Origin of the sequence: Megasphaera sp. MJR8396C (genome assembly GCF_001546855.1) — a bacterium.
Classification (GTDB): Bacteria; Bacillota; Negativicutes; order Veillonellales; family Megasphaeraceae; genus Megasphaera.
The window spans coordinates 1-56,683 of record NZ_KQ958202.1 but is presented as its reverse complement, the minus strand read 5'-3'; the positions used below and the strand labels follow the sequence as shown (position 1 = coordinate 56,683).

General features: G+C 55.4%; 57 protein-coding genes and 1 tRNA gene (1 of these 58 cut by a window edge). 5 read left to right on the top strand and 53 right to left on the bottom strand.

The window, feature by feature from the left end:
- The 8 genes from HMPREF3201_RS08375 to hslO form a co-directional block, all read right to left on the bottom strand.
- On the bottom strand, positions 1-533 hold the 5' portion of the coding sequence (locus tag HMPREF3201_RS08375) for a glycosyltransferase family 2 protein (RefSeq protein ID WP_227163191.1). The gene continues 484 nt to the left of window position 1, outside the view; the window shows 533 of its 1,017 coding nt (coding positions 1-533); the start codon lies at positions 531-533; its stop codon lies off the left edge, out of view.
- Positions 534-648: 115 nt separating this feature from the next.
- Positions 649-1,749 (bottom strand): UDP-galactopyranose mutase, encoded by a 1,101-nt coding sequence (gene glf, locus HMPREF3201_RS08370; protein ID WP_062412620.1) that lies wholly within the window; start codon positions 1,747-1,749, stop codon positions 649-651.
- Positions 1,750-2,015: 266 nt separating this feature from the next.
- Entirely contained in the window at positions 2,016-2,261 is a 246-nt protein-coding gene (locus tag HMPREF3201_RS08365) for a hypothetical protein (RefSeq protein ID WP_062412619.1), read from the bottom strand.
- Positions 2,262-2,383: 122 nt separating this feature from the next.
- Positions 2,384-3,664, bottom strand: a complete 1,281-nt coding sequence (locus tag HMPREF3201_RS08360) for an amidohydrolase (protein ID WP_062412618.1) — start codon at positions 3,662-3,664, stop codon at positions 2,384-2,386.
- A 16-nt stretch (positions 3,665-3,680) separates the two neighbouring features.
- Positions 3,681-4,922 carry an adenosylhomocysteinase gene (locus HMPREF3201_RS08355; RefSeq protein WP_062412617.1) on the bottom strand — a complete coding sequence of 414 codons (1,242 nt, stop codon included), beginning with the start codon at positions 4,920-4,922 and terminating at the stop codon, positions 3,681-3,683.
- Between the two features lie 20 nt (positions 4,923-4,942).
- Positions 4,943-5,998: an S-methyl-5-thioribose-1-phosphate isomerase gene (gene mtnA / locus HMPREF3201_RS08350; RefSeq protein ID WP_062412616.1), complete on the bottom strand. Its 1,056-nt coding sequence runs from the start codon at positions 5,996-5,998 to the stop codon at positions 4,943-4,945.
- Entirely contained in the window at positions 5,998-6,795 is a 798-nt protein-coding gene (gene mtnP / locus HMPREF3201_RS08345; protein WP_062412615.1) for an S-methyl-5'-thioadenosine phosphorylase, read from the bottom strand. The genes mtnA and mtnP overlap by 1 nt, the downstream gene beginning before the upstream one ends.
- Before the next feature lie 29 nt (positions 6,796-6,824).
- Entirely contained in the window at positions 6,825-7,715 is an 891-nt protein-coding gene (gene hslO / locus HMPREF3201_RS08340; RefSeq protein ID WP_062412614.1) for an Hsp33 family molecular chaperone HslO, read from the bottom strand.
- 223 nt (positions 7,716-7,938) lie between these two features.
- On the opposite strand from hslO, the gene HMPREF3201_RS08335 reads away from it, so the two are divergent.
- On the top strand, positions 7,939-8,385 hold the full coding sequence (locus tag HMPREF3201_RS08335; RefSeq protein ID WP_062412613.1) for a DUF6173 family protein: 447 nt from the start codon (positions 7,939-7,941) through the stop codon (positions 8,383-8,385).
- Between the two features lie 27 nt (positions 8,386-8,412).
- Complete coding sequence (locus tag HMPREF3201_RS08330; RefSeq protein ID WP_062412612.1) at positions 8,413-9,018, top strand: hypothetical protein; 606 nt, start codon at positions 8,413-8,415, stop codon at positions 9,016-9,018.
- 63 nt (positions 9,019-9,081) lie between these two features.
- On the opposite strand, the gene HMPREF3201_RS08325 is transcribed toward HMPREF3201_RS08330, so the two are convergent.
- The 19 genes from HMPREF3201_RS08325 to HMPREF3201_RS08235 all read right to left on the bottom strand — a co-directional run bounded on the left by HMPREF3201_RS08325 (position 9,082) and on the right by HMPREF3201_RS08235 (position 31,759).
- The gene (locus HMPREF3201_RS08325; RefSeq protein WP_062412611.1) at positions 9,082-9,816 is read right to left on the bottom strand and encodes a flavodoxin; all 735 of its coding nucleotides are present in this window, start codon (positions 9,814-9,816) and stop codon (positions 9,082-9,084) included.
- Positions 9,817-9,961: 145 nt separating this feature from the next.
- Positions 9,962-13,003 (bottom strand): efflux RND transporter permease subunit, encoded by a 3,042-nt coding sequence (locus tag HMPREF3201_RS08320; protein ID WP_062412610.1) that lies wholly within the window; start codon positions 13,001-13,003, stop codon positions 9,962-9,964.
- Entirely contained in the window at positions 13,000-14,091 is a 1,092-nt protein-coding gene (locus HMPREF3201_RS08315; RefSeq protein WP_062412609.1) for an efflux RND transporter periplasmic adaptor subunit, read from the bottom strand. The genes HMPREF3201_RS08320 and HMPREF3201_RS08315 overlap by 4 nt, the downstream gene beginning before the upstream one ends.
- Positions 14,088-14,549 carry a MarR family winged helix-turn-helix transcriptional regulator gene (locus HMPREF3201_RS08310; protein ID WP_072272069.1) on the bottom strand — a complete coding sequence of 154 codons (462 nt, stop codon included), beginning with the start codon at positions 14,547-14,549 and terminating at the stop codon, positions 14,088-14,090. The genes HMPREF3201_RS08315 and HMPREF3201_RS08310 overlap by 4 nt, the downstream gene beginning before the upstream one ends.
- Positions 14,550-14,668: 119 nt before the next feature.
- Positions 14,669-16,222, bottom strand: coding sequence for a putative polysaccharide biosynthesis protein (locus HMPREF3201_RS08305; protein ID WP_062412636.1), 1,554 nt, complete (start codon positions 16,220-16,222; stop codon positions 14,669-14,671).
- Positions 16,223-16,238: 16 nt separating this feature from the next.
- Positions 16,239-19,523 (bottom strand): transcription-repair coupling factor, encoded by a 3,285-nt coding sequence (gene mfd / locus HMPREF3201_RS08300; protein ID WP_062412608.1) that lies wholly within the window; start codon positions 19,521-19,523, stop codon positions 16,239-16,241.
- 112 nt (positions 19,524-19,635) lie between these two features.
- Positions 19,636-20,607: a peptidoglycan recognition protein family protein gene (locus HMPREF3201_RS08295; RefSeq protein ID WP_062412607.1), complete on the bottom strand. Its 972-nt coding sequence runs from the start codon at positions 20,605-20,607 to the stop codon at positions 19,636-19,638.
- 2 nt (positions 20,608-20,609) lie between these two features.
- Complete coding sequence (locus HMPREF3201_RS08290) at positions 20,610-21,515, bottom strand: PHP domain-containing protein (protein ID WP_062412606.1); 906 nt, start codon at positions 21,513-21,515, stop codon at positions 20,610-20,612.
- A gap of 95 nt (positions 21,516-21,610) precedes the next feature.
- Positions 21,611-22,237: a precorrin-8X methylmutase gene (locus HMPREF3201_RS08285; protein WP_062412605.1), complete on the bottom strand. Its 627-nt coding sequence runs from the start codon at positions 22,235-22,237 to the stop codon at positions 21,611-21,613.
- Between the two features lie 4 nt (positions 22,238-22,241).
- The gene (locus tag HMPREF3201_RS08280; RefSeq protein WP_072272067.1) at positions 22,242-23,660 is read right to left on the bottom strand and encodes a cobyrinate a,c-diamide synthase; all 1,419 of its coding nucleotides are present in this window, start codon (positions 23,658-23,660) and stop codon (positions 22,242-22,244) included.
- Positions 23,661-23,682: 22 nt separating this feature from the next.
- Positions 23,683-24,900 carry a bifunctional cobalt-precorrin-7 (C(5))-methyltransferase/cobalt-precorrin-6B (C(15))-methyltransferase gene (locus HMPREF3201_RS08275; RefSeq protein WP_062412604.1) on the bottom strand — a complete coding sequence of 406 codons (1,218 nt, stop codon included), beginning with the start codon at positions 24,898-24,900 and terminating at the stop codon, positions 23,683-23,685.
- A gap of 37 nt (positions 24,901-24,937) precedes the next feature.
- Positions 24,938-25,639, bottom strand: a complete 702-nt coding sequence (gene cobK, locus HMPREF3201_RS08270; RefSeq protein ID WP_062412603.1) for a precorrin-6A reductase — start codon at positions 25,637-25,639, stop codon at positions 24,938-24,940.
- On the bottom strand, positions 25,636-26,367 hold the full coding sequence (gene cobJ, locus HMPREF3201_RS08265) for a precorrin-3B C(17)-methyltransferase (protein ID WP_062412602.1): 732 nt from the start codon (positions 26,365-26,367) through the stop codon (positions 25,636-25,638). Before cobJ ends, cobK begins: the two co-directional genes overlap by 4 nt.
- Positions 26,368-26,381: 14 nt before the next feature.
- The gene (locus tag HMPREF3201_RS08260) at positions 26,382-27,425 is read right to left on the bottom strand and encodes a cobalt-precorrin 5A hydrolase (protein WP_062412601.1); all 1,044 of its coding nucleotides are present in this window, start codon (positions 27,423-27,425) and stop codon (positions 26,382-26,384) included.
- Positions 27,426-27,639: 214 nt separating this feature from the next.
- Complete coding sequence (locus HMPREF3201_RS08255; protein WP_072272066.1) at positions 27,640-28,236, bottom strand: flavodoxin; 597 nt, start codon at positions 28,234-28,236, stop codon at positions 27,640-27,642.
- 28 nt (positions 28,237-28,264) lie between these two features.
- Positions 28,265-28,456 (bottom strand): hypothetical protein, encoded by a 192-nt coding sequence (locus HMPREF3201_RS11935; protein ID WP_197408279.1) that lies wholly within the window; start codon positions 28,454-28,456, stop codon positions 28,265-28,267.
- Positions 28,457-28,609: 153 nt separating this feature from the next.
- The gene (locus HMPREF3201_RS08245) at positions 28,610-29,608 is read right to left on the bottom strand and encodes an aldo/keto reductase (protein WP_062412598.1); all 999 of its coding nucleotides are present in this window, start codon (positions 29,606-29,608) and stop codon (positions 28,610-28,612) included.
- A 40-nt stretch (positions 29,609-29,648) separates the two neighbouring features.
- On the bottom strand, positions 29,649-30,569 hold the full coding sequence (locus tag HMPREF3201_RS08240) for an AEC family transporter (protein WP_062412597.1): 921 nt from the start codon (positions 30,567-30,569) through the stop codon (positions 29,649-29,651).
- Positions 30,570-30,583: 14 nt separating this feature from the next.
- Positions 30,584-31,759: an iron-containing alcohol dehydrogenase gene (locus tag HMPREF3201_RS08235; protein WP_062412596.1), complete on the bottom strand. Its 1,176-nt coding sequence runs from the start codon at positions 31,757-31,759 to the stop codon at positions 30,584-30,586.
- Positions 31,760-32,160: 401 nt separating this feature from the next.
- On the opposite strand from HMPREF3201_RS08235, the gene HMPREF3201_RS08230 reads away from it, so the two are divergent.
- Positions 32,161-32,598: a hypothetical protein gene (locus tag HMPREF3201_RS08230; protein ID WP_062412595.1), complete on the top strand. Its 438-nt coding sequence runs from the start codon at positions 32,161-32,163 to the stop codon at positions 32,596-32,598.
- Positions 32,599-32,828: 230 nt separating this feature from the next.
- On the opposite strand, the gene HMPREF3201_RS08225 is transcribed toward HMPREF3201_RS08230, so the two are convergent.
- The 5 genes from HMPREF3201_RS08225 to HMPREF3201_RS08205 are packed head-to-tail and all read right to left on the bottom strand — an operon-like array spanning position 32,829 to position 35,458.
- Positions 32,829-33,305 (bottom strand): hypothetical protein, encoded by a 477-nt coding sequence (locus HMPREF3201_RS08225; protein WP_154254397.1) that lies wholly within the window; start codon positions 33,303-33,305, stop codon positions 32,829-32,831.
- Positions 33,283-33,786 carry a hypothetical protein gene (locus HMPREF3201_RS08220; RefSeq protein WP_154265235.1) on the bottom strand — a complete coding sequence of 168 codons (504 nt, stop codon included), beginning with the start codon at positions 33,784-33,786 and terminating at the stop codon, positions 33,283-33,285. The genes HMPREF3201_RS08225 and HMPREF3201_RS08220 overlap by 23 nt, the downstream gene beginning before the upstream one ends.
- Before the next feature lie 27 nt (positions 33,787-33,813).
- Complete coding sequence (locus tag HMPREF3201_RS08215) at positions 33,814-34,560, bottom strand: hypothetical protein (RefSeq protein WP_062412592.1); 747 nt, start codon at positions 34,558-34,560, stop codon at positions 33,814-33,816.
- 11 nt (positions 34,561-34,571) lie between these two features.
- Entirely contained in the window at positions 34,572-34,988 is a 417-nt protein-coding gene (locus HMPREF3201_RS08210; RefSeq protein ID WP_062412591.1) for a hypothetical protein, read from the bottom strand.
- On the bottom strand, positions 34,988-35,458 hold the full coding sequence (locus tag HMPREF3201_RS08205; RefSeq protein WP_227163190.1) for a hypothetical protein: 471 nt from the start codon (positions 35,456-35,458) through the stop codon (positions 34,988-34,990). The genes HMPREF3201_RS08210 and HMPREF3201_RS08205 overlap by 1 nt, the downstream gene beginning before the upstream one ends.
- On the opposite strand from HMPREF3201_RS08205, the gene HMPREF3201_RS11930 reads away from it, so the two are divergent.
- Positions 35,433-35,762 (top strand): hypothetical protein, encoded by a 330-nt coding sequence (locus tag HMPREF3201_RS11930; protein ID WP_195190564.1) that lies wholly within the window; start codon positions 35,433-35,435, stop codon positions 35,760-35,762. The genes HMPREF3201_RS08205 and HMPREF3201_RS11930 overlap by 26 nt on opposite strands.
- A 40-nt stretch (positions 35,763-35,802) precedes the next feature.
- Here the strand turns inward: HMPREF3201_RS11930 and HMPREF3201_RS08200 are convergent, their stop codons facing one another.
- The 21 genes from HMPREF3201_RS08200 to HMPREF3201_RS08100 all read right to left on the bottom strand — a co-directional run bounded on the left by HMPREF3201_RS08200 (position 35,803) and on the right by HMPREF3201_RS08100 (position 56,277).
- Positions 35,803-36,228 (bottom strand): hypothetical protein, encoded by a 426-nt coding sequence (locus tag HMPREF3201_RS08200; protein WP_062412590.1) that lies wholly within the window; start codon positions 36,226-36,228, stop codon positions 35,803-35,805.
- Positions 36,225-36,680: a prepilin peptidase gene (locus tag HMPREF3201_RS08195; protein WP_227163188.1), complete on the bottom strand. Its 456-nt coding sequence runs from the start codon at positions 36,678-36,680 to the stop codon at positions 36,225-36,227. The genes HMPREF3201_RS08200 and HMPREF3201_RS08195 overlap by 4 nt, the downstream gene beginning before the upstream one ends.
- Positions 36,681-37,046, bottom strand: a complete 366-nt coding sequence (locus tag HMPREF3201_RS08190; RefSeq protein WP_062412589.1) for a competence type IV pilus major pilin ComGC — start codon at positions 37,044-37,046, stop codon at positions 36,681-36,683. It abuts the gene before it with no gap.
- A 16-nt stretch (positions 37,047-37,062) separates the two neighbouring features.
- Entirely contained in the window at positions 37,063-38,136 is a 1,074-nt protein-coding gene (locus HMPREF3201_RS08185) for a type II secretion system F family protein (RefSeq protein WP_227163187.1), read from the bottom strand.
- On the bottom strand, positions 38,120-39,076 hold the full coding sequence (locus HMPREF3201_RS08180) for a type IV pilus twitching motility protein PilT (protein WP_062412588.1): 957 nt from the start codon (positions 39,074-39,076) through the stop codon (positions 38,120-38,122). Before HMPREF3201_RS08180 ends, HMPREF3201_RS08185 begins: the two co-directional genes overlap by 17 nt.
- Positions 39,067-40,116, bottom strand: coding sequence for a GspE/PulE family protein (locus tag HMPREF3201_RS08175; protein ID WP_062412587.1), 1,050 nt, complete (start codon positions 40,114-40,116; stop codon positions 39,067-39,069). Before HMPREF3201_RS08175 ends, HMPREF3201_RS08180 begins: the two co-directional genes overlap by 10 nt.
- Positions 40,117-40,215: 99 nt before the next feature.
- Positions 40,216-41,670 (bottom strand): TrkH family potassium uptake protein, encoded by a 1,455-nt coding sequence (locus HMPREF3201_RS08170; protein WP_062412586.1) that lies wholly within the window; start codon positions 41,668-41,670, stop codon positions 40,216-40,218.
- Position 41,671: 1 nt separating this feature from the next.
- Positions 41,672-43,015: a Trk system potassium transporter TrkA gene (gene trkA, locus HMPREF3201_RS08165; RefSeq protein WP_062412585.1), complete on the bottom strand. Its 1,344-nt coding sequence runs from the start codon at positions 43,013-43,015 to the stop codon at positions 41,672-41,674.
- Positions 43,016-43,100: 85 nt separating this feature from the next.
- Positions 43,101-43,328 (bottom strand): hypothetical protein, encoded by a 228-nt coding sequence (locus HMPREF3201_RS08160; RefSeq protein ID WP_231726836.1) that lies wholly within the window; start codon positions 43,326-43,328, stop codon positions 43,101-43,103.
- Between the two features lie 45 nt (positions 43,329-43,373).
- On the bottom strand, positions 43,374-44,321 hold the full coding sequence (locus HMPREF3201_RS08155) for a lipase family protein (RefSeq protein ID WP_062412583.1): 948 nt from the start codon (positions 44,319-44,321) through the stop codon (positions 43,374-43,376).
- A gap of 38 nt (positions 44,322-44,359) precedes the next feature.
- On the bottom strand, positions 44,360-45,799 hold the full coding sequence (locus HMPREF3201_RS08150) for an Rne/Rng family ribonuclease (protein ID WP_062412582.1): 1,440 nt from the start codon (positions 45,797-45,799) through the stop codon (positions 44,360-44,362).
- Between the two features lie 50 nt (positions 45,800-45,849).
- Positions 45,850-46,548 carry a precorrin-2 C(20)-methyltransferase gene (cobI, locus tag HMPREF3201_RS08145; protein ID WP_062412581.1) on the bottom strand — a complete coding sequence of 233 codons (699 nt, stop codon included), beginning with the start codon at positions 46,546-46,548 and terminating at the stop codon, positions 45,850-45,852.
- Complete coding sequence (locus HMPREF3201_RS08140; RefSeq protein ID WP_062412580.1) at positions 46,535-47,257, bottom strand: TIGR03936 family radical SAM-associated protein; 723 nt, start codon at positions 47,255-47,257, stop codon at positions 46,535-46,537. Before HMPREF3201_RS08140 ends, cobI begins: the two co-directional genes overlap by 14 nt.
- Positions 47,232-49,121 carry a TIGR03960 family B12-binding radical SAM protein gene (locus HMPREF3201_RS08135; protein WP_154254389.1) on the bottom strand — a complete coding sequence of 630 codons (1,890 nt, stop codon included), beginning with the start codon at positions 49,119-49,121 and terminating at the stop codon, positions 47,232-47,234. Before HMPREF3201_RS08135 ends, HMPREF3201_RS08140 begins: the two co-directional genes overlap by 26 nt.
- Before the next feature lie 23 nt (positions 49,122-49,144).
- Positions 49,145-50,248 (bottom strand): rod shape-determining protein RodA, encoded by a 1,104-nt coding sequence (gene rodA / locus HMPREF3201_RS08130; protein WP_062412578.1) that lies wholly within the window; start codon positions 50,246-50,248, stop codon positions 49,145-49,147.
- A 9-nt stretch (positions 50,249-50,257) separates the two neighbouring features.
- A complete protein-coding gene (locus HMPREF3201_RS08125) occupies positions 50,258-51,088 on the bottom strand; it encodes an AAA family ATPase (protein WP_062412577.1) in 831 nt (276 codons plus the stop codon).
- Between the two features lie 27 nt (positions 51,089-51,115).
- A complete protein-coding gene (gene mrdA, locus HMPREF3201_RS08120; RefSeq protein ID WP_082709421.1) occupies positions 51,116-52,996 on the bottom strand; it encodes a penicillin-binding protein 2 in 1,881 nt (626 codons plus the stop codon).
- Between the two features lie 19 nt (positions 52,997-53,015).
- Entirely contained in the window at positions 53,016-53,525 is a 510-nt protein-coding gene (gene mreD / locus HMPREF3201_RS08115; RefSeq protein WP_062412576.1) for a rod shape-determining protein MreD, read from the bottom strand.
- A complete protein-coding gene (gene mreC / locus HMPREF3201_RS08110; RefSeq protein ID WP_062412575.1) occupies positions 53,522-54,442 on the bottom strand; it encodes a rod shape-determining protein MreC in 921 nt (306 codons plus the stop codon). The genes mreD and mreC overlap by 4 nt, the downstream gene beginning before the upstream one ends.
- A gap of 2 nt (positions 54,443-54,444) precedes the next feature.
- Positions 54,445-55,485 (bottom strand): rod shape-determining protein, encoded by a 1,041-nt coding sequence (locus HMPREF3201_RS08105; protein WP_062412574.1) that lies wholly within the window; start codon positions 55,483-55,485, stop codon positions 54,445-54,447.
- A gap of 174 nt (positions 55,486-55,659) precedes the next feature.
- A complete protein-coding gene (locus HMPREF3201_RS08100; RefSeq protein ID WP_062412573.1) occupies positions 55,660-56,277 on the bottom strand; it encodes an ECF transporter S component in 618 nt (205 codons plus the stop codon).
- A 261-nt stretch (positions 56,278-56,538) separates the two neighbouring features.
- Between HMPREF3201_RS08100 and HMPREF3201_RS08095 the strand changes: the two genes are divergently transcribed.
- A tRNA-Leu gene (locus HMPREF3201_RS08095) sits at positions 56,539-56,622 on the top strand.
- Positions 56,623-56,683: the final 61 nt, after the last annotated feature.

The window sequence follows — 56,683 nt, the reverse complement described above, 5'->3', positions numbered from 1 at the left end:
CACTGGCGGTCGAGGAGGCGAAAATCACCGACGTCGCGCTGCATGGGCGCGTTAGACAGCTTCTGCAAGATGGTATAAAAGGCATGGGACGACCACTTCTTGAAAAAAGTTTCCCCGGCCCGGCTGCGCCGTTTGGCACTGACGTCCTGATAGCCCTGTTCCCACCAGCTTATCATCTCGGGAATGAGTTCCGGCGGATCCTGCAAATCGGCATCCATGATGATGGCCGCATCACCAGTCAAATAATCGATGCCGGCTGTCATGGCGATTTCCTTGCCAAAATTACGGGACAAATTGACGTAGGACACGCGACGATCTTTCTCCCGCAACTCGTGCATAATCGAAAGAGTCCCATCTCGGCTTCCGTCATTGACAAACATAAACTGAAAATCATAGGATGGAATCCCATCGATGACAGCACTCGTGCGACGGTAAAACTCGCGCAGCACGGCTTCTTCATTGTAACAAGGTACTAAGATCGAAATCAGTTGCTTTCCCTGTCGTCTCTCGACGTTCGCTATTTCCTCAGCCACGTATATAGCGTCCTTTCCTGAACGAAACCTTCGCTTCGCCAACATTCCGGTAAAAAACGAGTCCTATCGATTGCATAGAACTCGCTTTTCCCTTAATAAAAATCTATAACACGAATCAGCGTCCCAAGACCTTATCGGCCATCTTCAAGGCACTTTCGACGGTGTCATCCATATCGTAATACTTGTACTCTGCCAGACGGCCGCCAAAGATGACGTGCTGTTCTTTTTCGGCAAGAGCGGCATACTTTGCATAGAGGGCCTGATTGGGTGCATCATTGATGGGATAGTAGGCTTCCTGGCCGGGTTCCCAGTCAGCCGGATATTCTTTAGTCACATAGGTTACGGGCTGAGTCCCGAATTCAAAGTGCTTGTGTTCCAGAATGCGCGTATACGGCGTTTCGGCATCGGTATAATTCATGACGGCCACGCCTTGGTGATTTTCTTCTTCCAGGCGCTCTGTTTCAAAGCGAAGGCCGCGGTATTCCAACCGGCCGAGCTGATAGCCGAAGTATTCGTCGATCGGTCCCGTATAGACGATGTTTTTAGCAAGGCCTTCATAGTCGCTGCGAGAGGCATTATAATCGACGCCGGTACGAACTTCGATGCCTTCCAATAAACCCTTGATGAGGACATTATAGCCGCCGATGGGAATCCCCTGATAGCGGTCATTAAAATAGTTGTTGTCAAAGGTATAGCGCACGGGCAATCGTTTGATGATAAAGGACGGAATTTCCGTGCAGGGCCGGCCCCACTGCTTTTCTGTGTAGCCTTTGATCAATTTCGTATAAATGTCCGTCCCGATGAGGGAAATAGCCTGTTCTTCGAGATTCTTAGGATCCGTAATCCCCGCTTCTTCCCGCTGTTGGGCAATCTTGGCCGCCGCTTCTTTCGGCGTCGTAACGCCCCACATCTTGGTGAAGGTATTCATGTTAAACGGAAGGTTATACAATTCACCCTTATAATTGGCAATCGGCGAATTGACATAGTGATTGAACTCGGCAAACTGATTGACATAGTCCCACACGACCTTGTTCGACGTATGGAAGATGTGAGCGCCGTACTTGTGGATGTGAATCCCGTCTTTCTCCTCACAGTACACATTACCGCCGACACAGTCGCGCCGTTCTAAAACGAGGCAGGACTTCCCGGCATTCGTCATCTCCCGGGCAAAGACCGCTCCAAACAAACCGCTGCCAACAATCAGATAATCATACATAAGGCAAACCTCCTGTAACATACCGTATAATAATTTCATTTTATTATACCATATGGCCCCTTATCGAACCAGTCACCCTCTAGGGCAGCGCTTTTTCTTATGCGCAAAACCCTTCCCTATCGTCAAAGTTCAATGTTGACATCCAGACACACACATGAAAAGTACTCCCCTTCAAGCAGTCTGAGATTTTAGTGTTTCTCAATCTGCTTAAAGAGGAGTACCTCAAAGGTTCGTATAGATTTTCTTTACCAACGTGTCATTGCCTTTTAGTGTTCGTTTACACTAGCACGGCTTTCTTCTCGAGCCGCGTGTTCGGCGGCCATGCGGCGGAGGCGTTTATTGCGCCGGACTTCGACCTTCCGCGACTTTTCCTTGACGTTGGCGACGACGGACCGGGCCAACCAGCCCATAAGGCAGCCGGTCAAGAGAATCTTAATGGCCAGCAAATCCCAATGTGTCGACAAGAGCAGAGCCAAGACGACGAAGGCAGCCGTGACGAGCGTTTTATTCATAAATCGATGCATCTCCCTGTAAACGTACATAAAAAGCCTTAAAGTGAATTTAATTATACACGCTTTTCGGGAATAAAACAAGCAGTACTCAAGAAGGCGCACCGAGACCGAGTGAATAAAGGTTAAATTTGGGCAAAGAGTTTTTCCTTGGTCCGTTCGGCTTCAGCCTTGATCTTTTCGATGTCGAGTTTGGTAAACTCTTTGTGCCGCAAGAGGACTTCACCGTTTACCAGGACGGTGTCGACGTCCATGCTGTTGGCGCTGTAAGCCATGAGGCTGAGAGAATCGTGTTTCGGATACCAATGGAGGCCGCTGCGGTCGACTAAGGTGATGTCGGCTTTATAGCCGGCTTCAAGCTTGCCAATATCGGTGTAGCCCAGGCACTTGGCACCGCCTTCGGTCAGCATGTTGATGGCCGTTTCAGCCGGGATGACCGTCGGATCGAGGGTGTTGGCCTTGTGGACCAGGGCTGCCAAATGCATTTCTTCGACGATGTCGAGGTTGTTGTTGCTCGAGGCACCGTCTGTGCCGAGACCGACGGTGATGCCCTTTTTCAGCATCTTGGCGATGGGCGCAAAGCCACTGGCCAGTTTCAGGTTGCTGCCAGGGTTGTGGGCGACGCGGACGTGTTTTTGGAGCATGATGTCGAGGTCGTCGTCATCGACCCAGACGCAGTGCGCAGCCAGGCAGCCTACGTCAAAGATGCCCAGGTCGTTGAACCAGGCGATAGGCGACTTGCCGTACTGCTTCTTGATGTTTTCCACTTCGCCCTTCGTTTCCGACAGGTGAGTGTGGATTTCAGCCCCTAATTCATGGGCCAAATCGACGACGCGGGAGAGATACTCCGGCGTATTGGTGTACGGCGCATGGGGTCCGAGCATGACCGTAATGCGGCCGTCCCCTTTTTTATGCCAGTCTAAAAAGAGCTGTTTATTTTCTTTAAGAGCCGTTTCGGCACTGGGCGTAATCCCCGTCATGCCCCGGCTCAGGCAGGCCCGGATACCCGAGGCATCGACGGCGCGGGCTACGTCATCCATGAAGAAGTACATATCGGCAAAGGACGTCGTGCCGCAGCGGATCATTTCGGCAATGCCGAGCATGGTCTGGGCATAGACGACGTCGCCGTCGAGTTTGTCTTCAGCCGGCCAGATTTTCTTCTGGAGCCAGTCCATGAGCTGCATGTCGTCGGCATAGCTGCGGAAGACGGTCATGGCGATGTGGTTGTGGGTATTGACGAAGCCCGGCAGGGCCAACATCTGCTGGCCGTCGATGACTTCATCGTAGTCGGAAAGAACAGGATTTTCGGGAAAGCCCGTGATCTTCGTGCCGTCGATGGCGATATTTTGATGTTCCGTGACGTCGTGGTCCCGGTAGAGGGCGACGTCCTGAATCAGTTTTTTCATCGGTATCCCTCTCCTCTTAGTCGAGATTCAAGTATTTGCGCTGTTCTTCGCTGAGGGTGTCGATAGCGTAGCCCATGGAAGCCAGTTTGATCTTGGCGATGTCGTCGTCGATTTCATGAGGCAGGACGTAGACGTGGTTTTCAAGTTCCGTATGATGATCGAGAATGTATTTGGCAGCCAGGGCCTGAACGGCAAAGGACAGGTCCATGATTTCAGCCGGATGGCCGTCGCCGGCAGCCAGGTTGACCAGGCGGCCTTCGGCCAAGAGGTTGATGACGTGGCCGTTGGGGAGTTCATAGCCTTCGATATTGTGACGGGCTTCAAAATGGCGGACGGAGAGCGCTTCCAGTTCGGGACGGTTGATTTCGACATCGAAGTGACCGGCATTGGCCAAGACGACACCGTCTTTCATGTTCTTCATGTGTTCGCCGCGGATGACGTCTTTGTCGCCGGTCAAGGTGACGAAGATATCGCCGACTTTGGCAGCTTCGGCCATGGGCATGACTTCAAAACCGTCAAAGACGGCTTCGATGGCTTTAATCGGGTCGACTTCGGTGACGATGACGTGAGCACCGAGGCCTTTGGCACGCATAGCGCAGCCTTTACCGCACCAACCGTAACCGGCGACGACGACTTTCTTGCCGACGACGGTCAGGTTGGTCGTGCGCATGATGCCGTCCCATGTCGACTGGCCCGTGCCGTAGCGGTTATCGAAGAGATATTTGCAGTACGAATCGTTGGCTGCAATCATGGGTAATTTCAACTGGCCGGCTTTGTCGAGGCCGTGGAGGCGATTGACACCGGTCGTCGTTTCTTCCGTGCCACCGAGGAGGTTTTCCATAGCGTCGGTCCGCGTCGTGTGCAGGAGGTGGACCTGGTCGCCGCCGTCATCGATGATGATGTCCGGATGGTGGTCGAGGGATTTATTGAGGAAGTCGAAGTATTCTTCGTCGGTCGCACCGTACCAAGCATAGACCGTAAGGCCGTCTTCGACGAGAGCGGCTGCGACGTCATCCTGGGTCGACAAGGGGTTGCTGCCGGTAACGATGACTTTGGCGCCGGCCCGGTGAAGGACTTCGGCCAAATATGCCGTCTTGGCTTCGAGATGGACGCTGACGCAGATGGTCTTGCCTTTAAAGGTCTGTTCGGCTTTCAATTTGTCGCCAATGGCATTGAGGGCCGGCATGTGACGGTCGACCCAGTTGATTTTTTCATGGCCGCTCTTAGCTAATGTGATGTCGCGAATAATTGATTCCATACAGTTCATACCTCTTTCTTCTATAATAAATGCTTGTCAAAAAATGCTGTTACGGCCACCGTGTCGGGGTGGCTGATGATGCCCTTTTCGGTAATGATGGCCCGGATGTTTTCATGGGGCGTCACATCGAAGGCCGGGTTGTAGACCGGCGTATCGGAAAGGGCCGTGGCAGCGCCTCTAAAGGAGCGGACTTCGTCGTGATTCCGCTCTTCAATAGGAATCTGACTGCCGTCGGCAAGGGACCGGTCAAAGGTCGATAAAGGCGCTGCAATGTACAGGGGAATGCCCAAGGCCCTGGCCATCAGGGACAGGCCGTAGGTCCCGATTTTGTTGGCCGTATCGCCGTTGGCGGCAATGCGGTCGGCACCGACGATGATGGCGTCAACGCCCTTTTCCTTCATCGTCCAGGCGGCCATGTTATCGGTAATGAGGGTAACCGGCACGCCGCCGGTCATGAGCTCAAAGGCCGTAAGACGCGCTCCCTGCAGGAGGGGCCGCGTTTCGTCGGCATAGACCATGGTGACCTTTTTCCGGCGGTGAAGCTCAGTGATGACGCCGAGGGCCGTACCGACGCCGGCCGTCGCCAAGGCGCCGGCATTGCAGTGCGTGAGCAGGGTCAGGGGGCGGTCCCCCTTGCCGACTTCATCGGCACCGCAGCGGGCCATGGCCGTGTTGATGGCCACGTCGTCGGCATGGATGGCTTTGGCCTTTTCTTCTAAGGCGTCGACGATGGCCGACGGGCTTTCATTACCGTATTCCTTAGCGCAATCCATCATCTGTTCCAAAGCCCAGTGGAGGTTGACCGCCGTCGGGCGGGCGCCGTCAAGATTCGTGCAGATCTCCTGCACGGCCGTCAAAAAGGGCTTACCACCGGCCCCGTCAAGGATGGAGCGGGCGCCTAAGACGACGCCATAAGCCGCGGCGACGCCGATGGCCGGGGCACCGCGGACGGCCAGGACAGAAATAGCCTTATGGACATCCTGCCAGGTCGTGCAGGCAAGGTAGTTCTCGGTAAAGGGCAGGACCGTCTGGTCGAGGAGATAGAGGGTCCCTTTTTCCCAGCGCAAAGTTTCCATTATACCGTAAACCCTCCGTAAGCCTGGAGCGTGTGATGGCAGGCGCAGTCTTCATCGACGGGATAATTTTCGATGCTCTTTAAGATGAGCTGGCGCAGGCGCAGGGAGCTCTTGGCCATGGCGTCGACGACTTCTTCATGGGTCAAGGGCTTATCGGAAATGCCGGCGGCAAAGTTGGTGACCATGGACACCGTGGCATAGCAGATTTCCGCTTCCCGGGCCAGGCAGACTTCGGGCACGTTGGTCATGCCGACGATATCGCCGCCGAGTTTTTGGAACATCCGGATTTCAGCCGGCGTTTCAAAGCGCGGCCCTTCCGTGCAGACATAGGTTCCCTTATCGTGAAGCCGGCAGTCGCCGAGTTCGGCAGCGGCTTGAATGACGTTACGGCGCAGGGTCGGGCAGTAGGGCTCGGTCATATCGACGTGGACGACACCGTTAGTTCCGCCGTCGAAAAAGGACGTGTGGCGGCTTTTTGTAAAGTCGATGAACTGGTCGGGCAGGACGAAGTCACCGGGTTTGTATTCCGGATTCATGGATCCTACCGCCGTCGTCGCCAAGATGGCCGTGACGCCCAGGCGTTTCAGTCCCAGGATGTTGGCCCGGTAGTTGATGAGGTGCGGCGGAATGGAGTGCATCCGGCCGTGACGGGCTAAAAAGATGAGGTCCCGATCGTTATAGGTCCCCTTCCAATAGCGAATGGATCCGTAATAGGTATCCAGGTACCCTTCACGGACATTGGACAAAATCTTCGGGTCACAGACGCCGGTACCGCCGATAATGGCAATAAGTCCCATGATAAAACCTCCCTTTTAAGAAATGACGATCAATGCTGGTCTGCCCCGGCCTTTTCGTATAAGGCCGCTAATTCGTCGCGGGACAGGGTATATTTCGCGCCGCAGTAATGGCAGGTCATTTCGACCTGGGGATCCTTCAAAAGGGATTCTTTATCTTCCGGGCGCAGGGATAACAAGGCGCTTTCAAAACGCTGGCGCGAGCAGGTGCAGCGCCAGTAGAGGTGCTGACGGTACAATTCTTTGTAGTGCATGCCGCCGAGGATGATGTCGATCAGGCCTTCTCCCTTGGGATGGTCTTTCAAGTACGTCGTCAGGGCGCCGACCTGGGTGATGTTGGCTTCGACGCGGGCCAGATCTTCATCTTTGGCACCGGGCAAGGCCTGGACCAAGAAGCCGCCGGCAGCGGCAATGGTATAGTCCCGGTCGACGAGGACGCCTAAGTTGATCGTCGACGGTACCTGTTCCGACGTATAGAGATAATAGGCAATGTCTTCGGCGATTTCACCGGACACCAGGTCAGCCTGGCTGGTATAGGTCGTCGTCTTCGGCGTAAAGCGGGTTACGGTCAGCTGTCCGTTGCGGCCGACGGCAGCCGAGACGTCGAGTTTGCCGTTGGGCTTCAAGGGCAGGTCGATAGTCGGATTATCGACGTAGCCGCGAAGTTTGTTGGTATCGAAGCAGTCGGCATGGACGGCACCTAAGGGACCGTCGCCGGCAATCTTAATAGATACGCCTTCGTGGTTCTTATAGTCTCCGGCCAGAAGGGCCGCGCCGGTCATGGTCCGACCGAGGGCGGCGCAGGCCACGGGCGATAAGTTGTGGCTTTGACGGGCTTTTTCCACGATGCCTGCCGTAAAGGCGATGGACACGCGGATAGCCTCATCTGATGTATAGTGAATAATTTGATTGTCTCTGATCATAATTGATTCTATCCTTTCTCTACAAATCCAATCCTTATTATACAACATCTGTCCACCCCTAGCCAGTCCCGCCCCCAAAGCGAGTGTGACGGCAGTCTCCTGCTCCTTGCTTTTTACTCAATCATTCTATTCAAAATAGATAAAATTAGTCATCATTTTCAGCAGGAATTTGCCCCCTTCATCTCGAATAGTATTAGGAAGCAGTCAAGAAGGAGTGATATCCATGAATAGCGAAAAGAAAACGGTCCTCGTACCGGGAGAATTGTATACCGATGAAGTGAAAGACATGGCCCTTTGCCAGAACGCCCCGACGCCGGAAACGGACGACCCGGAAGCCCCTTATTTGGCATCGGATATGTATCAGCGCATCGTCGCCCTGATCAACAACTTCGAATCGGAGCTTCCCGATACGATGCAGGCCGGCGGCCGCCTGGTCTCAGCCGGCGACATTACCTTCAGCATTCAGGATATCGGCTACTGGGACCCGAATATGATCGTCTTTTACGGAGAACTCTCGGATGGCTCGGCCGTCGAACTGGTCCAGCACCTGTCCCAGCTCAATCTGCTCTTGGTTGCTGTCCCCCGACAGGATGACATCCAAAAACCCCGCCGGGTCATCGGCTTTACCCAAAAAGCCGAACCCGACATCATACACGATGCTGAAGATTAAGTATTATTACGAAAGGATATGCCTTTAATGAAACATGAACTCCCTTACTTCTATATTGGTTCGGCTTACGGCGGCAATCAGGATTGGCTGACCGACCGCATGATGAATCTCGGCGGCTGCGCTGCCGTGACGGCCTGCGATTCTTCCATTTACTTTACGCGCTATAAAGACGCCCAAGGCCTCTATCCCTACGAGACCGAAGACGTGGCTAAAAAGGACTACATCGCCTTTACCAACGTCATGAAGCCCTATCTGCGTCCGCGTTGGGGCGGCATCGACCGCCTCGATATGTATATCGACGGCATGGGCCAGTTTCTTTCTGACCGCGGCGATGACGACATCACCATGGATCCCTGGTCTGGCGACAAGACAGCCGATGAAACGAAAGACGTCATCAAGGCCCAGATTGACGCCGGCTGGCCCATCCCCCACCTGGTGCTGCATCACAACAACCCGAACTTCAAATTCTACGACTGGCATTGGTTCTTACTGACGGGCTACACCGAATTCGACGGCGACTTCATGGTCAAAGCCGTCACCTACGGTTCCTGGCGCTGGCTCGACTTCGACGGCCTGTGGAATACGGGGCACCGCAAAAAAGGCGGCCTCATCCTCTACAACCGTCGTTCCTAAGAATCGTTCCATTTAGAAAAAAATCTCCAGCTGCATCGCAAAGCGGTGTATCTGGAGATTTTTTTATTTCATGAAATTCGCCGTTCGAAGCCACTGGCGAACGGCATCGGACGTTTCATCCATCTCATCATGACGGAGGACGAAGCCTTCATAGACGTTGGCATCGGGCTCGAGCTCGGCAATGTCTTCGACAGTATCGACAAAGTCGCTGTCACCGGACGACGCGACGGCATAGAGGGCCTTGCCGGAGAAATCGTTTTCCGTCAGGAAGGCCGTGACCGGTGCCGGCAGGGCATCCCACCAAATGGGATAGACCAGAACGACCGTATCATAGCCGCTCATATCGCCGACGTGGCTTTTCAGCTCCCGCTTTTCATTGCGGGGCGCGGCCTTTTCATCGCGGATCATGGCGTCGTAATCGGCGGAGTACGGCTTTTCCGCCAAGATGGAAAAGACGTCGCCACCGGTCTCCCTGGCGATTTCATTGGCAATCATGGCATCGTTTCCGATGATTTGCCCATCTTTTACATTAAGGCTGGCCGAGGCCATGACGTCATATTCCTTGGAATGAATGGCCTGGGCATCGGTGTTGTCAGGATAAGTAAAATAAGTGATCAGAACGCGGCGGGGATTTCCCTGGCCGTTACGAACGACCTCCGTCGAGACGGGCTTCTTTTCGTTCTGAGCCAAAGTTTCGCGGTGGGTATCGTTATCAGTCCGTGCCGGGCCTCTGGCACAGGCCGACAGAAGGAGCGTTACTATAAGGGTCCCCACGAGGACGGAAGCACGTTTTATCATAGAGGAATCTCCTCTCATCTAATATCGTATCTATACTTTATATTATACGATAGGAAGTTTCCCTTGTAAAACAACAGACTGTGCCATTCACGATTCTCCTGTGCCAAAAAGGCCTGCATCAAGGCGATGCAGACCTAAAGAGAAATTATGATTTTTTGACTTTGAACCAGGCGGCGTACATCGTCGGCAGGACCAAGAGGGTCAAGACCGTTGCCACCAAGAGGCCGCTGGCAATGGCTACGGCCATGGGACCCCAGAAGACGCTGGTCATCAAAGGCACCATGCCCAATATGGCCGCCGCTGCCGTCAGCATGATGGGCCGGAAGCGCAGGACCGCCGAATCGATGACGGCGTGCCACGGGTCTTCGCCGGCAGCCATATGTTTCTGTATCTGATCGAGGAGGATGATCGAGTTGCGGATGATGATGCCGCCTAAGGCCAGGATGCCGAGGTAGGCGACAAAGCCCAGGGACTCTCTAAAGAGGAGCATTCCCAGGGAGACGCCGATGAGTCCCATGGGCGCCGTAATCAGGGTCAGGGCCATGAGGGACAAGCTCCGCAGCTGGAACATGAGCAAGGTCATGATGAGGATGACCATGACCGGCACGGGGCCCATGAGGTACTTCAGGGATTTTTGGCTGTTTTCCAGGGAGCCGCCGACTTCGACGGTGTAGCCAAAGGGCATATTTTCACGGATGTCGGCGATGGCATCGTAGGCCTTCTGAGTCGCATCGTCAGCCGTTCCCGACTTGATGCCGCCGTTTATGGTGACGGTCGGTTTTAAATCACGGCGCCAGATGAGGCCGTCTTCGCCCTGGTAGGAAATGCGGGCGATCTGTTCCAAAGGCACGTAGCCGGCTTGACCGACGTAGACCGGCAGGCTCTTGATGGCCGACAGATCTTTTCGGTCTTTATCGTCGAGGCGAAGCTGAATATCGACGGTCTTATCGGGTGCATAGTACTGCGCCACCGTCGCCCCGGACAGTTCCGTATACAAGGTCTGGGCAATGTCCTGACCAGAAATGCCCATGGCCCGCAGTTTATCCTGATCGAGCTCGACGTGCATGGTCTTATCCTTCTGATCCCAGTTGAGGAAGACATTTTCCGTATTGGGGTCTTTGGCGATGCGGGCGGCGATCTCTTGGGCATAGGCTTTGACCTTGTCCTTGTCGTAGCCCGACACGCGCAGCATGATGGGATAGTCCGACGGAGGCCCTAAGGAAATATGCTTAATATTGCTGCGGACGTTGGGGAACTTATCGGAAAGTTCCGTCTTCAAGGAAGCCGCCAATTCTTCCCGCGATTCCGTATCCTTAGCGACGACGACGAACTGGGCGTAATTATCTGCCGGAAGAACGGGGTCGACGGTCAGGACGAAGCGCGGCGCCCCTTGTCCGACATGGTAAGAGTAATTCTTTAGTTTATCCTGTTGGCCGTCGAGGTACTGCGCCAGGCGGGACGCTTCTTTCTGGGTCGCCTCCATGGACGAGCCTTCGGGCAGGGTCATTTCAACGATGAGTTCCGGCCGCAGTGACGGCGGGAAAAATTCCTTGGGAATGAAATACGTCAGGCCGGCGGAAAGGACGAAGGCCGCAGCCGTCCCGCCGATGACGATGACGCGGTGGGTCAGGCACCAGGTCAGGACCTTTCGGAAAAAGACGTAGAAGCGGCTGGTGTACAGCTTTTCTTCTTCCCCACGCTCTTTCTTTTTAGGCTTGATGAGGTAATAGCCAAAGAGCGGCGCTACCATGACCGATACGATCCACGACAAGACCAGGGCCGCCGTGATGACCGGAAACAGAGCCTTACAAAATTCAGCCGCCGCCCCGTCGGAAAAGGCGACGGGAATGAAGCCGGCACAGGTGATGAGGGTCCCGGTCAGCATCGGTTTGGCCGTAGCCCGAAAGGCGTAGCAGGCCGCATCGATACGATTTAGCCCCTTCTCAAGCTGGACGGTCATCATTTCGACGGCGATGATGGCATCGTCGACGAGGAGTCCCAAGGCGATGATGAGGGCTCCTAAGGAGACCTTATGAAGGTCGATGCCGGCGATTTCCATGACGCAGAAGACGCCGGTCAGGACCAAAGGAATGCAGAAGGCGACGACCAGTCCCGTCCGCAGCCCCAAGGTGATGAAACTGACGACGAGGACGATGGCGATGGCTTCCCACAACGTTTCTGTAAAGTCACTGATGGACTCTTTGACGATCTGCGGCTGGTCCGAGACCTGGTTCATTTCCATCCCGGCCGGAAGGTCGGCTTTGACGCTGTCCTGAAGTTTCTTCAGGTTTTCGCCGAGCTTCAGATTGTTGCCGCCGCTCTTCATGGACAGGGCGATGCCGACGGCGGGCTTGCCGTTATAGAACATCTTAGGATCAGCCGGTTCGCTGTAACGCCGTTCTACGGTGGCGATGTCGCCGAGGCGGAAGACGCGGCCGTTGGCGCTGATGGGCAGGTTGCGGATGCCTTCGACGTCCTTAAAGACGCCGGACAGGCGCAGGTAGACGTTATCTGACTCGGTACTTATCATCCCGGCCGGCGTCATCTCATTCTGGCCTTTGACGGCGTTGGCGATGACCGTCGGCGGAATGCCCAACTCAGCCAATTTGGCATTGGCCACTTCGATATAGATTTTTTCCGACTGTTCGCCGACCAATTCGACTTTGCTGACGTCGTCGACGTTCATCATCATGCGGCGTATCTTTTCGGCTTTTTGCCGCAGTTCTTCATAGGAATACCCGTCGCCGGTCAAGGCGTAGATAGAGCCGAAGACGTCGTCGAAGCGGTCGTCATAGTACGGGCCGTAGACGCCGTCCGGCAGGTCTCGTTTCACGTCTTCCGTCAAGTTTCGGACTTCATGCCACGTGTCGCGGATGGAACTCTGGGGCGCCTTATCGTCCAAGTTGACGTAAATGACCGACTGGCCCGGCCGAGAATAACTCTTGAGGTAATCGAGGTGCGGCGTATCTTGGAGTTTCTTTTCGATCTTGTCGGTCACCTGTTCTTCCATCTGTTCTGCTGTCGCTCCCGGCCAGGCCACGGAAACGACCATGGTCCGCACGGTATACGTCGGGTCTTCCATCCGGCCCAGCTTGATATAGGAAAAGACGCCGGCAATGGCCACGAGGATGATGAAATACCAGACTAAGACCCGGTTATGGAGGGATACTTCCGATAAGTTTCTCATGAATCGGCCCCCTCGATGCGGACTTTTTCACCGGCCCGCAGTTTATGGACGCCGGCCGTGACGACCCGGTCGCCCTTATGAAGTCCCGTGACCTTGACCGTGTTGTCGCCAAAGGTTTCGACGGATACATTTTGCAGGGACAAGGTCTTATCCTTGCCGACGACCCAGACCTGGGGCGTGCTGCCGGTCTGATAGATGGCCGAGAGCGGCAGGATGACCGTATCGGCGGCGGCCTGTTCTTCGCCGGCATTGGCCACTGAGGCCGTCATGCCCAGCTGCACGCCTTGGGGCGGATTCTGCAATGTGATATTGACTTCATAGGTCCGCGATACGGCATCGGCCATAGGGGCCACTTCGCGGACGACGCCAGAAACGGTCTGGTTCTGAAGGGCCCAGAAGGAGACGGTCACGGCTTTTCCGACGGGAAAGTCGGCCAATTTATTTTCCGGTACGTTGATGGTGACTTCTAAGTCCCCGTCATGGACCAAGGTGACGACGGGCTGACCGGCCGGGACGACCTGGCCTACTTCGGCACTGACCGCCGAGATGACGCCGTCAGCGTCAGCCGTCAGCTGCGTATAGGACAGTTGATTATCCTGAGCCTGTTGGCCGGCCTGGGCCTGATTGTACTGAGCCGCAGCCCGGTCATAGGCCGTCTGGAACTGGTCGAGGTCGGCAGCACTGACGGCATCGGCGCTATAGAGTTCCTTATAGCGCTTTAAATTGGCCGCCGCCAGCTGGAGCTGAGCCGCTGCGGCATCGACCTGGGCCTGGGATTGGTGGACGGCCTGCACGATGTCTTTCGGGTCGACGGTCATCAAGACGTCACCGGCCTTGACCCGCGTTCCGAGCTGGACGTTTCGCGTCGTAATCCGCCCGCCGGCCTGGAAGGAGAGCTTACTCTCATAGCGCCCCTTCACCGTTCCCGAATAAGTACCGGCCGTACTGTCCGTCGCCTTCCCCACTTCCATCGTCTTTACCAATTGATCCGGTTCAGCCGCCGTCTGATCATTGCCGCAACCGGCGACACTCATAGCGGCCGCCATGGCCGCTGCGACGACGATGTACTTCATATACCGCCCTTTCATCGTTTCATCTCCCCCTCATTCTTCACATCACTCATACTCACGTTGGAAGCCCGCTCGGCAACGGCGTGCATCATGGCAAACATCTCGTCGCGCTTAGCTTCTTCAAAGCCCTCTACGAGATAGGTGATCCATGTCTCTAACAGGCCTTCCAACTCCCCTTGGATGCCTCTGGCCTTAGGTGTCAGGTAGATAAATTTAAAGCGCCGATCTCCGTCCTTTTGGCGACGGCAGACGTAGCCCTTTTCTTCCAAGGTCTTCAGGCTGCGAGCGACGAGGGCCTTATCGGCCTTCATTTCTTTACAGAGCTCACTTTGGCTGCAGCCGTCGAGGTCATAGAGGTTCATGAGGGCCACGTATTCCGAATAGGACAGGTTCCAAGGCTGACAGGCTTCGGTAATGTAGGCCTGGGACCGCATGTTGATAATGCCAAAATCGTGGCCGGCATGCAAATAATTCACAGTGAGTCCTCCTTTATTAGTTGATTAAATCAACCGTTTAGTTACAGTATAGCAAAGAGATGTGCCAAAAGCAAGAAAAAAAGAGGATGCCCGATAAGGCAATCCCCTTTTAGCGTTCATTATTTTCCTAATTTTTCAGCAATTGAGGCTAATTTAGGCCCGATGACGGGCAGTTTTTCTAAATCCGTCACGGCAATGGCCCGAAAGGCAAAGATACCGATGAGATAGACCGTGACTGCGGCACTCATGGCGATGATCGTCGCCAAGGTATTGCCCAGTAAGTTGAGCAGGCTGTGATGGAGGATCCAGGCCGTACCGGCCATGGCAGCTCCGGACAGGAACAGGCGGCCGACATAGCCCCACTGGACGCCGTAGCCGACGAAGCGGCGGGCAAAATAGAGGTTCAAAGCCGTCGCCACGGCTAAATCGGCGTTGGTCGCCCACGCTGCCCCGACTTCACCGAGCCAGGGAATGGCCGTCAAATGCCAGCTCAAGAAAATCTTGACGACGGCAGCGGCAGCCATGTTGTACAAAGGCACGGCCGTCCGCCCCATGCCCTGCAAAAGGCCGCTGGTAATCTGCTGGAGGCCGACGAGAAAGACCGAAATGGACAGGACGCAGATGGCAGGCCCTGCCGCCGGCGTAGCGTATAAGAGACGCGAAATAGGCACGGCCAAGACGGCCAGGCCCAAGCAGGCCGGCACGGTAATGAGGTTGGCAATACGCATGGCCGTATGGGTCCGGGACAAGACGACGTCCCGCTTCCCCTGGGAAAAGGCTGCTGAAACGGCGGGCACTAAGCTCGTCGCCAGGGAAATCGTCAAGATCGCCGGCAGTTGGACCAGGCCGTTGGCCATGCCCGTCAGGTAGCCATAGAGGGCCGTCGCCTGATGGGTGGTGTACCCGGCTGCTTCCAGCCGCAAAGGCACGATAAAGAGGTCGATACTGGCTACAGCCGGCAGGAGCATATTGGCGGCAGCTACGGGAACGGCTAAGACGACGAGGCGGCGGATGATGTGCCGCGACGATTGGATGACGAAGACACCGTCGTCATCAGGAAGCGGCGTCCGTTGGTGACGGTAGTATAAGAAGGCGATGAGGATGAGCCCGGCTGCCGCCCCGGGAACGGCCCCGAAAGACGCACCGGCAGCAGCCCATTCCAGGCCTTTCGGCAGGAAAATCCAGGCCAATACGAGCATCGTGCAGACCCGAACAAATTGGTCGGCCATCTGGGACAAGGCCGTCGGCGTCATGAGCTGCAGACCTTGGAAGTAACCGCGGAAGCAGCAGACGATGACCGATAAGCTCAAGGCCGGCGCCAACACGGCCAAGGCCGGCAAAGCCCGACCGTCGCGGACGATGCCGAACTCAATCATGGCCTGGGCCCCAAAAGGCAGGGCCAGGCCGCAGAGGACGGCGACGACGGTCATAAAGGCCAGGGTCACGTGAAAGATGCGGCGGACGCCGCTGTAATGGCCCCGGGCCGCCTGTTCAGCAATCATGATCGATACGGCAATGGGAATGCCGGCGCCGATGATGCTGAGTAAAAGGATATAGACCGGATAGGCCATCTGATAGAGGCCGATCCCCTCGCCGCCTAAGAGGCGCGATAAGAAGATTCGGTTCAGGCCGCCTAAGATCTTGACGACGATGCCGGCCACGGTGAGGACCATGGCACCGCGTAAAAAGTTAGTCACGGGAATCCCCCTTTCGCAAGGAGGAAAAGGCCGTCAGCAAGGTCTGGATAAAATCGAGGATGTCGGAGACGCCGGCCAGGGACACGCGGACCATGACCGGGATGCTGGGAATGAGGCGGAATCGGCTGCGCAAAGGCTTTTCGAGTTTCAATAAGTCGGGCATGTCGGAGACGCGCCGCCATTTGATTTCAAGGATGTCCTTCTTCTGAGCGATGAGGACCATCCCTTGAGCCTTAGCTTCGAGGCGGGTTTCCGTGACCTGCAGCAGCTTTTCGACATAGGGACTGGGCCGACCGTAGCGGTCTTCCAGTTCGCGGCGCAGTTCATCCAGCTCTTCTTTCGACGAGACGACGGCCAACCGCTGATACATGTCTATTTTCTGACCGCCGTTTTGGATGTATTCGTTGTCGATAAAAGCGTCGACGTGGATTTCCATGACCGTTTCCGGCGGCGGCGGTTCCACCTCTTTCCCGGTCTGGGCCTTGGCAATGGCTTCTTCCAGCATATGGCAGTACATGGCAAAGCCGACGCTGGCGATGTTGCCGTGCTGTTCCCTGCCAAGGAGGTTGCCGGCACCGCGAATTTCAAGGTCGCGCATAGCGATTTTAAAACCGGAACCGAGTTCCGTAAATTCTTTGATGGCCTGAAGTCGTTTTTCAGCGACTTCCGACAAGACCTTGTCCCGACGATACAGGAAGTAGGCATAGGCCATGCGGTGGCTTCGGCCGACGCGGCCCCGCATCTGGTAGAGCTGGGACAGGCCGAAGTGGTCGGCATCGTAAATGATGATCGTATTGGCGTTGGCCACGTCGAGGCCGTTTTCAACGAGACTCGAGCAGAGGAGGACGTCGTACTTTCCTTCATAGAAATCGAACATCATCGACTCGAGCATGGTACCGGCCATCTGACCGTGGGCGATGCCGATGGTAATATCGGGCAGGAGGGCCTGGAGTTCGTCTTTCATGCGCTCGATGGAAGCGACGCGGTTATAGACGAAGAAGACCTGGCCGCCCCGCCGCTTTTCACGCATGATGGCATCGCTGACGATGCGGGCGTCGTATTCGGCCACGTAGGTCTGGACCGGGAAGCGGTCTGTCGGCGGCGATTCGATGACCGACATTTCCCGCAGGTTGACCAAGGACATGTGGAGGGTCCGCGGAATCGGCGTGGCGCTGAGGGACAAGACGTCGATATGGGCCGCCCAGGCCTTCCATTTTTCCTTTTGAGCGACGCCGAAGCGCTGTTCTTCGTCGACGACGAGGAGGCCCAGGGACTTGAATTTTACGTTTTTATTGAGCAGGCTGTGAGTCCCGATGAGGACGTCGATGTCCCCGGTCAGGGTCCGGGCCAGAATGGATTTCTTTTCTTTATAGGAACGGAAGCGGTTGAGGACTTCGACGTGGACGCCGAAGGGGCCGAAGCGTTCCATAAAAGTCTGGAAGTGCTGCTGGGATAAGACCGTCGTCGGTACCAAGACGGCAACCTGCTTGCCGGCCGTGACGGCCTTAAAAATGGCCCGCATGGCGACTTCCGTCTTACCAAAGCCGACGTCGCCGCAGACTAAGCGGTCCATGGGCGTCGGTTTTTCCATACTGCCCTTGATTTCACTGACGGCCTTTAACTGATCTTCCGTTTCTTCATAAGGAAAGGCTTCTTCAAATTCTTTCTGGAAGGGCGTATCCGGCGGGAAGGCATAGCCCGGGACGACTTCACGTTTGGCGTAGAGGGCGACGAGTTTTTCGGCCAAATCGGTAATCGATTTCTGAGCCTTGGAACGTATCTTCTGCCAATCCGAGCCGCCCATCTTCTGCAGTTTCGGCGTATCGCCTTCGTTGCCGATGTAGCGCTGGAGCAAGGACAACTGGTCCGTCGGCACGTAGAGGATGTCTTTGCCGGCGTAGTGGATTTCGAGGTAATCCTTATGGACGCCGTCCATTTCAATGGTCTTGATGCCCATGTAGCGGCCGATGCCATGGACTTCATGGACGACGTAATCGCCGGACTTCAGGCTGGTAAAGACGCTGATTTCCTGGCCTTTAGCTACGCGGTGGCGCAGGCGTTTTTTCTGAGTGCCGAAGACGTCCCGTTCGGCGACGGCGACGACCTTGGCATAGGGCAGTTCAAAACCGTCGTGGATTTCCCCTTCGACGATGTACATGCCGCCGGACTTGCTCTTTTCATCGTCATAATCAGAAATGGCAAGGTCGTGCTGTTTCATCCAGGCTTTGAGCGAGGCGATACGCTCTTTGCTGTTGATGACAAAGACGATGGTGTTGCCTAAGCTTCGCCAGTGGCCCACTTCTTCTTCCAGGAGGTTGAACTGTTTTTGGAAGCTGGCCATCATCTTAGCGGCAAAGCTGAAGGACTGGTCGATGAACATATCGGGCACGGACTGGGCCATGAGCGACAAGACGACCTGCGGCACGGCTCGTTCCGGCGAGACCATATTTTTCCACGACGCCAGGACGCCCTTGTAATCGTCCGATTCTTTGAGGATCTTTTTAAGGCCTTCGCGGACCCGATTGGGTTCATCCCAGATGATGGTCCCCTCTTCGACATAATCGAGGAGGGTATATTTTTCATCGTCTGCCGTCGTTAAAGAAACCGGCAGGATCCGCGCCCTGTCGGCATCGTTCAAGGATTTTTGGGTATCGACATCGAAGGAACGGATGCTTTCCAGTTCGTCGCCAAAGAAAGCCAGCCGCAAGGGCTGGGGTTCATTGACGGCAAAGACGTCGACGATGTCGCCGCGAACGGAAAAATGGCCCCGTCGTTCGACCATGTCGACCCGTTCATAACCGGCATTTACGAGGTGCTGCAATAAGTCATCGCGGTCGTATTCTCCTTGGATTTCTACGTCGATAGCCGCATCGTCGATGCGCTGCGGAGCCATGACGTACTGTGCCGCTTCTTCCGGCGCAGCCAAGACGAGAACCGGATCTCCCTGACGCAGACGCCCCAAGGCTTCCATCTGGCGAGCCATCCGGTCGAGGCTTTTCGCCGTCGTCGTAAAGACGGCCTTGTCGACGACGGGAAAGTCGAGGATCTTGACGTTAGGCACCAAAAAGGCCAGGTCTGCCTGCCAGGCCGCGGCTTGTTCCCGCGACGGGACGACGAGGACGACCTGACGAGGCCCTTCGTGCAGCACCTTGGCGACCAGGGCGCTCTTGACCGAGCCGCTGAGGCCGTAGATGCTGTGACAGCCGGGTTTTAAAAAGGCGTCCCCGGCGGACCGGATATTTTCATCTTGATTCATCCATTGAAAGAATTGCTTCATGCTTTTTTACCTCATGACAAAGGGGGCTTTAGTTGCCCAAAGCCCTCGATAGTTATCATCATACTTGCGTGGTTTTTATTATATCATAGTTCATTCGTCCCGACTAGGCACATTATCGTCCCGCCGCGCCCTGCATGATAAAGGCTTCCCTTTCTTTACGGCTCATCTTGAGGAGGCTCTTCCCTTTCAGGGTATCTTCGTAAGACGGGGCGGCATCGCCCATGGTTTCCATCCGTTTTTCTACATCGCGGCGAATCTGAGGCAGCATGTCGTAGAGGTGCTGGCCCGGGCAGTCCGTGCTGTTGACGTCGCGGTGGCCGACGATGGTCGAAGCGCCGGGCGTGATGTCGTAGATTTTGCACAGCCAGGCGACGAGGCCTTCCAGGGCGTGAATCTGTGCCGGCGTCGGGATTTCTTTATCGAAATTCCCCGTGACGTTGATGCCGACGGTGTGGTAATTCTGCCCTTCGGCATGGGCACCGACCGTTGCCAGGGGACGGCCCCGTTCGATGGTACCATCTTTACGGATGACGTAATGGTAGCCAATTCCTGCCCAGCCATTGGCCAAGTGGGCCCGGTGAATGGCCGCTGCCGACGTATCGCCGTCGGGAATGCCGACGTGATGGATGACGATCATGTCCGTTTTCGGCCGCAGCAATAAGGGTTCATTGAAGCGGAAATTCGTTTCCCTGATGGCCATCGGTTCCGCCGGAGCGGCATCGGTGGCCGGATTGTAGGTCTTTAAGACGCCGCGGGCTCCGGCCGGTTTGGCCGTCCGCGGAACGCTGCCCGTAGCGATGGAGGCCGTCGTCGACACTCCTTCTGCAGCAGCTTCGCCGGTTTTATCGGATTTTTCCGTCTGCCCCTTGGCAGCGCCCCCTTTCTTATCGGTCGTTTTCTTCTTGTCAGAAGTCTTTTCTTTCTTCGGCTTCTCTTTCGTTACAGCCTTACTGTTCTCTGAAACGGTGCCGACCGTATAGGCTGCGGTCGTATCCGACGGCGAAGCCGCCAGCGAAAGGCTTGAAAAACCAAAAGCCAGCCACAGCGCAACGGCCAGGGCTGACAGGGTCTTGCTTTGTTTCATGCTTAGTACACTTCCCCATGATGATTTTGAATATGTGCGACCAGGTTGTCCCACAAAGCCTGCGGTTCAGGATGCCCATAGGTACCGAGGGCAATATGAGGCTTGGCCCGGCCGTGGTAGTCGCTGCCGATGGTCGCCATCAGGCCGTGTTCATCGGCAATCTGACGGTAAAAGGCCGTCGTCGCATCATCGTGATAGCTACAGTAGGCTTCGATGCCGTCGAGGCCGAGGTCGATGAGGGTTTCCGTCAGGGGCCGGTTCTGCTTCATATTGGCACCGGGATGGGCCAACACGGCAGCGCCGCCCTGGTCGTGAATGATGTCGACAGCCTTGGAAAAGTCCATGAAGGTCATGGGGATGAAGGCCGGTCCCCCTTGGCCGCAGATATCCCAACCGAAGTTGACGTACGGCGCATCGCTGCGGCTGCCGCCCGGTCGATACGGTTCGAGGACAGGGCAGTCGGCATTGCGCGGATCCGAAAGGGCCACGCGGGCGATGTGGACCGAAGCCACGACACCGCTGGTACAAAGTTTCCAAATGGCATCGCGGTCGAGGACGATGCCCAAGGCTTCGACGGCGTCGAGAACCTTGTCGGACACGACTTTTCGCTGACCGTAGACATCTTTTTCAATGGCTGCGAAGACAGGCGCATCGGGATGAATCCCATAGCCTAAGAGGTGGAAGTTCTTCCCCTCATGCTGACAACTGATTTCAATGCCCGGTATGAGCCGCAGTCCCAAACGGGCTGCTTCTTCCCGCGCTTCGGGAATGGCTCGAGTGGAATCGTGGTCGGTGACGGCCACAGCCTGTACCTTAGCGTCGGCACACTGGCGCATCAAATCGTCCGGCTCAAACTGACCGTCCATGCTGTATTTTGTATGCATGTGCAAATCAAGCCATGTTTCCATACACTACACTCCCTCTCTTGTTGGTTATCGCCCTTATTATACTACTCATCACGGCGCCTTTCCAGTAAGGTTTCTGTAAGATGCGTTTGTCTCCTTCAGCGAGTCAATTTATAGATCAAGGCATTGCAAATAGCAGCGGCAATGGTGCTTCCCCCCTTGCGGCCTTTGGCGACGATGTAAGGAACGCCGGCTTCCATAATGACTTCTTTGGCGTATTCTACGTTGACGAAGCCGACGGGGACGCCGATGATGAGGGCCGGTGCGATTTGCCCTGCTTCGATGAGTTCTTTCAGGCGCAAGAGGGCTGTCGGCGCATTGCCGACGGCAATGATGAGCGGCCCCGTAAGGCCGGCTGCCTTATCCATCGAGGCCTGGGCCCTCGTCGTTCCCTTTTCGCGGGCGGCAGCGGCTACATCGTCATCGGCCATGAAGCAGACCTTATGGCAGCCCAGTTTGGTAAGGCCCGGCTGACTGATGCCCATGCAGGCCATGTTGGTATCGGTCACAATGGTGCAGCCCTTTTGCAGGGCTTCCAAGGCCTTACCAACGGCACCCTCGCTAAAACGCAGGTTGCGGACGTAATCGAAGTCGGCACTGGTGTGGACGACGCGCTTGATGATGTCCTTTTCATCAGGCGGCAGCTGAATCGGCCCCAGTTCGGCTTCAATAATTTCCATACTGCGGCGTTCGATGTCGGCCGGTAAAATATGTTCTATCTTCATGGAATCAATCCTTTCCGAATGTATCACGATGTACGCTCTGAGAATAGGCCTGGCAGGCACGGACGAAACGCCGGGCCCAAGCCGGATTCCCGAGAAAATGGAGGTGGAGATAACTGGCGGCCAGGTTTTCGCTGGCTATGCCGCCAGACCAGGAGCGCTGACTCCCCGCTTTATAGGCCGTAAAGGCGTCCCCTTCTGACGAACTTTTAGAATAATGAAATTCATGGGCCGGTATGGTGCCGCCGGCCTCGCATAAGAGGTTGTCCCGTTCGGCCTGTAAGGTCACGTAGCCGAAGTGCTGAAGGGACGTCGTCATGAAAGTCTCGCCAGGAACGGCACCGACCCAGGCATAGCGCGTTCCGTCGTCGCCGCGAAAAGCTTGATGGAGGTACATGAAGCCGCCACATTCGGCAAAGCAGGGAAGTCCTCCTTGCAGGGCCTGTCTGATCTGACTGCGCAGGCCGCCGTTGGTTTCGAGGTCTTTGGCATAGAGTTCAGGATAGCCGCCGCCCAAATAAAGGCCGTCACAAGGCGGCAGCGCCCTATCATGCAGGGGGCTGAAAAAAACCAATTCGGCACCGCAGCGGCGGAGGACGTCAAGGCTGTCTTCATAGTAAAAGCAAAAAGTCTCGTCACGAGCCACGGCGATGACCGCCTTTTGTTCGGACGTCCCTGCCCCCTCTTTCGAAAGCTTTCTTTCCGTAAGGGGCGAGGCACTCCGGGCCAGGGAAAGTAAGCCGTCAAGGTCGATATGCTGTTCCGCCGCTTCCGACAAACGCTCCATGATGGCCTGTAAATTCGTGATTTCTCCGGCCGTCACCAAACCTAAGTGGCGGCTGGTAAAGGCGCAGTCCGGCATATCGGGAAGGGCTCCGAGGGCTTTAAGGCCCGATGCCGTTTCCCAAGCGGCCTTAAAGTGGGCGTATACCATGGGTTTGACGCGGTTGACGATAAAGCCTGCGACGCGGCTGTCTTTATAAAAATCGGCCAGGCCCTTTAAGCCGGCGCCTAAGGTGAGACCGGCCCCGCGGCCGTCGACGACCAGGACGACGGGCGTATCGGTAGCTGCGGCGACGTCGTAGGCACTGGCTTCATGGCCCGTTCCGACGCCGTCATAATAGCCCATGGCCCCTTCTAGAAGGACCAGATCGGACCTTTCTCCATGGTCTACGAGAAGCTGCCGTGCCGCTTTAGCCCCTTTTTCGCCGCGGCCGAAGAGAAAGAGGTCGAGATTATACGACGGCGTGTCGAGGACGCGGCGGTGGAACATGGGATCGATATAGTCGGGCCCGGATTTAAAGGCCGTCAGGGACAAGCCCCGTTTTTTTAAAGCTGCCAGCAGGGCACAGACGACAGTCGTCTTGCCGCTGCCGCTGTTAGGAGCCGCCACTAAGAGCCGCGGAATGGTAGATGCTGGCGTCATAAGAGCCTCCTTTGTAAGATCGTCACGAAGCGTCGGAACGGCGGACGATGGTCACGATAAAGATCGGATTCTGGGCCATCATGAGGTGGCTGGCACCAACTTTTTGACTGCGGGCCGTACTGACCTGGGTGATATCGAGGTCATAGTCCCGACGAGCGCTGTAATAGGCCGTAAGAGCCGCCAGGGTCTCGATGGTAATGGCCGTGACGACGACGGCGCAGGCCTCATTTTTCCGGTAGACCTCGTCGAGGATGGCGGATAATCGCCCCTTGGTCCCGCCGATGAAGACGTAGTCCGGCGGCGTTTCGATATCCTTCAGCCGCTCTTTGGCATCGCCGGAAACGACGGTGACATTGGCCAGATCAAAATGGGCAATATTCTGCTGCAGGATATGAAGGGCATCGCCGTTTATTTCAAAGGCATAGACCTTTCCAAACGGAGCCTGCAGGGCCAGTTCCACCGTACAGGAACCGGTCCCGGCCCCGATGTCGTAGACGACGGCGTCGGCAGAGGGTGCCAATTTCGACAAGGCGACGCTGCGGACTTCCTGTTTGGTCATGGGCGCCTTGCCTCGTAAAAAGGCGCCGTCCGGAAGGCCGTGGACGGGCCGCTGCCAGGAACGGGCATCGTCGTTTTCGATCATCATGACGGCCAGGGCGTCGTCGCCCCTTTCGGTAAAGTCAGCGGCGGTACCGCGAAGGATGACTTCGTCGTCATAAGAGAGGTTGCAGCCGATGGCGACCTTTACATTCCCCAGGCCGGCTTCACAGAGACTGCGGCAGAGGGCTGCCGGCGATTCACGGCCGCCGGTCAGGACGAAGACCTTGGCGTGCTGGCGTACAGCCGGGATGAGCGGTTCCTGCCGGCCATGGCGGCTGACGATGAAGACGTCGTTCCATGACGTTTCCAGGGCTGCTGCAAAATAGACCAGACTGCTGATGCCGGCGATCCGGGTCACAGTACAGTCGGGGATGTTCTTCAATAAGGCGGCCAGGCTGAAAAAGCCGACGTCGCCCGATACCAAAACGGCCATGGGACCGTCTTCATCGGTCCGCGACGCAGCCAGGCGGCAGATTTCATCGCGGCGATACGTGGCGACCAACTGTTTTCCCGAGTCGACAAAGGGTTCCAGCATCCGTTTATCGCCGACGAGGAGGGTCGAGGCCTCGATGGCTTCTTTAGCTTGTACGGTCAAGAGATCCGGATTGCCCGGACCGGTGCCGATAAGATAGATGTGCATAGCGCGTCCTTTCCCTGACGAAAGCGGTTTTCCCGCGTCAGCGTTCAATGATGATGACCGTCGCCCCGGCCCGTTCGGCAGCCTTCAGTTTTTCCTGAAAACCGCCGGTATGGCCTGAATTTTTGGTGACGACGTACCGGGCTTTCGTTTCCTTGAACATGGCCTCATTGAGTTGTTCCGAAAAAGGGCCCTGCATGCCAATGATGCGCGACGGCGGATAGCCGAGATCAAGGGCCCGTTCGAGGGAGGCCTTGACCGGCAAAATTCGGGCGTAGACCCTGTTTTCATAATCGGGAATCTTGGCGAAGGCATCTAAATTTTTACTGCCCGTCGTCAAAAAGACAGGTCCCACGGTATGGCTCAGGACTTCGACGGCTTCGTCGACGGTGCGAACGGCGATGGTGCGGCCGTCCGTCCGGTACGTGCCGGCCCTGCGGTTGATGCGGCGATACGGGACGCCCGCCTTTTGGCAGGCACCTTTGATATTATCGGTCACGGCCGTAGCATAGGGATGGGTAGCGTCGATGGCCAGGGTAATCCCTTTTTCCCGGAGAAATTCTTCCATCTCGCCCCGGTCCATCCTACCTTCGAGGACCGTGATGTAGGGGCTGACGGGCAGTAAAGAAGCGCCGTAAGTCGTGGCCACCGAAACGTAGGCTTTGATCTGGAACCGGGCTGCATAGCCGGCCAGTTTCCGCCCTTCCGTCGTCCCGCCGGCAATCCACACCGGGCCGATCATAAGCGGTATCCCCGAGGCGTCACCAGTTTGCCCTTCAAGACTTTCGTCTGGCTGTTGCCGATAAAGACCGTGCAGAACATATCGAGGTGCTGCGTCCGCAGTTCGCCCAACGTGAGGATGGTGACTTCTTCCCCATCGCGGCCGATGTTGCGGACGATGCCCGCCGGCGTATGGGCCGACTGGTGGCGCAAAATGATGTCGCAGGCCTTTTCCAAGTAATCGGAGCGCTTCTTGCTGGCCGGATTATAGAGGCAGATAACGAAGTCACCGGCAGCGGCGCAGTCCAGGCGGTTGGCAATTTTGTCCCACGGCGTCAAGAGATCGCTGAGAGAAATGAGGCAGGTGTCGGCAATGAGGGGCGCCCCCAAGAGAGCTGCACCGGCACTGGCAGCGGTCACGCCGGGAATGACGTCGATTTCAACGTCCGGCGTGTCGGCAGCCACTTCGTGCATGATGCCGGCCATGCCGTAGATGCCGGCGTCGCCGCTGGAGACAATGGCCACGTTCTGGCCTTGAAGGGCTCGTTCTAAGACCAGGCGGCAGCGGGCCACTTCCTGGGTCATGCCGGTGACGACAAATTCCTTATCGGGAAAATAGTCGCGAATCAAGTCGATATATGTATGGTAGCCGACGATGCAGTCACAGCCTTCAAGGACAGCCTTGGCTTCAAGGGTCATGCCCTGCAGGGAGCCGGGACCGATGCCGACGACGTAAATATGCGGTTTCATGCAATCACATCCTTCTAAACGTTTGAAAAACAGAGGCTATACGATTCGCAGGCCACAGCCACGGTGATGCCCTGACCGGCCTTTTTGGAAACGACGAGGTCGCCGCCATGGCTGGCCCTCACGGCAGATCGTTCACAGACATTATCCGTGCCGACGGTCTGTCGGACAAAGTCCGACGCCGTAAAGGTTCCCGGCACGGCATTGAGTTCATCTGCCGAAAAGAAGCGAATGGGCCAGGAGTGCATTCTAGCAAAGGCCAACAGCCCTTCCTCGTCCCCTTTGACATCGATGGAGCTGACGTCGGCCACAGCTTGAAGCGAGAGGTTGGCTTCTTCAAAGACCGATAAGACGGCGTCTTCTATGGTCGATGCTGAAGTGCCGCGGCGGCAGCCGATACCGACGTGGAGGATGACCGGCCTTACAAGGACCGACACTTCAAAAAGGGCCATCCTGTCTTTTGTCGTCACGACTAAGCCCGTCGGACCATCCGTTGCTGCGACCAAGCCTGGCGGCAAAGGCCCTTCGATGGGAAAATCACTGTACAGGCCGGCTTTCCCTGCCGAGAGAAGTCCGGCGGCGAAGTTCTTGGCGTCCTTCAAAGACGACAGGCGAAGGCCCTTGCGAGCAGCCCACTCATCGACGGCAAAGAGGGCGTTGACATCCGTTGCCGTCGTGATGACGGCCTGGCCTTTGATGGCGGCTGCCAACTGGCGGGCCCATTCGTTAGCCCGGCCAATGTGCCCCGATAAGATGGGAATGACGAACTGCCCGCCTTCATCGATGACGACGACAGCCGGATCCTGATCCTTTTTACGGATAAAGGGCGCAATAGACCGCACGGCAATGCCGGCTGCGCCGATGAAAAGGAGGAGCCGTGCCGATTGAAAGGCACGCTGGGTCTCCCCTTCTAAAGACGGTTCAAAAGGGACTACCGGCGAAGAAGCAAATTTTCTCAGCGACGTCTGACGAACGTCCCAGCCCTCATTTCGAAGCCAGTCGGCCACTTCCTGAGCGAGAAAGGTCCCTTTCTGGGTAAAGGAAAAAACGACGGCCTTCATGACACCCTCCCTTCTAAAAAATACGCCTCGGCGTTCTTAAAAACCAAACACATTATACCATATATGGGGTCTTTTATATACTGGCATACATCGGAAGCCGCTCCCGGTACGTAGGGAAACGTCACCGAAAAACCGCAAAAAAATTCCGAGCCGCCTCGTAAGGTTACTCGGAACAAAAAATCTATTTTTTATGTCACCCTTATCGGCTAAGGGCTTACTGCTGCTGCAGCCAATTGAGGACGTCATTGTCACTGGCACCGCCGCTAAAGCGGACGCCGGTCTGCCAATCGCCGGTACCGGCAGCCTTGGCCAGGTTCTGGCCGCTGTCGCCAAGAGAACTCGACATGGACGTGCAGAAGGGAATAACTTTCTTGCCGTTAAAGTTGTGGCTTTCCACGAAGGTGTAGACGACGTGCGGCGCCTGCTGCCACCACAGGGGATAGCCGATATAGACCGTATCATAGGAATCCCAATCGGCGACGTCGCCCTGATAGGTCGGCCGCAGCTGAGGCTGGGCGTGTTCGCGAACGACGCGGCTGTTGTCGTCACGATAGTTGAGATCGCTGTCCGAATAGGGCTCGGTCGGCTGAATTTCAAAGATCGTCGCATTTTCGTGATTGGCAATCGTTTCTGCTACGCGCTTGGTATTGCCTGTCGCCGAGAAATAGACGACTAACACTTTTCCTGGAGAAGCAGCGGCCTTAGCCCCGTCCGATGCCGGCTGAGACGCCGTCGTCCCCGTACTGCCGCAGGCCGTAAGCGTAACCAGTGCCACGGCCATCAATAAACCGCTCATGATTTTTTTCCACATAGAGATTCCTCCTCATCACAAAATACATCTATTTATCTAAGCCCTGTTTATGGAGCCAGGCTGCAATGGCGTCGGCGACGTCCCGATTATTGAGGTCGGCCATCATGAAATGCGTATTCCCTTTGATGCCGATATCGGGCAGGCTGACGACTTCCTGCAGGGCCGTATAGGTACAGCCATTTTTATGGGGCGAACCATTTACCAATAAGACTTTCATCATATCATCCTCTTTTCATCATTTCCTGACTAATGCTCACTATTGTTCTATAATACACCTTAGTTTCAAGTCTAAGTCAAGGGATTATTCGTAATTTGCAACTTTTGTAAAAAAGCCGACTGCCAAAAGACAGCCGGCTCATCACAGCAAAAGAAATCAGCCTTTTACGGCCGTACCGCCAAAGACGGCCGACATCTGGATTTTGTCCAAAGCGTCATCAATCTGTTTTACTTCGTCTGCCGTTAGGACAATGTCAGCGGCTTTGCCATTTTCTACGAGCCGTCCCGGATTAGTCGTCCCCGGAATGGGCACGATCCACGGCTTTTTCGAGAGCATCCAGGCTAAGGAGAACTGGGCCGGTGTGGCATTCTTGGAGGCGGCGAGGTCCTGAATCCACTGCAAAAGGGCCTTATTTTCTTCGATGGCATCGGCCTGGAACTGCGGCATGATCTTGCGGTAATCGCCGTCGCCGTTAAATTGAATCCCGTTCTCGTAGCGGGCCGTCAAGAAACCGTTGGCCATGGGAGAAAAGGCAACTAAGCCGACGTTCAGCTCTTCGAGGACCGGGAACATTTCTTCATACCAACGGGCCATCATGGAATAACGGTTCTGTACGGCCGTTACCGGGCAGACGGCATGGGCCCGGCGCAGGGTGTCGGCATCGACTTCAGAGAGCCCCCAGTGAAGGATTTTCCCTTCCTGGATGAGGTCGGCCATGACGGCGGCTACGTCTTCGACGGGAACCTTGGGATCCTGGCGATGCTGGTAATAAATGTCGATATGGTCAGTCTGAAGGCGCTTCAAGGATTCTTCCACGGACTTGCGGATGACCTCTGGCCGGGCATCGGGAACGATCGGCTTATTCGGCGCCGACGACGTCATGTCGAAGTGGATGCCAAATTTAGTGCCGATCTGGATACGGTCCCGGAAAGGCTTCAGGGCTTCGCCCAACAGCGTTTCGTTAGCGTGGGGATCGTCCGGCGTCCCATAGACTTCGGCCGTGTCGAAAAAAGTATAGCCGGCATCGACGGCCTTAGCTAGTACTTCCGTCATTTCATGCCGGTCTTTCGGCTGGCCGTAACCGTGGCTCATGCCCATGCAGCCTAAGCCGACGGCCGAAACGGTAAAATCTTTTCCTAAGGTACGAGTTTTCATAATATGCTTCCTTTCTCTATAAAGATAAAACGATTCTGTATCAACCCAATCCGGTAGCCAGGGCGACGAGCGGCATGGTCACGACGGCAGCGGCTGTCGTCAAGGCGATGCCCTGAACGGAAACGGGATACGCTTCTTTATGGTAAACGGCTGCCAAGAGGGGAATAATATTGCCCGACGGTGTCGCCAAGGCTGCCATGCAGACGGCCAGTAAATACGTATTGTCGACGAAACGGCCGAGAAGTAAGGTAAGGACGATGGGAATGACCAGCATCTTGATGATCGTAAAGGCGATGATCCGGCCGTTTATCATGCCCTTCCATTCCGTATCGGCCAAGAACGAGCCCAGGAGCATCATGGCTAAGGGCGCCGTCATGCTGCCCAGCATGGTAATCGACTGAGCCAGTACATAGGGCAGCTCGATGCCGCTCAGGTAGAGGACGATGGCCAAAATGCAGGCTCCCATGCCGGTATTGGCCAAATTTTGCCAGCGAAAGGGTTCTTTCTTGTCGGAATGTCCCTTGATGGTCTGGATGACATAGGAGAAAAAGAGGATATTAAAAGGAATCAAGAGGACGGTCATATAAATGAGGGCATCTTTGCCGTAAATGCCGTCGATCATGGGAACGCCCATGAAGCCGATATTGGTAAAGATGACCATGACGTTGATGATGCCGTAATGTTCCTTGGGATACCGAAGAATCCGCGGTAAGAGCCAGGCCGAGATCATGAGCAGCACCAGCATGATCAGGATGACGCCGAAGGCATAGGCAAGTTCGGCCCCTTCGATGCGCGGCCCCTTTCCGGTAACGCCCGATAAGATGATGGCCGGGTAGGCGATGTTGACGACCAATTTTGTAATCTGGGGCTGATTGGCCGGCGTCAGGATCTCATAGCGCCGGGCCAAAGCACCGGCAGCCATGAGCAAGACGAAGATGATCATCTGTTGTAAAATGAGCATGGATACGACACTCCTTACCAGGCTTCTTCAAAGATGGCCAGGATTTCATCGCCTTCGAGGTGTTTATAACTGCCCGGAGAGACGACGCAGCCGGCGGCAATCTGGGGAAGCCATTCCCTTTGGTCGTCGGTCATGCCCAGTTCCCGCAGGGTCGTCGGCAGGCCGATTTCCTTTACAAAAGAAGCCAAAGCTTCGACGCCGTCGTTGGCAAGTTCCGCCGTCGTCTTCCCTTCCGGGGAGATGCCCCAGACTTCGCTGGCAAAGCGGGCGAACTTTTCGGCCCCGGCTACTTTAATATGGCGATAGTAAACCGGCAGCAGGACAGCTAGGCCGCAGCCGTGATTGCAGTTCGTAAAGGCGCCCAGGGAATGTTCTAAGATATGGCCCTGGAAATCGCCTTTCTTACCTAGTTTGAGGATGCGGTTTTCAGCCATCGTCGAAAGCCAGACCAAGTTGCTGCGGGCTTCGTAGTCTTCGGGATTTTCTATGGCCTTGCGAAGGTTGCGGACGACGCTTTTCATCAGGGCTTCATTGATGCTGTCCGATACATTGTCCGCATCGGGAGCGCTGAAATACGTTTCCATCATGTGCGTAAAGGAATCGAAGGCGCCGGAAACCATCTGCAGCTTAGGCACGGTGTAGGTATAGAGCGGGTCGAGGAGGGCAAAGCGGGCATTGAGTTCCATGTAATCGCGGCCGGTCTTGACCTTCACGTCTTCATTGGTAATGACGGCACCGCCATTCATTTCACTGCCCGTTCCCGATACGGTCATGATGATGCCCAAGGGAAGTGGCTGTACTTCAATAGTCCCGGCCTTGGCCCAAAAATCGTTCCACACGTCGCCGTCATAGACGGCAGCCAGGGACACGGCCTTGCAGCAGTCCATGACCGAGCCGCCGCCGACAGCCAGAATGAGATCGACGTCATGTTCTTTGGCAAGCTTAGCCCCTTCGAGAACCTTGGCATAGGTCGGATTGGCCATGATACCCGTAAATTCGACGACATCCTTACCGGCTTTGGTCAGGATCTCCATGATTTCATCGTAAATCCCGGTCCGCTTAATGGACCCGCCGCCATAGGCCACCATGACGGTTTTCCCATATTGGGACAAAAGATTCGGCAAATATTGACTGACACAGCCTTTTCCAAAATACGCTTTGGTACTATTTTCAAAAATAAAGTTTTCCATCTCATCGTCTCCTATCAAATCTATGGACAACAGCAATGACACTGTTCTAAACGCAAATGACCTGCCTTAAACAAGGCCGGTATAAAAACTCAAGCGGTGCGGTTTTTGATCCTTACCTCCCGAATACACCCTCATCTTAGCATTCGGTATTAACTACCGGTCAAGGCTTTTTTGAAAACTTTTTCTAAAAGAAACGTTTATCTTATGAAAAACTTATTTTAACCTGCCGCTATGCCCTCCAAAGACTCCCATAAGGCAGCCAGACTCACGGTTAGCATATTCGGAGCACCTCACAGGAGTCCAAATCCACATCATAAGGGAGAAATTCACGGCTCTCTTGAGATTTATTTGTAAAATAAGGTATAATAATCATGTATTTTACGAAAAGGAGACTATACACAATGTTAAAAAGAACGATATTCATTGCCATCCTAGCCTCCCTGGCAATCTCCCTGCCCTTGGCAGCCGGGGCCAAAGGCCGCTTTTCCAGCAGCCATGAACCCTTCTCGCCGGACATGGCCAGCCGTGCCGAGATGGAGGCCTACCGGAAAGATGTCGATGCCTATGTAAGCGATGTCGATAAAGAGATCAGCGAACTCCTGGCCCGGCGAAGAGACGCCGTCGACCGCTACAACCGGGCCGTCCGCACGTACAATGAAGAGACCTTCTTCCATCAGGATACGCTGCCCTTCTATCCCCACTATCGTCAACATGATCGGCGCAGCGCTTACCATCACCATGGCCCCTGCTATGCAGCTCCGCGGGAAAAGACTCCGGAAGAGCGGCACCGCGACCGGATTGACGCTTTCATCGACGATATGATCGATTGGGGCGACTGACGACGTGCCGTCCCCGATGCATCTGGACAGCGTCTCATTGATATAACTAAAATCCGACTTCTCATTTTTTACGACAAAATACCCCGGATAGACTGATTCATTCAATCTATCCGGGGTATTTTAGGCTGCGCCCTCATCAAAGATTTGACCCCTTCCGACGAGTTACCAACAAAGCATCTGTCAAGCCATCTCTGACGCCATGAGGGTAGACAGACAATACACGGCCTTCGCTAAGAGCCGTCCTTGGCGCCTTTTTTACCTTTTACCGATGTTCCCGGGGCGCCGTATACTTCGACCGTAAGGACTGTCGATTCGCCTGCCGGCACCCATTCGATGACTTTCACCGAGCCATGGGGACAGGCTTTCTGCCAGTCATTGAGCCACGACAGTATCGAAGAAAAGCTTCCTTCCATCATCAAGGTCTGACCGTCGCCTTGACGGGCCTGATGCCACGACAACAGGGTCAGCCCATGGGTATCGATCAGGTTTGAAACGGCGCCTTCCATCTCATCGGAAACTTCGGCCGTCACCGGTCCGGGCGCCGAAAAATCTTTACCGGCATAGACCGCAAGCTGGCTGCGAAGACTTTTCCACTCCGCCAGAGATTGGTGTGATACCCAGGCATAGCCAAGGGCGAGTACGGCTAAAACAAAGGCCGCCATAACCCACGACGGCCCCCATGTTTCACGGTTTAGATGTTTCTTCATGACAACTCACTTCTAGGGAAAAAGGGATATCTTCGCCGCCCTTGGGCTGCATCCGGGTCACGGCCGCTTGATAGCGCCCGCCAGACTGGAGATAGTTCTGCCATTTACGGGCTCCGTCGGGCGTCGCCGTCAATCCTTCGACGACGGCGCCCTTATCGCGGCCGCTGACCTTGGTAACAACGACCGTATCGGGCTTAGAAAGGGCCAGCTCCACCAACAGGATGGGCCAGGAAAAAGGCGTCTTCTGCCGCTCTTTGGCCTGTCCTTCGGCCAAGGCCTGCCCCTGTCGGATCCGGTCGTTATGATCTTTGATTCTCTCCTGAACCGGCTGCAGGACCCTTTCATAATACCGTTTCTCCTGGCCGATCTGATATTGAAAAAACGTTCCACCGGCTAAAAAAAACAGGGCCAATCCCAAAAATCCCAGTGCAAGGGGCTTTCCCCAACGAAATCGGGATTCCCGGTATTCAGGCGGTATCAAGTTGCATTTCACGCGCGCTCCCCCCCCTTACAGCAGAATCAAAGACGCCGTCGCCTGCGACAGTCCGTATCGTTCCATGACCTGAGAAACAGCCTCTGTCGGCGGCAGGGGGCGACCTTCAACAGCGGCCTCTTCCTGCCAGCTAAAGGCTGAAGTCCCTTCTGACAGAGGCTCCCCTTCGTGAAGTTCATATGCCTTGGGGCGGCCCTTTTGCAGGTGGACTCGATGGATGGCCCTTCCCTCTTGGAAGGAAAGGATGCCTTCACCTTCTGGTTGGAGCCGTCCCAAAAAAGCCGGCAGCAAATCCAGGGAAGCCATGACGGCACCGGCATCGACGACGGATCGGCACAAGGCTTCGATACAGTCGGCCGGATAAGCGCCGACGACCCAATCATAGAGACCGTCTCGATTCTTTTCCGGACAGGCGAGGTCAAAGCCATAGGCCCGTCCCTCTTCGTCGAGCAAATCGGCACCGGTAATGAGTTCCCGGGCGTCTGCCGCATCTTCCGTCGCCAAAGGAAGGGTCTTCCAGATCATATCCGGTCCGCCGATGACGACATGGATCCGCCAGCCGGCGAGACCGTAGCGATCGAGTAACAAGGGCACTTTCGCCCTTATATCTTGAGGCGAGCTGAGCCAATCCTTCTTCCATTGCCCTTCCCGTTCGGTATGGCCTTGGCAAAAGGCGACGGGACCATACCATTTGCGCGTTTGCTTTAAGACGCGAATCGTCCGTCCAACTAACCACAGATAGGCATTTCTGCGCTGCCACATACCCTCACCTCTCATTCCTGATACTGAATCAGGTGCAGCTCATATTGTCCCTCTTCTTGAGGCGCCAATTCAAAGAAAATGCAACATGTTTGCTCCAACGATGTTGCTTCATCAACGGCCAGCCCCATTAAATAACCGTAGTCAAAACGAGCTTCAACGCGAACCGTCTCCCCCGCCTCGGTAAGCCCGGTCGACAGCGGGACCCTCACTGATTGACCTTCCAAATAAGGGGCCGGATTTTGCTGTACCACCTGCCACCCTTCAAGGACGGCACTTTCCGCCAAGTAGTGCAGGCGGACCTTCTTTTCATAGATCGTAGCCAGACTCAGACAGTTTAAGGCTAACAAGGTTGTCGTCATGATCAAGGACAAGGTCAGGACGGCCAGCATCATCATAGAAAAAGAAAAAAATCCATTTCGCGCCTTCATCAAATTCCCTCATTTAGCGATGTCACCATAAGTGTGACCGGCAAAGATAATCCACTGTCTGCCTCTACCAGGAGTAGCGATACGGCGATAGCCCGGCCTTGGTGAGAAAAGAAGGGCTGACCTCCGTAAGGACGAATCAAGATCCGACAGCCCTTGACCGTACCGATGCCGCCCGTCAGCGGTTGAAGCGACCCATCACTCAGTCTGACAAAAAGCGTTTCTCGATGTATGATGAAGCCTTTCTTTCGTCCCAGCGGCGTTTTAAATTGAAGGCTGTCAGATGTCGCCGTAATATCATACCCATAGGCCAAATTTTGGAATAAGGTCGCTTCGATACTGACTGCTTGACGCAGTAAGGTCTCTTGAATATGAGCCTTTCTATCGAGACGTACGGTCTGACTGACCAGGGGCAGGAAGGCTGTCAAAGTCAGGACGACCAGTGTCATGGCCAACAGCAGATCCATCATCATCCAGCCGTTCTTTCGGCGGGATCGGTACCAGGCGCCGACAGGAAAATGGGGTGTCACCTCCATCACTCACCTCGACTTCCCATATAACATAGGCCGTCGACTCGTCATACTGCCGATAGCGGATCCCGTAACGATCTCCGGCCAATTCTACCTCGTCCGACAAGGGCAGCCCGGCCTTCCACCTCTCCATGGCCTGACGGCCGACCATCGCCGCCTGATACCGAGACACGGCTCGTTGATGCAGTTCCATCGACTGGACAGCCAGTGTCCCTGCAGCAAGGAGCAGCCCGGCAGCGATACATAAGGCGGCCATGCCGTCGGCCATGAAGAAAAATCCGTTGCCCCTACTCGATGCGGATACGCCCAGTCTGCGCCGCCACGACGATGCGACGCTCGTAGCGCTCACGCTCTGACGAAACGACGACCACCATCTTATATTTCGGACGACCGTAAACATCGAACTGTACCATTCCTTTCGTCACGCGCAGGCCCGGCGGATAGGGCCTTTTTTTCTTTACAAAATAGAGATGCTGCAGCACATAGAAGTCCTCCTTCAGGATCAGTTTACAGTAGTCTTTGCCAAAGGAATTACCGACGCTGTGCTGACGGACCACTTCCATGTCGAGGACCAAGTCCCGAACGAGGCTGTCAACGGCTTGATGATGGCCCAGGGATTGACTATGATTCAGGGCTAAAACCAAATAGATTCCGACCATGAATAAGGCCGCTGCCAGGCCTGTTAACTGGATAAATCCATTGGTCCTTTTCATAAGCTCATACCAATGCCCAGCCAGTGAAAGTGAAGCGCCTGCGAAAGCCACCAGCCGAACAGCAAAAAGGGTCCGAAGGGAAGGATCGTCTTGCCTTTGATCCCCCAACAAAGGAGGGATATGGCCGTCGCCAGTAAAAACGACGCCACGGTCATCAGCCAGGCCCCTCCCGCCGGGCAGCCGACGCAAAGGGCTAGGGCTAATTTAATGTCACCGCTGCCGATACTGTCCGGCCAAAGGCCGTAAAGGAGGAGAAAAAAGAAGACAGTCGCACTGACGGCTAGAATCGACGGACGGACCCAGCCAAAACACAAGGCCAGGATATTGATCACAGCCAGGGCGAGGACCGGAGCGTCGGGAATCCAATAGGCTTTGACATCGGTATAGGTAATGACAGCCGTAGCTCCCAAGGCGACGCCATACCAAAGACAGAAACCAGAAAGATTCATCATTTACTGACCGGACGGCGAACCGGCATCAGCATCAGAGGAATAATGCTTATCGTTATAATCAGCCGAAACGATGCCGTTTTCGATCCGATACTCTTCTTTATCCGGCGTCAGGGGTTTGAACTGCAGGTACTGTCGTCCTTGGTCGTCGGCGTTGACCAGTTCATCGACCGTCGTCGGGAATTCTCCGTGGTCGATTTCATACAGCGCGGCGGCATTGCTGATGGTGCGGATATCAGCCTGTACCTTAGCTTCCTGGGCCGTCTTGGTCGCCGACGTGAACTTGGGTACGGCAAAGGATGCAAAGACCAGGATGATGGAGACACAGATCAGCATTTCTAACATGGAAAAACCGTTTCGCATAGTCATGATAAAAAAACTCCTTTCAAGAAGTAACAACGGAAGAGGCCATATCGAGTAGCGGCAGGAGCAGGGAAAACATCAAAAAGCCCATAAAGATGCCGACGATGAGCAGGACAATCGGCCCCAACCAACGCTGCATCCCGGCCGCCCACCGACGGAGACGACTATCATAATAAGCGGCAATAGCGCCTAAGGCATCGTCATACTTACCGGTCATCTCGCCGACGGTGAGCATAGTCTCGATATAAGCGGTGCCATAAGGACTGCCCTGAACGGCCTGGCTGAAGGTCTGCCCCTGTTCGAGGCGCAAACGGAGGTGACCGACGTAGGTTTGAAACAAGCGTGACGGTACGACAGCCCCGGCACCGTCCAGACATTCCAACAAGGGAATTCCGCCGGACAACTGGACGGCTAAGATCCGGCTGAAACGCTGCCAAGACCACACCAGGAACAAGGAGCGAACGCCGGGAAGACGAACGATCGTCTTTTCCATAGCCAAGCGATGCCTATCGTCTCGCCAAGCCTGCACGAGAAAGAACGTCGTCACACTGATTATGAGCGGGATATAGATGCCCCTTCGGCGGAACCAATCGCAGGCGGCAAGGAGCCACTGCGTCCCCTTAGGGATCGTCACGTTCATCTGAGCCATCATGTCGACGAAGACGGGGATGATAAAGAACACGGCACCGGTCATCAAGAGCAAGAGACAGGCCAATAAAAAAGCCGGATAGGCTAAGGCTTCAAGAAAGGCGCGCCGATCTTTATCCGCCCGGGTATAAAAATCAGCTAGGACATGACAGAGGGTATCGAGACTCCCCGTCTGCTCCCCGGCCTCGATCAGGCGACAGGCCAAAGCCGGAAAAGCCTGACAACGGGTCATGGCCAGCGACGGCCGGACGCCTTGCTCCATGTGAAGGGCCGCTATCTGCAGGGCCTTCCGGCGAGGTTTCTTCATATCCGATGTCAAGAGGTTCCAAGCCTGGACTAAAGGGACACCGCTAGCGAGGAGCGTCCCCAGTTGGCGAAAGAAAAAAAGCCAAGCTCTTGCCGTCGAGGCGCGGCGATGACGAAAACATGGTTCAGCCTCCTTTCGCAAATCGAATCAGGGCCTGATCCATGGTCCGCATGCCAAGAGCCGCTCCAGTCTGCATGACCGTCGGAAGCTGGTGCTCCTTGCCGCTGCGAATGAGTTGGGAAACAGCTGGTGTGCGGACCAGAATTTCCCTAGCCACATCCAAGGCATCGCCGCAGACGACCAGCCGCTGCGAAAGGACGGCCTGCAGCACCATGGACAGGCGGTGCCGGACTTCGTCTTGTCCATCAGCCCCATAGGCACTGGCAATGCGGCTGACGGTGTGGACGGCCGACGGTGTATGAAGGGTTGAAAAGACGAGGTGTCCCGTCTCGGCTGCCGTCAGGGCCGCATCCATCGTCTCCCGATCGCGCATCTCGCCGATGAGGATGACGTCCGGATCCTGCCGCAGGGCCTGGCGAATACCTTCCTGAAAGGACGGAAAATGACGGCCTAATTCCCGCTGGGTAATGAGCGCCTTCTTCCCCGCTTCTACGTATTCGATGGGATCTTCCAAGGTGACGATATGGCACCGCCGCTGCTCATTGATACCGTGTAAAATCCGCCATAAGGCCGTCGTCTTGCCGCTCCCCGTCGGCCCTGAAACCAAAACCAATCCGCTCGACAACTTGCCGAGACGAGTCAATAACCGCTGATCCCGATCTTCGGGAAGGTCTTCCAAGGGATAGAGGAAGCGAATGGCCAGGTGCAGCCCGGCTTCTTCCCGGCATACATGGAGGCGGCAGCGAAGGGACGCATTCCACGAAAAGGCCCCGTCGCCGTCACCGTCCCCGGACCAGCCGATAATGTTAAGTGCTCGGTGCATTCCAGAGCGGTCTAAGGATGCCGTAGGAAGCGCTGATAATCCCGCTGCAACACGCATCATGGGCGGCCGTCCCTCTTGGAGATGGAGGTCGGAAGCGCGATTGGCAATAGCCCGTTCCATAAGGGCAGTCATGTCCATAAGGCCCGTCCTCCCTCACAGACACGGCGAAGTTCGGCCTCATCGGTCAGACCGTCGGCAAGGACCCGTTCGATGACGGCCGGCAGCAAGACGGCGCCGTCGCAAACGGCAGCCTCGGTTAATTCGGGAAGGTCGACGCTGCGGCGAAGGGCCTCTTTAAAGCGGGGGCCGGCCGGGACGACTTCACAGAGGCAAAAGCGACCTTCATAAGCACCGTTAGCGGTCTTACGGCGAACGAGGCGCTGGGACACGATGCCCGTCAAGGCGTCGGCAGCTAAGTAGGCCGGAACGCCCATATCGCTCAGGCGAACAGCCGCTTCGACGGCACTCGGCGCATGAAGAGTGCTGAACACGACGTGTCCCGTAAGGGCCGCCCGAACGGCAATCTGTGCCGTTTCCCCATCGCGGATCTCACCGACGACGAGAACGTCCGGATCCTGGCGCAGCAAGGCCCGCAGCCCGTTTTGAAAGACCATGCCGCCCTTGGGCTGCACCTGGCTCTGAGACAGGCCGTCAATCAAAATTTCTACCGGGTCTTCTAAGGTCGCGATACTGAGAGATTCATCCTGAATATGCCGAAGAGCGGCGTAGAGAGTCGTCGTCTTACCGCTCCCGGTAGGACCGCAAATCAAGATCAGCCCCTGCCGACGGCGAACCAGTTTTTCTAAGCAGGCCTGGGCTTCACCGTCCATGCCGAGAGCTGATAGCGCCAGCGGCATTCGCTTGCCGTCAAGGATGCGGACGACGATCTTCTCGCCGCGGACCGTCGGCAAGGTACTGATGCGAAGGTCGAGCCGCCGCCTTCCATCGTGCCAAACGATGCGCCCGTCCTGAGGCAGGCGCCGGTTGGCAATGTCGAGGCCGGCTAGGACCTTGATGCGGCTGACGAGGCTGTCAAGGCGCTGGCGAGGAACGCGCCCAGCCGTCTGAAGGACGCCGTCTTTTCGCCAGCGGATGCGGACGAATTCATCTAGAGGTTCGATATGAATATCGCTGGCACCGGCCGCGACGGCTTGTTGAAATAAGGCGTTCACATCCATAAAAAAATCTCCTTTCCCTGCCAGCATAGCATGAAAAGGAGATTCCTTAATTTGATTTAATTGTTTTCTAACGAAGGCTATGTTATCCACAACCCGTTCTTACCAACGGCGCCAGACGTAACCGACACTGTGCTGGATAACGAGGAGGATAGGAAAAATTTCGACGCGGCCTAAAATCATTAAAAAGCCGCAGTATACCTTCGTCCACGCCGGCAGCGACGCTATATCGGTGACGCCAAAGAGGGCCATCGTCGAACCGACACTGGAAAGACAGCCGACGGCCATGGCCATGGACTGAATCGGCGTGACACCGGCTAAGGAAATGATCAGCATCGATGCGAAAAAAGTCATGATGACTAAAAAGAAGTAGCTGAGGACGCGGCTGACGATGTTCATATCGACGGGAACGCCGTCGATTTTTAAGGACACGACCATCCGCGGGTGGAGGGTCCGGCGCAGCTCTTGAGCCGTCATTTTAAACAGCACCATAAAGCGCATGACCTTGAGCCCCCCTGTGGACGACCCGATACAGCCGCCGATAAAGGCCAGTAAAAACAGGACATACTTATCAAATTCCGGCCAGTCCGCCATGGACGTCGACGTAAAGCCGCTGGTACTGATAAAGGATAAGACCTGGAAAAAGCCGTAGCGCAGATTATCCCAGCCGTCATAGACGCCGTAGTGCCACAGGTGAAAGGATACGACGGCACTGACACCGACGAACATCATCAAAAAATACCGCAGCTCGGCATCGTGCAGAAAGATTTTCAGACTGCGCCGTTCCCAGCTCTTCCAGTACAAGAGGAAGTTGCCGCTGGCCAGGAGCATCGAAAGAGCGCCGGCCCCTTCGAGAGCCCGACTGTCGTAGCGCAGAAAATCGAACAGCGAATCGCCGCCGCTGGTCGATAAGGTCACCAGCCCCTGATTGACCGCTGCCTCCGGAGAAAGGCCGGCCAGCCAATAGAGGATCACGGAAAAGGTCGTAATGGCCAAGTAGATGCAGCCTACCTTTCGGGCAGCGTCCTGCATACTGGCCACCATGGGACTGAAAGACACGCTTTGATGGACCGATAAGGTCAAGCCGAAACAACCGCTGACCAAGGGCATGACCGAAACCAGCATGAGGATGAAGTTCAAACCGCCAAGCCAGCCCATGAGGCTGTGCCATAAGAGGAGCGACGCCGGTAAGCTGGCACCGCCGTCCGCGAGGACCGACGTCCCCGTCGTCGTAAAAGCCGATACGCTTTCAAAAAAAGCATCGGCCGGCGACGTAAAGACTCCGGCCATGACGTAGGGTACCATCCCCAACAAGCTCAGGATCAGCCATACCAAGACCATGTACCAGGCCCCTTCCCCGGCTCCGACCTGGCGCTTATGATGGCGGCCCCGATAGAGGCAGTACGCCGAAAAGGCCACGGCGGCGATCAAAGACGGTCCGAAGTACAAGATACCCCGTTCGCCCCAGATAAGACCGGCGGTCAAAGGAATGATCAAGCTCAGGCCGTTGACCAGGATGAGCCTGCCGACGAGATAGAACAAGATATGTCTGTCCATGCTACTCCCTGCCTTTAAAGTACTGCATGACCTTTTGCGAATGTTCTGTCTGACTGAAGAGGATGATGCGGTCGCCTTCCATGAGGACCGACTGACCGTTCGGAATGTAGGCTTCACCGCCGCGGACATAGGCGCAGATCAGGCATTCCTTGGGCAGGCTTAGGTCCATCAGGCGCTGGCCGATGACCGGCGCCCCTTCTTGGACGATGACTTCGACGGCTTCGGCCTTGGCCCCTTCGAGGAGCGAAACCGATACGACGCCGCCACGGGCAAAGGCCAGGACTTCCCCGGCGGACAGCAATCGTGTCGATAAGACGATATCGACGCCGACTTTTTCCATCAGGCCGCCGTATTCGATACGCGATACGCGGACGATGGTCTTTTTAGCCCCCAAGTGCTTGGCAATTAAGGCCAGCATCAGATTCAGGCGGTCGTCGTCGGTCAGGCAAATGACGACATCGGCATCGGCAATCCCTTCCTGCTCCAAGAGGTCGATATCGGTCCCGTCGCCGTGGATGGCCAAGCCGTCGTCCATGAGTTCAGCGACTTGCAGACAGCGTTCGTGGTCTTTATCGAAGACCTTGACCTGAAAGCCTTCCTTATCCAGCATGGGCGCCAAAAAGCGGCCCGACCGGCCGGCGCCGATGATGATGACTCGTTCGATGGTTTCGATGTTGCTGGGCACAAAATTTTCACTGAATTTTTCAATGGCCTTGGCATCGCCGATAAAATAGGCGTTATCGTGGGGATAGAGGCGGTCGTCGCCGTGGGGGATGATCATGCGCTGGTCGCGGAAAATCATACCGACCAAAACCGACGGCGGCATATTCATATTCTTAAAAGGCACATTGACCAGCGGCGAATGGCGGGTGATTTTGGTTTCAAACAGACGGACCTTGCCGTTGGCAAAATCTTCGACGTTGAGCGCCGCCGGCGTCAGGAGAATCCGATTGATTTCGCGGGCCGTGATCATTTCCGGATTGATGACCAGGTCGATATCAAAATTCTTTTTCAGATAGTCCTTGGCCCCGGTCAAAAACTGCATGTCGCGAATGCGGACGGCCGTGTATTTGATACCGTGTTTCTTGGCTAAAATACAGGTCACCAGATTCACTTCATCCGTCGCCGTACAAGCGACGAGGAGGTCGGCTCCGTGAATATCGGGGTCGTCCATCGTAACCGGGCTGGCCCCGTTGGCCAGGATGGTCAGGACGTCGAGGGTATTGCGGACGACTTCCAATCGTTCTTCATCATGGTCGACGACGACGATATCAAATTGTTCATGTGATAACAGCTCGGCAATGCTGTAGCCCAGCTTACCGGCCCCTACGACAACTATGCGCAAAGGAAAAACCTCCTCATGAAAATCACGTTAACAATCGGACGAAAGACGAAGCGGCAACTGCCGCCGCTCCCGTGCTCGGTTCAGCTTAGGCCGTGCCGGCCATGGCCAGGAGTGACAGAATGGGCGTCATCTTTTCGGTATTCATGGTCATGGAAAAGGCAGAACGAGCCGCACCGCTCTGTGCGTCATACCACACTTCTTCATAAGTCAGGATAAAATCATAGTCCTTGTCCTTGGCCCTTTTGCCCGTAAGCTGGCGGACTAAGACGGCACTGCAGCCCTTATCACGGGCCTCTTTCAAATTCTCGGCCAAGGATTTTTCCGAAGGACCATACACCGGATGAAGGCGGTAGGCCAGCTAATCGTCAGCGGCCTGCTTCATATAAGGCACATCTTCAGAAAGAGCTGGATCGACGGTGACCGTCAGCGGCAGGACCCAAACCGAAGGGTCCTTGGCTTGGGCTACATCGGCTGTCAGGGGATGACCCAAGGCCGTCTCATAGGCCCCTTTGGCATCGTAATAGCGGCGAAGGGCAGCATCGGCATAGCCGACGATGTCATGGGCAAAGCGCTGCACCGAAGGGGCACTGTTCCACACCGTTTCCTTGGAAAATTGACTGTACGTCCCGTCGACGGTCTGCAAAATCCCCTTTACGGGATCGCCGGCCATGACGATGCGGTCCACCTGAAGGAGCGGTTCATAAGCCGCATTAAAGGCCGCATTTCCCACGGCTGGGGCGCCGAAAGTGACGACCTGAATCTGCGATGCTCCCTCATCATAGAGGCGGGCTGCCGCCAAGAGGGCCACGGCACCGCCGAGGCTATGACCGGTCAAGGTCACGTCCTGCGAGGCCGCATCGGCTTTTAAAACTTCTTTCAGCGTCGTCCCCTCGTAAGGTGTATCGAGGAGGGTCGTCGTATAGTAGGAAAAGCCGGCATGAACCTGGGATTGGCTCGCCTCCCCTTCTTTATATGGGACGGCGTGGAGGTTCAAATCGGACTTGACGTCGGCTAAACTTTCCGTCCCCGTGACGGCGACCAGCGTTTCCTGTCCTTTATGGGCCAGGCGAAATTTCGTCTCTGACTTATTATCTTTTTGAATTCGGTTGTCTATATCCCAACCGCGGCGGGTCAATTCCTGCCGAGCCGCTTCTCCGGGCTTATCGTCATAAGCTGCCATGGACAGCCAGGCGGAGAGGACTTCTCGGCGGGCCTGGTCATAGCCCTCCTTCGGCGATGAAGCCAAGGCCGACAAGGCCGTCATGACCAAGCAAAGCGACAAGATGAATACTTTTTTCCCCAGCATAGGCCTTCCCCCTTTACATCGACCGAACCTACCGCCTATTACGGCGCATACGATAAGATAGAGAATACTTCCCGATTGGGATGTCCCGACGCTTCAAAATAGAGGGTCCGCTTCAATTCCCGCTCCCATTCGGCCTTGCGCTTCTTATCCTTTAAGAGTGCCAGGACGTCAGGGTGAGCTTCGATGAGGACGTCGCCGCGAAGCTGATGAGCCGCTGCCATATGGCGCAGGCGGCGGATAATCTGGAGGACGACCGTTTCTGCCGAATAGAGGTAGCCCGAACCGCCGCAGACGTCGCAGGGATCGAACTGAACCTGGTACAGGCTTTGTCGGGCTTTTTTGCGGGTGATTTCAACGAGGTTCAGGGCCGTCATGCCGAGAACCCGGGTCTTGGTGCAATCCATGGCCGTTTCACGGATCAAAATCTGAAGAATTTCGTCGCGTTTCAAAGGCTGGGCCATGTCGATGAAGTCGATGATGATGATGCCGCCGATGTCCCGCAGGCGCAGCTGACGGGCGATTTCGATGGCTGCTTCTTTATTGACATGAAAAATCGTATCCTGCAGGGTCGTCCCGTTGCCGGTATACTTGCTGCTGTTGACGTCGATGACGGTCAAGGCTTCCGTATGGTCGATGACCAGGTTGCCGCCCGACGGCAGGGGTACGATGCGCGACATCAGGCCTTTGAGCCCTTCTTCGAGGCCATAGTGTTCAAAAATCGGTTCGTCCCCTTCATAGAGGCGGATGCGGCTCTGCCACTGCGAACCGGGGAAAACCTGACAGATGCGTTCATAGGCTTCGCGGCTGTCGACGACGACTTGTTTGACGTCGGCCGTGAAATGGTCGCGGACCATGCGCATGACCAAATCGGCCTCGCGGTACAAGAGGGTCGGCTTCTTGGCCAGGGCGTAGCGCTGGCGGATACTGTCCCAGGTCCGCAGCAAATACTGAAGGTCACTCAAGAGTTCTTCCCGCGAGACGCCTTTGGCGACGGTACGGATGATAAGGCCCATGCCGTCGGGCTTGATCTCAGCTACGATGTCGCGTAGCCGGTCCCGTTCCTGTTCATCGCGGATTTTTTTCGATACGCCGATGTAGTCAACGGTCGGCATCAGGACGGCATAGCGGCCGGCCAAACTGATATTGGCCGTCGCCTTCGGGCCCTTAGACCCTTGTTCGTCCTTGATGATCTGGACTAAGACCGATTGACCGACGGACAGGTGCATCTGCTGGATTTCTTCTTTGGACGCCGCCCGGGGAAACATATCGCCCATATAAATAAAGGCGTTCTTGCGCCGGCCGATGTTGACGAAAGCAGCCTGGAGCGACGGCAGAATATTCTGGATCGTCCCCTTATATATATGATTGACGATGTGCATGTCATCGTCGCGTTCTACCGCAAAATCACGAAGACGACCATCTTCGAGGATAGCCATGCGCGTTTCTTCGGGCATGACATTACCAACGATCGTTTTCATCGTGTCACTCCTCCTTATCAATGGCTGACGAAAGATTCTATCAAGACCGATTATTTTACCAATAAGACGGCAAAATAACCCGTTTCTTCCGCATCGGCAGCCTGTTCATATATTTTCTCGCCGGACAGTCCGCAGCGCTCGATCATGGATGTCCGCTCGAGAAGGCCCAGGTCTTTCAGTTCATCTTGGATGGGCTTTAGTTTCCCCGACGGCTTCATAATGACCTTACTGCCCGGAAGGGCCAATAACTGCCGGCGCTGTTCATGGTTGCCGGGGATGATCAGTAAGGCTTCGTCTTTTTCACACAGGGGCTGCTGCAATTTCGCAGCGACGGCACAGAAGCTGGGCACACCGGGGACGATGGCCGTTTCGTAGCCCGCCTCCTGGACGAGGTGGTGGACGTAAATACTGGTCGCATAGACCGTCGGGCAGCCGAGGGTAATGAGGGCTACGTCGCGCCCTTCATCGAGGTCAGCCATGACGGCCTTGGCGGCTTTTTCATGGGCTCCGGCGAGGACTTCGTCCTTACGGGTCATGGGAAAGTCTAAGGTCAGGACCTTCTTATCGGACAAGGTGAGATCACAGTCGTCCAAGGCCTTGAGCAAAATATCCTTTGCCGTCAAGGGGCCGCTGCCGCTCTTAGGAACGGCCAGAACGGGACAGGCCCCGATCGTTTTCAGCGCCTTTACGGTCAACAGCTCCGGGTCCCCCGGGCCGATGCCGACGCAGTACAGCTTACCTTTCATCATAGCCCTCAAAGAGAGACGCCGTCTTGCCGTCGTCTTTACGCACGAAAATCCCCGTCCGCCGGGCCAGCATCATATCGGCATGGACGGGCAGACCGAAGTCTTTTTCAAGGACTTCCCAAACCTGAATCGGCTTGATGGCCCCTTCCCCGGTCTGATAGATGCCTACCGTGAGGTAGACGTCGCCGTCTTTGACATTCCCATGAATGGCCTCGATGACGTGATTTTTAACTTCAATGGTCCGCACGCGATGTTTCCCCTTGTGAGAGACTTTTTCATAGAGGACCGATTCGGCCTCGTTGAAGCGCTGTAAAACCGCATTCAAGCCGTCTTGACTGAGGTCTTCCTTCAAGGGACCGCGCAGGGTATAGACGGCATAGTTGGCAATGGCCATCAGTTTCGGCGCCTTGGGGTCGACATAGCGGCCGTCGAGGACGGTAAACCCCTGAGGCGACGTTTCGTTCATGCGGGCCATGACGTCGGAAACGGGAATCTTTTCCGCAAGTTCCATGTCCATGTATTCGATATCGGCCGACACGCCAACGCCGAGGGCCGAGGCGAAGCTGAGCTTCATATGGGGATTGAAGCCTTCTGAATAACAAATGGGAAGTTTGGCCCGAATGATGACGTAGCGCACGGCCCGGGCAAAGTCGAGGTGTGACAGAAACTGCAGGGCCCCGTCTTTTTTAACAGCTAAACGTATTCTTGCCATGGTCAACGCCTGCCTTTCTGTCGATGATCGAAACGCCCAGATTGGGGCAGACACCGCAGCCCGTACAGGACAGACGGCGGCAGTCATGGGTCAGTTCGGCCCGTTCAGCCCGTTTCCATTCCTGCTTCAAATAATTTTTTGTAGCTCCGCTGGTGAGGTGATCCCAGGGCAGGGCCTCGTCGAGGCTGCGGTTTCTAGCCGCGTAGTAATCGGGATCGATGCCGGCTAACTCAAAGGCCTTCATCCAACGGTCATAGTCGAACATTTCCGTCCAGCCGTCAAATTTACAGCCCAGTTTCCAGGCTTCGTAGAGGACCTTCCCCATGCGGCGGTCACCGCGGGCAAAGGTCGCTTCCAGTCGGCCGGTCTTGGCGTCGTGGTAGTGGTAGGAAATGTGTTTGTCGCGAATGAGGCCCTTGATGTACTGCTGTTTCCGTTCGATTTCTTCGATGGGAAGCTGACCGAACCACTGGAAGGACGTATGCGATTTGGGGACGAAGCTCGAAACGGAGACCGTCACCTTGCCGTTATTCTTATGGGTTACGGAGCGATACAAGTTCAACACTTTATAGGCCAGGTCGGCAATGCCGGCCAAGTCTTCATCGGTTTCCGTCGGAAGGCCCATCATGAAGTAGAGTTTTACCGTCGACCAGCCGTTATGGAAGGCATTTTCACAGGCGGCCAAAAGGTTTTCTTCGGTGACGCCCTTATTGATGACGTCGCGCAGGCGCTGGGTCCCCGCTTCCGGCGCAAAGGTCAGGCCGCTCTTTCGGACCTGCTGTACCTTCTTGGCGATGTCGACGGAGAAGCTGTCGACGCGCAGTGACGGCAGGCTGACACTGACTTTCTGCCCCTTGAAGGCATCGAGGAGCTGGTCGACCAGTTCCGGCAGGCAGGAATAGTCCGCCGAGCTCAGGCTCATGAGGGAAATTTCATCGTAGCCGGAGTTGGCCACGATGTCTTTGGCCAATTTTACCAGCTGTTCCGGCGTCTTTTCCCGGATGGGACGGTAGAGCATGCCGGCCTGGCAGAAACGGCAGCCTCGACTGCAGCCACGGAACAGTTCGAGGACTGCCCGGTTGTGAACGATATCGATGTTGGGAACAATCGGTTTGGTCGGGAAAAAGACGTGTTCCACGTCGGCGACGACGCATTTTTCGATTTCAGCCTTGGCTTCCGGTTCCGTCGGCACCAGGGCTTTGAAGTTCCCTGCCTCATCATATTGTGCATCGTAGAAGGACGGCACGTAGTTCCCCGGCTGCTGCGCGAGCTCTTTCAAGAGGCCTTTCTTGCCGCCGGGTTTCCCCGCTTCTTTCCAGGCGATGATCGTATCGGCCAGAAGCTGTGTCGATTCTTCCGATTCGCCGAGGAAGAAGATGTCGATGTAATCGGCCAACGGTTCTGCATTATACGCACAAGGACCGCCGGCGGCCACTAAGGGCATATCGTCGCCGCGGTCTTTGGCAAAAATCGGCATTCCGGCCAGATCGAGCATATTGAGGATGTTGGTAAAACTCATTTCATATTGAAGGGTAAAACCGACCATGTCAAAATCGCGGACCGGCGTCTTCGTTTCCAACGAAAAAAGCGGGTAGCCCTTGGCCCGCATGAGGTCTTCCATATCCGGCCAGGGCGCATAGACTCGTTCGGCAGCCACATCGGGCCGTTCGTTGAGCAAAGCATAGAGGATGCGCAGGCCCAAATGGCTCATGGCCACTTCATAAACATCGGGAAAACAGTAAGCAACGGTCAGTTTGACCTGGTCGTGGTCTTTTACGACGCTGTTCCATTCCCCGCCGACGTAGCGGGCCGGTTTACTGACTTTGCTCAATAAAATCGGATCTATCTCCACAGGATGTGACAATTCGTTTCCTCCTTCAGGAATCGCTAAAAGATCATCGTCTGCTGACGCATGTAAATACTTAATAAAATCCCCATGCCCATCATATTGGTCGTCAAGGCACTGACACCGTAACTCATGAAGGGCAGCGGAATCCCCGTGACCGGCATAATGCCGCAGGTCATGCCGACATTGACCAAAATCTGGAAGGCCCACATGGATACGACACCGGTGGCCAGCATCATGCCGAAGGGATCCTTACATTCTTTGGCGATCATGATGCCCCGGTAGATGAGGATAAAATAGAGGAATAAGAGAAAAATACAGCCGAGAAAGCCCAGTTCTTCCCCGATGACGGAAAAGATGAAGTCCGTGTGGTTTTCCGGCAAAAAGTTCAATTGGCTCTGTGTCCCCTGGAACAAGCCCTTGCCAAAGAGCATGCCCGAACCGATGGCAATCTTAGACTGGATGATGTGGTAGCCGGCCCCGAAGGGATCGGCATTAGGGTTTAAGAATACCGTAATACGGGACTTCTGGTAGTCCTTCAGAAAATGCCAGCCTACCGGTGCCAGGACGACGCCGGCTAAAAAGACGTTGCGCAGGAGAGACATTTTGATGCGGCCGACAAAGAGCATGCCTAAGGTAATGGCCAAAAAGACGAGACTGGTCCCCAGGTCAGGCTGTTTTAAGACCAGGAGAAAGGGAATCCCGACGTAGAGGCCGATGGGCAGGACTTGCCGCCACTTATTGAGCTGGCCGACGCGGTCGCTGAGGATCGCTGCCGTGCAGATGATCATGATGAGTTTCGAAAACTCCGACGGCTGCAGGGTAATAGGCCCTAACTGAATCCAGCGCTGGGCCCCGAGGGCCGACGTACCGATGAACATGACGGCTACCAGCATCAGTAAATTAATGACATATAAAGGTTTGCCGTACTTCTTTAACTTGGTGTAGTCAAAGCGGCTGAAAAAGATGACGATCATGAAGTCGATGACGAAGGCTACGCCCTGTTTAATGACGAAATCATAGTTGATCGCCCCTTTATTGATATGCGTCGCACTGCCAATGATAGCCAGGCTGATGCAGACGATGAAAAAGCTCACCAGGAGCATGACTTTATCTAAATTCTTCCATTCACGTTTAATAAACATTTCCCTCTCCTATCGACGATAGTGGCGCCAATTCCGGCATTCCTGCCGGCGGCGCCGCACCGATAAGCCCGATTCCTCGGGGTCACCGGCCGTACGGCGCGGCAAAAGGCTGGTCAGCCAGGCTTCGTCCACTGCCGTCCCCTTTTCCAGCCAGTCCGCTGTCGCCGACAAGGCCTTCATAAAGGGCAGGTTATCTGAAGCTTCGTGAATCAGGCCCTGACTTGCCGCCTGATCGATGCCTTCGTCGTGAGGCAGGATCCCGGCGACGGCCTCTACGCCCAGCGCCGATTTTGCCGCCGTCGTCGAGATGACGCCGTCGGCATAAAAATTATTGAGTATGACGTCGTAGTGAAAACGCTTCTGCTTGGTGCAATACTGCATGACCCGTCCGGCATCGTGCAGGGACGACGGCGACGGTTCGACGACGAACAGAATCTGGTCGGCCAAGGCCGTCGCCGCCCGGTAAGCCTCATCGCGGCCCGGCGGGCAGTCGACGAAAGCGTAGTCGTATTCACCGGCTAAGGATTCCAAGACGTAGTGAAAGGACGGTACATCGACCTTTTCCCAGGTCCGTTTCTGACTGGCCGGCAGTACATCGAGGCCAGGACAGACCGACACCAGAGCCTGCCGGGGCAGACATTTTCCCCGGGCGGCCTGACTGGCGTCGTAACGGACGGCATCGCCCATGCCGAAAAGCAAGTCGAGGTTGCGCAGTCCCATGTCCGCATCGGCGGCTAACACCCGATAGCCGCGGCGCTGGAGCAGCACGGAAAGCGAAGCTGTAATCAAAGTTTTGCCGACGCCTCCCTTACCAGAAGCAATCGCGATGAGTCGAGACATGGAATTACCACCCTTCTTAACGTATCCTTAGTTATTGTTTTGAGCAGCCGTTTGGTCGTTATTGGCATCAGCCTGGTTAGACGCTGCCGGCGTACCATTGGTGTTTTTTGCGCCGTCGGCATAGGTGCCGATGTGGAAGAATTCTTCCAACATAGAGCGGACGATCGGGCCTGCCGAAACGGACCCGAACCCGCCTTGTTCTACCAAGACGGCAATGACGATACGCGGATGTTCATACGGTGCATAGGCGACGAACCAACCGTGGTCCGTGCCGCCGAAGTTTTCGGCTGTCCCCGTTTTACCGGCGACCTGAATGGGGAATCCGGCAAACAAAGAACCGGCAGTCCCTGATTCTTCAGCAACGTTGCGCATCCCTTCGCGGACGAGGTCCAGCGTCGATTTGGAGACCGGCAGGGTCCCTATCTGTTCCGGCGCAAAGATCTTATACGGCGTCCCGTCGAGATTGTCGATACGGCTGACGATAAACGGCCGGTACTGGATACCGCCGTTGGCCACTTCACTGACGATCATCGCCGCCTGAAGAGGCGTAACCAACTGGAAGCCCTGGCCGATAGCGGAGTTGAACGTATCCCCTAAGTACCAGTCTTCGTGGAAGGTCTTCATTTTATATTCTTCACTGGCAACCAAACCCGTCGCTTCGCCGCGAAGGGCGATGCCGGTCTTCTTGCCCATGCCGAACATGTCGGCGTATTTCGCCAATTCATCGATGCCGACGCGGCGGCCCATTTCATAGAAATAGACGTTATCCGATTTCGCCAGGGCTTCGACGAAGTTGATCCAGCCCAAGGCTTCACCGCCGGCGTTTCGCATGTCGACTAACCAGTGGCGCCCACTGTCGAAGATCATTTCATCAGGCGTAACTTTTTTGAGTTCCAAAGCGGCCGAGCCGGTGATGAGCTTAAAAGTAGAGCCCGGCGGATATTCGCCGGCAATAACCCTGTTTTCCATCGGATGGTTGGGGTTATCGTTGATCATGGCCCATTCCTTTTCCGTAATGCCCCGGGTGAACCAGTTGGGGTCATAGGCCGGACGGCTGGCCATGGCCAGGACGGCCCCCGTATTGGGGTCGATGGCAACGGCAGCGATACCGTGGGTGCCGACGCCGTTGGCAATCTGGCGATCCATAGCCTGTTCCGTCGCTTCCTGCAGATTAAGATCCAGGGTCAGGTGCATATTGTGGCCGGCCACCGGTTCTTTTCGTTCCATTTCCGTGACCGGACTGCCGGCAGCATCGACTTCAACCTGACGGCCGCCGTCCTGACCGCGCAGGAGGTCATCGTAATAAGCTTCCAAACCGGCTCGGCCGATTTGGGTAATATTGGAGACGCCTTCAACGCCTTCCAGGCGTTTGGCATCTTCTTCATCGATTTGGCCGACGTAACCGAAGACTTGAGCGGCCATCGTTTTATACGGATAGTAGCGAATCGGCTGGACTTCGACGGACACGCCGGGCAGGTCGTTTCGCTGTTCTTCAATCTTAGTGACGATATCCTGCGTGAGGTCATTGGCCAGGACCGTCGGCACGTAAGAACTCTTTACCTTTTGAATCTTCTCGCGCAACTTATCTTCCGGCACGTTGAGGATGCCTGCCAATTTCGTCAGTTCCTCATCGCTCATGCCGCCCTTCGGCGGTACATAAGTCGCCATGAAGCTCGGTCGGGAGCCGACCAGGATCTGACCGTTGCGGTCATACATGATGCCGCGCATGGCCGCAATGGGGATGGCCCGCAGGCGGTTCCCTTCGGCCAGGGAGTGATAATATTCACCGGCAAAAAGCTGTAAATAAACGAGCCGGCTGACGAGAATGATAAAAATCGCGATGACCACCCAGTAGAGATACCGGAAGCGGCCGTCTTGATTCTTCTTTTTTAATAACGCTTCGAGCATGTATCTGTGTCTCCTTTAGTTACCAGCGATAACCCGGAAAACCATAAAAGGTGTCGGCCCGGCGCAGACGCCAGACGACATGGTCCACGGGCAAGGCCAAGATTCCATGATAAACGAGTACGGGTATACTGAATTCCAATAAGTACGCCGCCACATTGATGTACTGGCCGGCCAGGAACAGGAATCCGCAGGTCAGGATAAGCCCGGCTTCCGTCGCCCCGAGGACGATGAGCAGGGTCAAGATCCACTGATCCTTATCGATATTGCGGCCGAGATAACTGCAAACAAGGGTGACAATGAGATACACCAAAAGGTGCAGGCCAAAGAAGTTGCCAATGATGACATCCTGGCAAAAGCCGCCTAAGAGGGCCGTCGCAATGCCGACGCGCTGGCCGTGATGGAGGCCCATGAGGACGACGAAGACGAAGATGAGATTGGGCTGGCTTACACCGTTAAAGATAAAAGGCAAGACGGCAGCCTGCAGGATAAAGACGATGAAGGCTGTGATGATACAGTTCATTTTCTTCATAACGCAGCGGCTCCTTTAATGCCTTCCACCTTGTCGCGATTCGTCTGCGGTACGAGTTTCGGCGTAACATCCGGTTTTTCATAAGCGCCGGTGTCGGCCGACTTCAAGATGACGAAGACTTCTTCTAATTTAGAGAAATCGACGCCAGGACGAATGACGGCATATTTTACGAAATCATTTTCATTCTGATGGATCGATACGATGGTGCCGATATAGAGTCCCTTCGGATAAATGGAGCCGAAGCCCGACGTGACCAGCGTATCCCCTTCGAGGATATCAGCATCTTTCGCAATATTGACGAACTGCGGTTCCGTCGGCACATTGCCGTTGCCGCGGACGACAGACGATACCCGCGATTCCGGCCGCTGAACGATGGCCCCGATACTGGTCCGGGGGTCGGTCATGAGCTGTACTCGCGACGAATGCGGATAGACGTCGCTGATGAAGCCGACGACACCAGCCGGGGTGATGACCGGCATATTCTTTTCTACGCCTTCCCCACTGCCGACGTCGATGATCATGGTGTTGGTCCAGGTTCCATAATCACGGGAGATGACCGAGCCGGCCAAGAGTTGGTACTGGCTGTGGCTCGATTTAAAGTCGAGGAGCGCCCGCAGGCGGTCATTTTCAGCGACGACTTCATCGTAGTCGACGGTCCGGCTTTTCAGGTCGGCATTTTCTTTTTCCAGCGATTCCCATTCAATGCGGTTCTTCAAACTGACGTCGACGATGTGAATATTCGAGGCGAGGACATCCATGATGCTGCTGGCCCCATATTCAAAAGGCGACATAATCGTCATCAAAGGCTTCGTAATAAAAGGCAGGGAATCGCGCTGGCGCCAAGCCCAGCCTACGACAGCAATGATGATGAATAAGACGAGTACGAAGACGACGCTTCTTTTACCGAACGAAAACAATTTTAAAATCTCCTCCTATATATGCGCTGCGCCCCTTCAATGAGGGCCGATAACTTATCACGATCGTTGATGGCAATGCCCGTGCCCCTGGCAACGGCCAGTTCCGGGTCGGCTGCCATCAGGACGGGAACGCCCAATTCCTGCGTAAAGAACTGATCCATCCCCTTTAGCTTGGCGCCGCCGCCAGTCAGGACAATGCCGTGTTCCCTGATGTCCGCAGCCAGTTCCGGCGGGGTCTCGCGAAGGACGTCTTTGACGACGTCGAGGATCTTCACCAAAGGCTTGCCGATGACATGGTAGAGTTCACTCGATTTCACAGCTACTTCGCGCTGGAGCCCGTCATCGAGGCCGCGGGCCATGAAATAATAGCCCCGGTCTTCCAGGGGCAGGACGGCCGAACCGTTGGTGACCTTCATTTCTTCAATGGTCGTATCGTCGGTGACGACGTCGTACTGGTAGCGCAGATAATCGCGGATGGCCGCATTGAAATCAAGGCTGCCCAAATGAAGCGACTTCGAGACGACGATGCCGCCGAGAGACAGCATAGCCACATTAGTCGTACCGCCACCGATGTCGATGACCATATTGCCTACGGGATCATAGACCGGCAAATTGACGCCCAGCGCTGCAGCCGCCGCCGTTTCAATGACGAAGGCTTCTTTGGCACCGGCCTGATACACCGCTTCCATAACGGCTCGTTTTTCAACATTGGAAGCCGCCGAAGGCACGCCGATCATGATGCGCAGCCGCTGAACACTTCGGACGCACTTGCTGAGGATATAACCGAGCATCGTCCGGGTTACGCTGTAGTCGGCGATGACGCCGTGGACCAAGGGGCGATGGAGCTTTACCGTCTCCGGCGAGCGGGACAAGAGGTCCTCTGCCGACCGGCCGACGGCAATCATTTTACTGTTGCGCTCGTCGGTCGCCATAACCGACGGCTCAGACAAGACGACGCCCCGGCCTTCCACATAGACCTGAACCGTAGACGTCCCTAAATCGATGCCTATATTTTTAGTTAATGGAGAAAAAATCGAAGCCATAACACATAATCCCTTCTATTCCTTTCATATATGCTGCCATACGTAAACAGCCATTCATTGCTTATTTTACCACATAGCGCAAACTTTCGCATTAGCAAATTTCCATCAAAATAGAGAAACGGGACCGCCCTTTGGGGGACAGCCCCGTTGTATCCATAACCCATATAATTGCTGTTACTGCGCCTTTAACCCGGCACGCTGAAGCGCCATGATAATCGGCGTAACGATCAGGCCGGAAACGATGGCTTCCGGAACCCCATTGACGGCCGTAATGCCGAGCATGATATTGATGACGTTCATGAAGGGAATCCCTTGGGCCTCGGCATAGGGAACGCCGACGAGGGCCGTAAAGGAACCTAAGAAGAGAACCGTGTGAATCACCGTCGTCACGACAGCCGTCACGGCTACGCGCCATACTTCACGGATCTTCAAATGACGGTACAATTCATAAGCAATGAGGCCGATCAGAATGCGCGGTACGATACAAATGAAGGCGTCGGCCATGACATTGTACTGTACGGCAAACAAGAGCAGCGCACTCGGTGCCTGTAGGGAACGGATAAAGGAAAAAATCCCAAACATAAAGCCGACGATCATCCCGACCTTACGGCCTGCCGATAGGCTGCCAATAATCGTAGGAATGTGCAGAATCGTCGCATTCATGATGACCAGCGGAATGAATCCATAACCGGTAATCCCTAAAAAAATCGTAATAGCCGATAAAAAAGCGGCAATGGTCAACTGACGAATCGACAAAAACGTCGGCTGCGTCGGTGCCTTTTGATGTACCATGATACTCCCCCGTTCTCGTTCTTTCCCAAGATACAAGTCGCGCATATAAAAACACGGCCGGTCTGCGTCAGTATCAGTCCGATTCCGGTACCCATCCGACGTAAAAAAAGACCCGCCCTTGTGTCATGCGTAGTATAGCACACTGAGAAGACCTTGACAATAGTATTTTCAAATATTGTGAATTTTTGCACAAATCTCCCTGAAACGGCCAATTTTCAGTTGACCGACGGCTTACAAACGTGATAGAATGGACGAGTACCTGCGAGTGTGGCGGAATGGCAGACGCACTAGACTTAGGATCTAGCGTCTTACGACGTAAGGGTTCAAGTCCCTTCACTCGCACCAACATGACAACCATGCGGTTTAAGCGTGGTTGTCTTTTTTTGGCGCCGAATAGGCATGATAA

What these genes read in the sequence shown, in the direction of transcription:
- HMPREF3201_RS08335 (WP_062412613.1), top strand. Translation starts at nt 7,939, where the DNA reads ATGAATAGCGAAAAGAAAACGGTCCTCGTACCGGGAGAATTGTATACC.
- HMPREF3201_RS08365 (WP_062412619.1), bottom strand. Translation starts at nt 2,261, where the DNA reads ATGAATAAAACGCTCGTCACGGCTGCCTTCGTCGTCTTGGCTCTGCTC.
- HMPREF3201_RS08180 (WP_062412588.1), bottom strand. Translation starts at nt 39,076, where the DNA reads ATGGACATGACTGCCCTTATGGAACGGGCTATTGCCAATCGCGCTTCC.
- HMPREF3201_RS11930 (WP_195190564.1), top strand. Translation starts at nt 35,433, where the DNA reads ATGGCCAACAGCAGATCCATCATCATCCAGCCGTTCTTTCGGCGGGAT.
- HMPREF3201_RS08155 (WP_062412583.1), bottom strand. Translation starts at nt 44,321, where the DNA reads ATGCTGGGGAAAAAAGTATTCATCTTGTCGCTTTGCTTGGTCATGACG.
- HMPREF3201_RS08125 (WP_062412577.1), bottom strand. Translation starts at nt 51,088, where the DNA reads ATGTCTCGACTCATCGCGATTGCTTCTGGTAAGGGAGGCGTCGGCAAA.
- HMPREF3201_RS08215 (WP_062412592.1), bottom strand. Translation starts at nt 34,560, where the DNA reads ATGTGGCAGCGCAGAAATGCCTATCTGTGGTTAGTTGGACGGACGATT.
- hslO (WP_062412614.1), bottom strand. Translation starts at nt 7,715, where the DNA reads ATGATCAGAGACAATCAAATTATTCACTATACATCAGATGAGGCTATC.
- HMPREF3201_RS08245 (WP_062412598.1), bottom strand. Translation starts at nt 29,608, where the DNA reads ATGAAAACTCGTACCTTAGGAAAAGATTTTACCGTTTCGGCCGTCGGC.
- cobJ (WP_062412602.1), bottom strand. Translation starts at nt 26,367, where the DNA reads ATGAAACCGCATATTTACGTCGTCGGCATCGGTCCCGGCTCCCTGCAG.
- HMPREF3201_RS08100 (WP_062412573.1), bottom strand. Translation starts at nt 56,277, where the DNA reads ATGGTACATCAAAAGGCACCGACGCAGCCGACGTTTTTGTCGATTCGT.
- HMPREF3201_RS08230 (WP_062412595.1), top strand. Translation starts at nt 32,161, where the DNA reads ATGTTAAAAAGAACGATATTCATTGCCATCCTAGCCTCCCTGGCAATC.
- mfd (WP_062412608.1), bottom strand. Translation starts at nt 19,523, where the DNA reads ATGAAGCAATTCTTTCAATGGATGAATCAAGATGAAAATATCCGGTCC.
- HMPREF3201_RS08240 (WP_062412597.1), bottom strand. Translation starts at nt 30,569, where the DNA reads ATGCTCATTTTACAACAGATGATCATCTTCGTCTTGCTCATGGCTGCC.
- HMPREF3201_RS08360 (WP_062412618.1), bottom strand. Translation starts at nt 3,664, where the DNA reads ATGAAAAAACTGATTCAGGACGTCGCCCTCTACCGGGACCACGACGTC.
- mtnA (WP_062412616.1), bottom strand. Translation starts at nt 5,998, where the DNA reads ATGGAAACTTTGCGCTGGGAAAAAGGGACCCTCTATCTCCTCGACCAG.
- HMPREF3201_RS08285 (WP_062412605.1), bottom strand. Translation starts at nt 22,237, where the DNA reads ATGAAGATAGAACATATTTTACCGGCCGACATCGAACGCCGCAGTATG.
- mrdA (WP_082709421.1), bottom strand. Translation starts at nt 52,996, where the DNA reads ATGCTCGAAGCGTTATTAAAAAAGAAGAATCAAGACGGCCGCTTCCGG.
- HMPREF3201_RS08260 (WP_062412601.1), bottom strand. Translation starts at nt 27,425, where the DNA reads ATGAAGGCCGTCGTTTTTTCCTTTACCCAGAAAGGGACCTTTCTCGCT.
- HMPREF3201_RS08205 (WP_227163190.1), bottom strand. Translation starts at nt 35,458, where the DNA reads ATGATGATGGATCTGCTGTTGGCCATGACACTGGTCGTCCTGACTTTG.
- HMPREF3201_RS08195 (WP_227163188.1), bottom strand. Translation starts at nt 36,680, where the DNA reads ATGATGAATCTTTCTGGTTTCTGTCTTTGGTATGGCGTCGCCTTGGGA.
- HMPREF3201_RS08200 (WP_062412590.1), bottom strand. Translation starts at nt 36,228, where the DNA reads ATGAAAAGGACCAATGGATTTATCCAGTTAACAGGCCTGGCAGCGGCC.
- HMPREF3201_RS08330 (WP_062412612.1), top strand. Translation starts at nt 8,413, where the DNA reads ATGAAACATGAACTCCCTTACTTCTATATTGGTTCGGCTTACGGCGGC.
- glf (WP_062412620.1), bottom strand. Translation starts at nt 1,749, where the DNA reads ATGTATGATTATCTGATTGTTGGCAGCGGTTTGTTTGGAGCGGTCTTT.
- mtnP (WP_062412615.1), bottom strand. Translation starts at nt 6,795, where the DNA reads ATGGGACTTATTGCCATTATCGGCGGTACCGGCGTCTGTGACCCGAAG.
- HMPREF3201_RS08355 (WP_062412617.1), bottom strand. Translation starts at nt 4,922, where the DNA reads ATGGAATCAATTATTCGCGACATCACATTAGCTAAGAGCGGCCATGAA.
- HMPREF3201_RS08290 (WP_062412606.1), bottom strand. Translation starts at nt 21,515, where the DNA reads ATGGAAACATGGCTTGATTTGCACATGCATACAAAATACAGCATGGAC.
- HMPREF3201_RS08175 (WP_062412587.1), bottom strand. Translation starts at nt 40,116, where the DNA reads ATGGATGTGAACGCCTTATTTCAACAAGCCGTCGCGGCCGGTGCCAGC.
- HMPREF3201_RS08325 (WP_062412611.1), bottom strand. Translation starts at nt 9,816, where the DNA reads ATGATAAAACGTGCTTCCGTCCTCGTGGGGACCCTTATAGTAACGCTC.
- HMPREF3201_RS08225 (WP_154254397.1), bottom strand. Translation starts at nt 33,305, where the DNA reads ATGAAGAAACATCTAAACCGTGAAACATGGGGGCCGTCGTGGGTTATG.
- HMPREF3201_RS08190 (WP_062412589.1), bottom strand. Translation starts at nt 37,046, where the DNA reads ATGACTATGCGAAACGGTTTTTCCATGTTAGAAATGCTGATCTGTGTC.
- HMPREF3201_RS08235 (WP_062412596.1), bottom strand. Translation starts at nt 31,759, where the DNA reads ATGGAAAACTTTATTTTTGAAAATAGTACCAAAGCGTATTTTGGAAAA.
- HMPREF3201_RS08210 (WP_062412591.1), bottom strand. Translation starts at nt 34,988, where the DNA reads ATGAAGGCGCGAAATGGATTTTTTTCTTTTTCTATGATGATGCTGGCC.
- rodA (WP_062412578.1), bottom strand. Translation starts at nt 50,248, where the DNA reads ATGTTTATTAAACGTGAATGGAAGAATTTAGATAAAGTCATGCTCCTG.
- cobK (WP_062412603.1), bottom strand. Translation starts at nt 25,639, where the DNA reads ATGATCGGCCCGGTGTGGATTGCCGGCGGGACGACGGAAGGGCGGAAA.
- HMPREF3201_RS08320 (WP_062412610.1), bottom strand. Translation starts at nt 13,003, where the DNA reads ATGAGAAACTTATCGGAAGTATCCCTCCATAACCGGGTCTTAGTCTGG.
- HMPREF3201_RS11935 (WP_197408279.1), bottom strand. Translation starts at nt 28,456, where the DNA reads ATGATGAAAGTCTTATTGGTAAATGGTTCGCCCCATAAAAATGGCTGT.
- mreD (WP_062412576.1), bottom strand. Translation starts at nt 53,525, where the DNA reads ATGAAGAAAATGAACTGTATCATCACAGCCTTCATCGTCTTTATCCTG.
- HMPREF3201_RS08305 (WP_062412636.1), bottom strand. Translation starts at nt 16,222, where the DNA reads ATGGTCCTCACCGTGGCCGGCATCGTCGTCAAGATCTTAGGCGGCCTG.
- HMPREF3201_RS08275 (WP_062412604.1), bottom strand. Translation starts at nt 24,900, where the DNA reads ATGCACATCTATCTTATCGGCACCGGTCCGGGCAATCCGGATCTCTTG.
- HMPREF3201_RS08140 (WP_062412580.1), bottom strand. Translation starts at nt 47,257, where the DNA reads ATGGCAAGAATACGTTTAGCTGTTAAAAAAGACGGGGCCCTGCAGTTT.
- cobI (WP_062412581.1), bottom strand. Translation starts at nt 46,548, where the DNA reads ATGATGAAAGGTAAGCTGTACTGCGTCGGCATCGGCCCGGGGGACCCG.
- HMPREF3201_RS08280 (WP_072272067.1), bottom strand. Translation starts at nt 23,660, where the DNA reads ATGACGCCAGCATCTACCATTCCGCGGCTCTTAGTGGCGGCTCCTAAC.
- HMPREF3201_RS08315 (WP_062412609.1), bottom strand. Translation starts at nt 14,091, where the DNA reads ATGAAAGGGCGGTATATGAAGTACATCGTCGTCGCAGCGGCCATGGCG.
- HMPREF3201_RS08105 (WP_062412574.1), bottom strand. Translation starts at nt 55,485, where the DNA reads ATGGCTTCGATTTTTTCTCCATTAACTAAAAATATAGGCATCGATTTA.
- HMPREF3201_RS08295 (WP_062412607.1), bottom strand. Translation starts at nt 20,607, where the DNA reads ATGAAACAAAGCAAGACCCTGTCAGCCCTGGCCGTTGCGCTGTGGCTG.
- HMPREF3201_RS08150 (WP_062412582.1), bottom strand. Translation starts at nt 45,799, where the DNA reads ATGAAAACGATCGTTGGTAATGTCATGCCCGAAGAAACGCGCATGGCT.
- HMPREF3201_RS08255 (WP_072272066.1), bottom strand. Translation starts at nt 28,236, where the DNA reads ATGTGGAAAAAAATCATGAGCGGTTTATTGATGGCCGTGGCACTGGTT.
- HMPREF3201_RS08170 (WP_062412586.1), bottom strand. Translation starts at nt 41,670, where the DNA reads ATGGACAGACATATCTTGTTCTATCTCGTCGGCAGGCTCATCCTGGTC.